Genomic DNA, 44081 nt, shown 5'->3' with positions numbered 1-44081 from the left:
GACTCCGCTCAGCTGATGCTGTATGTGGCCGCTCTGGGTGCCGCTGTGGTGGCTCTGAGCACTGCCACTGTGGTGCGCAAGCGCCGCGGCAACTAAGTTCTTCTTAGACGGAAGAACCCGCCAAACTAAGACGAAAGCCCGGAGGAAGCACCTGCTTCCTCCGGGCTTTCGTCTTTTGGCGTATCCTCCGCCTTTACGCAAAGGTGAAACAATCTGCTTCTCCAATTTCCTTGGCAGAACCCAGCGCCCCAGCCGGGGACGCTCCGCTGGGGTCCATTTTGAGTGGCCAAAATGGACGAAAAGCCACAAAAGGGGCACGCCCCTTTTGAAACCCCAATAATTTGATTTTGTTTTGTGCGGTGGGGCCGTAGTCGGCCCTGGTCCCGGTGGGGTCACATAGATGGCGTATCACATCTCTAGGGTATGCCTACTCCGCTGACAGATTTCCCTTCCATCGCCAGGGCCTCAAGTCTGGGCGGTGTGCGGCCGATTCCCGGCCGCCGTCGGCCGGGTGGACCAGAAAGGGCCGAAATCAGGAGAAACACGCACTTTCCAAGCAACGATAGAGAAAAATAGAGCATGTTTTCCTCTTGGCATAGCGCTGACCCTTCGGCCCGTCCTGAGAACTGCCCCTGCGGTGGTTCTCAGGCCGGCCCGTGACCCCTGCTGTGGCCCCTGTTACTGCCACCACACCAGGCTATCCTGGCAACTGGCCCTATCGCCAGGCGGTTTCCACCTCCGGGCCTACCTGGGCAAGCGGCGTTCCCGCCGCCGGGAGCCTGGCTGCCCATCGCTGGGAACAGCGGCTTACCAGGGTAAGGCCCTGGGGAGTAGAAGCACCATCCGGCAGAGAAGTAGGTGCTGTCTATCGTGCCTCCAAGCCATCTATGTGACCCATCCAGGACCAGGGCCGAAACCAGGAGGACGCAGGTGCATCCCGTACCGCGGGGTGGATTCCACAAGGCGGGGGAAGGCCCCGCCTTTGGTGGGTCTTTGGTGACTTTCTGCCCACCCAGAAAGTCACCCCAGCGGAGCGTCCCCGGCTGGGGCGCTGGTCTGCGCCTGAGACATCGGAGAAGAACAGGCCCCCGGCAAAGTGGGCTGAGCAAGCCACGGCCCCTACCACAGCGGCACAGGATGATGTGGCAAAAGCTGACGGCGGAGGATACGCCAAAAGAGAAAGCCCGGAGGAAGCAGGTGCTTCCTCCGGGCTTTCGTCTTAGTTTGGCGGGTTCTTCCGTCTGGAAAGAACTTAGTTGCCGCGGCGCTTGCGCACCACGGTGACAGCACCAAGGGCCATCACAGCGGCGGCCAGAGCGGCCACATACAGCATCAGCTGAGCGGAGTCGCCAGTCTGAGCAGGCTTCTCAGCGGGCTTCTCGGTGGCCTGAGGCTTGTCGGTGCTCTCGGGCTTCTCAGAGGCCTCGGGCTTGTCGGTGGTCTCGGGAGCGCCACCAGCGGTGAGGCCGTTCATGGCGTCGCTGAGGGCAGCCACAGCGGCGTTCACGGTAGCCTGGTCGTCCTCGGTGAGGGTCTCGTCGGCCATGACAGCTTGAGCGTTCTGGAGAGCCGTGCGGAAGGTGGCCACGGACTCGGCGGTGTAACCGGTGAGGTCGATGCCCTCGGCCTTGCCGATGAGGTCTTCCAGGATGGACTTGTCCGCCTTGAAGCGCTGAGCCAGGATGGCATCCAGCAGAGCCTGAGCCACAGGCTTGATGTCCTCATCCATGGCGTCGCCGTCAGCGGCCACGTCCTTAGCAGCGGCCAGAGCGTCCACCAGCTGCTGCCAGTTGGTCTCCACGTACTTGTCGGCGTTGGCCATCATGTCCTCGGCCTTGGCGATGAGACGGTTCAGCTCGTCCTTGTCGCCCTGAACCAGGCCCAGGCCCCAGATGCCTTCCAGCAGCTGGTTCCAAGCGGCATTGACCTCGTCCTGGGTGGCGTCGGCGTCAGCCAGAACGGTCTTGGCGTTGGCCAGAGCGTCCTCAAAGGCCTTCTTGGCAGTGTCGGTGACACCGTTGGTGGACAGGGTGTCGGCATAGGCCACGGTCTTCTCCAGCAGGGTCTTGTTGACATCGCCGGGCTCGGGGGTCTCGTCCTCCTCAAACACAGCGGTGACGGTGACGTTGCCCTCGGGCATCACGAAGGTGTTATCGGTGACGGTGACGTCCTCGCTCTGCCACTCCACGAAGTGCCAGCCCTCAGCAGCCTGCTGAGTCAGGGTCACGGTGGTGCCAGCGGTAGCGGTGGTGGGCTCGGCGGTGGCGGTACCCTCGCCCTGGGTGTTCACGGTAACGGTGTACTCCTCGGGATCGGGCTCCTCGCCGCCCACGGCGGTGATGAGGATGTAGCTGACCAGCACGTCATAGTTGGAGTCGCCGGTCTTCTCGGGGGCCAGGGTCAGGGTGACGGTGCCATCCGCAGCCACTTCCACGTTCTCCATGGTCACATAGGCAGGAGTGGCAGTGCACAGCTCCACGCCGTTGAGGGTGGCCAGGTTGGTCTCGCCCTGGTTGAGGGTGATGGTGGTGGGACGGGTGGTACTCCACTGGGTCCAGGGATCCTGATAGCCCACATACACGTTGTAGGTGCCAGCCTTCAAGCCGTCGAACTGATAGCTCAGGGACTTGCCGGTGGCTTCCTTGGTCATGTGACGCAGGGTGTCGTAAGCGGAACCGGTGCTGCCGTTGTCGGTGCCGGTGTTCTCGCCGTTGAGGTAGCCCCAGCCGTTCTCGGCGGTGTAGGCCACGTCGGCGTCCGCGTTGCGGATGGTGTCCTGGTTGGCGTCCACCAGAATCTGACCCAGAGAGGTGAAGTCGGTGGCGCCGGAGTCCACGAAGTAGACCACGTCGTCGGGCACCACAGCCATGGTGTGCTTCACAGTCTGGCCATTGGCCAGGGAGCCGGAGATCTCATAGGTGCCCACCTGGTCCAGGTTCAGGTTGTCCAGGTTCCAGGTCACGTTCATGTCGAAGGGCTCGCCGCCGTTGACGGACACGGAGATGGCGTCGGGCAGGGCGGGCTTCTCACCCAGGTAGGTGTAGGCGGGCAGGTCCTCCACCACTTCCACCTCGGTGGTGGTGGTGTAGTTGATCTGGCTGAAGTCGTACCACAGGGCCACGTCCTCACGGGCCAGGTTGGTCTCGTCGTCCGCCTTCAGGGCCTCAGTGTCCAGAGCGCTGGAGTACAGACGCACGGAGCTGAAGTCGCTCATGGAAGTACGGCCAGTGTCGGGGCACACGCCGATGCCCAGGTACAGGTCGGAGGGCTGGACCTCACCCACGTTGCTGCGGGTGCTGGACAGCTCGCCGTTGAGGTAGACGCTGATGGTGCCGCCGTTGCTGCCGTCATACACAGCAGCCACACGCAGCCACTGCTGCACCAGCTCGTTGTTCATGGGGAAGTTGGAGGCCTCTCCGTCGGGAGGAGTGGGCATCCAGTTGGAGCCGTTGTAGGTAAAGAAGTACAGGTTGCCGCCGGAGATACGGAAGGCAGCGGAGCTGTCGCCCTTACCCATAATCATGTTGAAGGAGGAACCGGAGGTGTCATAGACGTTGGGACGGATGACGGCTTCCATGGTGAAGCTGTTGGAGCCGCCGATGACCTCGTTCATGGCCTCCTTGGCGCCCTCGTTGTCCACCAGGAAGTGGCCGCTCATGTAGGTGCCCTGCTCGGCATCCATACCCATGGACACGGTGTCATACTTCTCGGTGACGTCCACATCAAAGCCATTGGCGCTCTGATCGGACACCACAGCGTGGTAGTAGGGATCGGCCTTCATGGTCTCCAGGATCTCGACCTGCTCGTCCAGGTGAGCCTTGGCGTCAGCCAGCTGCTCCTTGAGGGCGTCAGACAGGCCGTTGTAGGAGTTGACCAGCTTGTTGACCTCGGCCTCCTGGTCCACAGAGGTGACCACCAGGGACTCAATGGCCTCCTTCAGCTCCTTGACGGCGGAGTCCTGATCCACCACGGAAGCGGTGCGGAAGGGAGCGGTGACGTCGTACAGGTCGGCGTCCTTCACGGTGTAGGGCACCATGGTGTAGGCGTAGCTGTAGGTCTTGGAGGTGGGCAGAGTGTACTGACCCAGCACGTCGGGACCGCAGCTGGCGTTACCAGTGCCCTGGGAACGGTAGTTGATGGACAGATAGGTCTCGTTTTCGTAGGTCAGCTCATAGGGGTGACGGGCCTGAGTCAGGTCGTCGGCGGTGAAGTGCAGAGCCTGAGCCTCCACAGTGTCCTGGGCGGCAATGGCCATGGCGTAGTTGCTCTGGTCATTGGTGACGGTGAACCACTTCACCCCAGTCAGGGTGCCGGTGTCCTCGGTGTCCAGGTAGGGGAAGAACAGCTCGTTGACGGTGGAGGAGTACTCACCCACACGGGCGAAGGACTCACGGTCCCACATGGCCTCCACGGGGCCGTTGCCGTACCAGCTGACGTTCTCATAGCCCTCGGGCAGGACCATGGTGGTGCCGATGCGCATGAAGCGGCTGCGGCTGGTGCTGGTCTTGGTGGCGTCCACGGTGAGGTCCAGAGTGACAGCACCGGAGCCGTCCACGGTGTAGACCACGGTCTGAGACAGGCCGTTCATGTTGGGGAAGGTCTGGGTGAAGGCGATGGAGGTGAAACCATTGGCCTGGATGACCTGGATGTCACCGGAGACCTGGGCGTCCTTGCCAGCATTCTGCCAGGCCCAGTCGAAGTTGCCGTTGTCGTTGTTGACAGGAGCGCGCCAGAAGTTGGGGACAGGGCCCTGGGTCAGCAGGGTCTCGCCGTTGTACACATAGTTGGAGATGGCGCCGCTGGCCTTGTCGATGTTGAAGGAGAAGCCCTCACCGGTGATGGCGATGACGTCCTCAGCGGAGTCGTCCACCACCACTTCGTTGGCGGAGGGAGTCAGGGCCACCTGCTCTACGTTGGCAGGCACCTGGAACTGCTCATGGGCAACCTCGTGGCCAGCAGTGGCCCACAGGGTGTCGCTCTTGAGCTGCACGGAGATGTTCAGGTAGTACTCAGCGCCGTCCTTGGTCTCCTTGGGCATGTACTGAGCATAGGGGATGGTGATGGTCTGAGTGGTCTGGGGACCCACGTCGGCGTTGACAGTGCCCTCGCCGATGACGGTGCCGTTCTCCATCAGCTGCCACACCACATTGTACTCGTTGAGGTTGGTGAAGCCGTTCTCGTTCTTCACCTGCACCAGGCCGCTCATCAGATCGGCCTCAGAGGCGGTGAACCACAGGCTCTGATACTGGTACTTCACTTCCTCCAGCTCGGGCTGAGCCACACGGTCGGGAGTGACCAGACCGTTCTGGCAGAAGTTGCCGGAGTTGTTGCGCCAGTCGCCGGTGTCGCCGCCGTAGCCGAAGAACTTGCCGTCCAGGGCCTGGCCGTAGATTTCCTCGTTGTAGTAGGCATAATCCTGAGCATAGTAGTTGTAGGTGCCGTCCTTCTTCTCCTGGATGCTGCTCATCTCAGCCCACAGCAGGACGCGCTCGTCGTCCTTGCCGATGGCAGGAGTGGCGGAGTTCTGGGCACGGATCTCGTCCTGGGTCAGAGCCACGTTGTAGAAGCGGCCCATGGAGATCTCACCAGCAAACTGACGGCCGCTGTAATCGCTCTGGTAGCCCAGGCTCAGCAGGGCGCCGGAGGAGGAGATGGAGGTGGGGCCGGACTTGGAGCCGATCTCCTCGCCGTCCAGGTACACCTTCATGGCGCCGTTGTCATAGGTGGCAACCAGCTGGTGCCAGTTGTTCAAAAAGTCGTCGCCCAGCTTGGACTGCTCCACCACCAGGGAGTTCCAGCTGCCGTTGTAGACGAAGAACTCCAGGTTGTTGTCGCCGTTGAGCTTCAGAGCGAACTGCTTGTCGCCCTTGGCGGCGAAGACCTCGTTGGCCTTGAACTCGGTGGGCTTGAGAATAACTTCCACGGTGAAGGCCTTGCGGTCGCCGGACAGAGCGGCGTTGTAGGCCCCGTCGGTGTCCTCAAAGCCCACATAGCCGTTGACCAGGCTGGTGTCGGACAAAGCGCCCTCGCCGGGCTCCTTGTTGACACTCTGGGCGCCGGCCACGCTGCCGGGATAGTCGGCCAGCTCATAGCTGGTGGGATAGGTGACCACACGGGCCTGGTCCACCCAGTCCCAGATGAAGCCGCCCAGCATGTTGTCGCCGGAACGGACGGCATCCCAGTACTCCTTGATGCTGCCCACGGCGTTGCCCATGGCGTGGTCGTACTCGCACATCACGTAGGGCATGTTGTTGCGGGCCTCGCCCTGAACAGTGCCCACGGAGGGATACATGTTGGAGCCCATGTCGGTGCCGTTGGCCTTGTTGGAGCTCTCGGAGTGCACCGGACGGGTGGGATCGTTGTCCTTGAAGTACCAGATCAGATCATAGAACATGTAGTCGGCATAGTTGGCGTTGCTCTTGTAGTAGTTCTCGTTGCCGGTGGACCAGGACACGATGGCGCTGACGTTCTTCAAACGATTGAAGGTGGTGACCGTGCGGTCCATGGCCAGCTCCTTGAAGAGCACCTGCTTGCCCTCGTTGTTCATCAGCTGGTGGGACTCCAGGTTGGTCTCGGCCATCATGTACAGACCGTACTTGTTGCACAGATAGTACAGATAGTCGTCGTTGGAGTAGTGAGAGGTACGGATGGCGTTGAGGTTGTACTGCTTCATCAGCTCAACGTCCTTCTCCATAACTTCCTTGCTCACGGCCTTGCCGTACACGGGGTCGGTGTCGTGGCGGTTGGTGCCGCGGAACACCAGAGGCTGACCGTTGATGGTGATGGGCTTGTACTCGCTGTCCTGCGTGGTGCGGTTGCCGCTCCCATCCACCTCAGTGCGGGTGAACTCGATCTCACGGAAGCCCAGCTGCTGGGACATGGAGCCCAGGTAGGCGCCGCCGTCCTTGTAGAGGCTCACCACCAGGTAATACAGGTTGGGGTGCTCCGCGCTCCACAGCTCGGGGTCCTGCACGTACTTGGACAGGTCCACGGTCTGGCTGGAGCCCGCATCAATGGTGGGCACCTCGGCGGTCATGCCGTTGACGAACATGGAGCCGTCCTCGTTGTACACACGCACGTCCACCTTGTAGCCGGAGGCGGCCTGGGCGGACTCGTTCTCCACGGTGACGCTCAGGTCCAGGTTGGCGTTCTCATAGGTCTCGTCCAGGTCGGTGGTGACGAAGTAGTCGTTGAGGTGCACCTGAGGGGCGCCGTAGACGTACACGTCACGGAAGATGCCGCCGTCCTTGAACATGTCCTGCAGCTCGAACCAAGTGCCGTCGCAGAACTTATGTACTTCCACAGCCAGCAGGTTCTCGCCGTCCACCAGGTAGTCGGTGATGTCGAAGCTGTGGGGGGCGTAGGTGTCCTCGCTGTAACCCACGGGCTTGCCGTTGAGGTACACATAGTAGGCAGCCTCCACGCCCTGGAAGTTCAGGTAGATGCGGCCGTTCCTCTCTTTCAGCGTGGACAGGCCCTCATCCAGGGTAAAGGTCTTGCGGTACATACCCACGGGGTTGTAGTTGACAGGGGCCAGAGGAGCGGTGTCGCTGCTGGTGTTGTCCTCCTGCCAGGGCACCTGGGTATTGGTGTAGATGGGATAGTCCAGACCCCAATAGGTCCAGCTGGCGGGCAGCTGGAGCCCGCTGCTCCAGGAGTCATCGGGGGTGTAGTCGGTCTCGTAGAAGTTGGCGTAGCTCTCCTTGGCGATGGTGTCGTTCTTCACCACGCGCAGGGACCAGTCGGCATCGTTCTTACCGGTGAGGTACTGCACGTAGCCGGAGGCCTCCTTGTTGAAGTTGATGGCGCTGTCCAGAGCGGCATCCACGCTGTCGTAGATGACGCTGGAGGTGGCGAACATGCTGGCCTCCTCCCGGTTGACTGCAAACACGTCCTCGTTGCCGTCCTCACCGGTCCACTCCTTATAAGTAAAGGTGGGAGAGGTGATGGCGTCTTTCTTCTCCAGCACGGGGATGGAGGCGGAGGCGTTCCAGGGGTCCTTGTACCCAGCCTGGGTGTTCCCCGGCTCGGCTGCCATGGTATGAAGGGGAATCATACTCAGCAGCATGCTCAGGGCCAAACCAGTGGATACCACTCGTTTGTTGCGATTTCGCATGGGTGTTTTCCGTCCTTTCTCTTCATAGTATAGAGGCGCTGGGATGACAAGATGTTTGCTGCGACGCTCCACCCCTTTCCGGTACCGGAATTTTTACTGAATAGACATTCCACGTTTGTGTGGAAAATTTTCACTCTAGATTATCCCACTGGCCTATACAATTTACAATTGACAAACAGCACAAAACATTTGGGCCATTTTTTAGAGAAATCGCTGAACCAACTTCGGCAATACGCCGACACGGGCGGAAGGAATTGGAATTGAATTTTACAAAAAACACGCAGTCGCCTCCATTTGGAGGCAACTGCGTGGAAAAAATGGGAATTCAGCGGGAAACCAGGTACAAATTTGCCTTAACCTCCCGGTCCCGGGGGCCGTCGGGGCTGGTACACAGGGTGGTGACCTGATGGAACCCGGTGGATTGGGAAATTTGCTCCAACAGGGCGGAATGGTCCAGATAGACAGGCAAAGACACCACCAGACGCCCCTCCCGTTCCAACATCGGGTCATCTGCCAACACGTCCAACTCCCCCCGGGTGGTGTTGAGAATAAGGGAGTGGTCGTAGATCATCATTTCCGGTAAAAATTTCATGTGGTTGAAGTAGTTTTCCGGGTTGAGGGTGACAAAATCCCGCACTTCGTGGGAGGTTTTCCACACGGGGGTGCCGTGTTCCGGCATGAGGTTGTCCTCGTAGGCGGTGAGCAGGCCGTTGCCGGGGTTGACGGCGGAGGCGATGGTGTACACCTCGTCCTCGTGGAAACCCACCTTTTGGGTCTGGTAGAAGCAGGCCACCAGGGCAATCACCGCCAGCAGCAGGACAATCACCGCGTGTTTGCGCCAAAGGGAAGAGAATTTCATAGGGACCTCCCATCCGAGTTTAAAAGGACTCTGCCTGTGTTCCCACACGCAGAGTCCTTTTAGCATTTTCTTTCGCCTTTCGGCTATCCAGTCTGTGGTTGTTGCACAACCCCTCATAAAACTCCACACTGCACCGAAACTGGACCGACACCGTGCTTCACCGTTGCGACAGACCATCTTGTGGCTGTCTGTTCCTTTGCTTCTTACATGATAGCCATAATGGCCATAAAAGTCAAGGGATGACCATTTTACTCATTCAGCATTTATTTACAGAAAGAAATGCTGTGCGGAGAGTCGCACGGGTAAAGCAGAGAAACCCACGGCTTTCGCATTTGGGTCAGCGACCTTGTAGTGGGAAGAGAAATTTCCTCTCTAGAAATGTGGATTTTCCAAGCCTCAAGCTATTGGAGTCATCGTTATGAGATACTAGAAATTAACATGAAACGATATGGTGCATTGGGGGAAAAAATTATATGATTTCTTCAGCGACACAAAGTACAGCTTTGTGTTGCACTAACAAAAGAAAGGAGCGTTACACATGGAGGTTCTTACCGAAAAGAACCCCATAGAATGTGTATCTTGCGCCCAGGCACTCAGTTGTCTCAATTTGAGCTGCAAGAGGAATACCGTTCTCTATGGAGCTTCCAATTGCAACTATATTTGTGCCTATCAATGATCCACACGTATCAAAAAACAGCGACAGAATGCCAAAGGAGATCACTATGACATATTATCTCAAAAAATTCTGGAGAATTAACAGCCTTGCAGCCTTTTTACAGGTCATTACCTATGGCATTCACGTCAGCCTAAACCTGTTGATGATGCAGATGTTTCAGGGAATCATTGACCGGGACATCAGGTATTTCCTCACCTGGCTTGGTATCACCGGGCTGGGCTGGACCTTGTATTTCCTGGTCAGAAGTCTCCAGACCAAGGTTCAGTACCAGGCTGTGATGGCCATGAACAACCAATACCGCCACGACGTAGCCCACTCTCTGCTGCACAAGAGTTATGGGGAATTTCACGCCCAGGATAACGGTACCTATTTGGCCTGGATGACCAACTATACCAACAAGGTGGAGTCGCTAGCATGGGAGCCGTTCTTTCAAGGCGTAGGTCTGGCCTCGCAAGTGGTGTGGGCCATCATAGCCCTGGCCTCTCTCCACTGGTCTTTGCTGGTAGCGTCTCTGTTCAGTTTTGTCATTCTCATGGTCCTGCCCAAACTCTTCGAGAAAAAGCTGGAAGAATTGGGCAAAAAGACTGCCGATGCTCAGGCCGCCGCCACTGGAAAACTGAAGGACCTGTTAGGCGGCTTCGATGTCCTCCGGTTCTTTGGGCTGTCTGACCGCTTTCTCCGGCAATGTGACAATGCCAGTCGGGAGATGGAACAGCCCGCCTGTCATCAAAAGACCATCGCCAGCTATGTCAACAGCGTAATGGGTTTCTTTATCGTTGCCACCCAACTGCTGGTTAATGTATTCATTGGCATTCTGTCCATTCAGGGAGCTATTTTACAGGCCGCCATTATGGGTGGCGGCAACCTATGCGGTGCAGTGAGCAACGGTCTGAGCAATCTTGCAGAAATCCGCCTGTCCTTTGCTTCAGCAAAGCCCTACTTTGAGAATGTGACCCACGGCGGGGAGGAGAAGGCCGCCACCGCCCCCCAACTGGAGCCTCTGCGAGAGCACATCACGCTGGAGCACATCAGCTTCAGTTATGATGAACGAAAGCCCATTTTGAACGATCAAAGTTTCTGTTTCCAAAAGGGCGGCAAGTACGCACTCACGGGCCCCTCTGGCTGCGGCAAGTCCACCATACTCAAGCTTCTTTTAGGCTGGCTTCCAGAGTACAAGGGCATCATTCGCTTTGACGGCCTGGATGTGCGGGAGGTAACTCCGCAACAGTTGCAAAGTCAGATGAGCTACATCGAGCAGAACGTATTTTTGTTTAATACCACCATCCGGGACAACATCACCCTGGGCGGACAGTTTACCGACCAGCAGCTTGAGTGCGCCATCAAAGGAAGTGCCTTGGATGGAGACCTGAAAAATATGCCTCTGGGGCTGGACACCCCTGTCGGTGAGGAGGGGAGCAACCTTTCCGGCGGCCAAAAGCAACGGGTCGCCATCGCCCGCGCCCTCATCCATGATCGGTCCATTCTTCTGGTAGACGAAGGAACCAGCGCACTGGACCAGAAAAATGCAGATATCGTGGAGCAGAGCCTGTTGAATAACCCAAATCTCACATTAATCTTGGTCAGCCACCATCTGACATCTAAACGCAAGGCACAATTCACCAAGGTATTTGAATTGGAGCCCGTTATCTCCACAGCTTCCTACAACAGTTCTACAGAATCAAAAGAATCAGGTGAATAGAATGAAAAAATCGACGATACTGCTCTCAACCTTACTTCTGACCCTCTCGGTCTGGATCGTCCTTCCCCGGAATGCGCAGGCTACTGAACCAAGCCCCACTCCCGTATCTTCCGTTGAACCAACACAACCAGATGATACAGTGCCAGGGGATTTACCCAATCCCATAGACGTACCTGATCCGCATCCTACTGAACATTAAAAGGAAAATTCCGTTCCTAGCTGTTCTCTGGCATCAATTTCGAGCTTTTTAAGGTTATGTTCATCACCAATGGCTTTGTATATGTAGCGTGCTTGGCAGTATAGCTCCTTGCTGCAAGCTCGGTCGCCCAAGAAATACGCACACTCCGCCTTAATCGCCAGAAGGCCGGGCAAAAATTGATAATGCCCTCGATCGATGCATGTCTTCCTGCCAATTTCCGCCACTTCAATGGCATCTTCGTATCGCTTGGCTACAACTAACTCCCGGGCATAGTTGAAAGTTACCAGGCAAAGATACTTCTTGCTCTCCATATACTTCTGCAAATATTTCAGCAATTGGCTGTACAAGCCAATTGCTGTTTTTCTTTGTCCCGTCAGCGCATATACCATGGCAATCTGGTTGATAAGCTGAATCTCATCCCAAGTATACCTCAACTGTCCCACTTCTTCCGGGTCAAACCGAGGTGCGGTCAGGTGCATGGCCTCCAGCAACATTTCTAACTGCCTTTCGTAGGGATAGGCCCCACTACGCTCTCCTAACAGAGCACGATTACGCAGTATAAACTGCCTGGCAAGCGTGTCATCCGAGTCTGTGATCCCTTCCAGTTCATCCAAGGCTCTTGTCGCCTGTTCCCAGACCTGCACCTTTTCCTCTCCAATTTTCTGATAGAATTGAACGATATCATCGTTGATCTCTCTTCTCAACCGAGCTTCTTCTTCCTCATTTTTGCTCACCAGAGCATAGTATCGCTCTCCAGGTAGCCCTAGTCGTTGCAGCAGCGCATTAATCCGGCTGCGAGATGGCGTTTGCTTTCCGTTTTCCAATCGGGATATGGTGATCGGTTCGCAGATCCCCTCACACAGCTGCTCCTGTGTCATTCCTAACTCTAACCGCCGTCGTTTGATCACATCACCTAAAAAAATCTCATGCACGTTATGTTCCCCCACGATATTTATTTTGGAAAGTATACCATATTGTGCTGGCATCGTCCATAACTTCTAGGTGGCCTGACCCCGAGTGGATAGTTTAGGAAAGAGAGTGGCTGGAACGCAAAAAAGAAAGGACATCCGATTGGATGTCCTTTCTTGTGGTGGAGACTACAGAACTCGAATCTGTGACCTCTTGCGTGTGAAGCAAGCGCTCTACCGGCTGAGCTAAGCCTCCATATATGGTGACCCGTACGGGACTCGAACCCGTGTTACCGCCGTGAAAGGGCGGTGTCTTAACCGCTTGACCAACGGGCCATGTTGCCCACAGCGGGCGCTAGGTTGGGTCCCGAAGGGGCGGCCATTGCCGCCTCTCCGGGTGGTAGCGGCAATGTGATTCGAACACATGACACTACGGGTATGAACCGTATGCTCTAGCCAACTGAGCTATGCCGCCGTAAGTCGTACCCAACAGGGCAAGAGATAGTATACCCACTTTGTCCTAAAATGTCAACACCTTTTTTCAAAAAAGTTTCAAAAAATTGCGCAGCACAACATGTTGTATGTCATCAAGGCATTCTCCCATGATATGGAGCTTTCAGGCTGGCCAGCCTGGGGACGCGCTCCGCTGGGGTCCATTTTGACTGGCCAAAATGGACGAAAAGCCACAAAAGGGGCTCGCCCCTTTTGAAACCCCAAGGGTTTTATTTTGTTTTATGCGGTGGGGCCGTAGTCGGCCCTGGGCCTGGCAGGGTCACAGAGATGGCTGAGCATTTCTCAGGACAATGCGTGATTACGAAGTAAGGGTGTGCTACACCTGCCAGGGCCTCAAGTCTAGGTGGTATGCGGCCGCTTCCCGGCCGCCGTCGGCCGGGTGGACCAGAAAGGGCCGAAACCAGGAGAAACCTGCACTTTCTCAGCAGCGATGCAGAAAAACAGTGCTTTTTACTTTCTTGGTATGGTCCGTGCTCTTCGGCCCGGCCTGAAAACCACCGCAGGAACGGCCTTGTACCGCGGGGTGGATTCCACAAGGCGGGGGAAGGCCCCGCCTTTGGCGATTCTTTCCCCGATTTCTCATCGGGGAGAAATCGGGCCCAGCGGAGCGTCCCTGGCAGGGGCGCTGCACCCCGGCGCACACAGGGAAGAAGCACAGGCTTTTCCAAAAGAAAGACCAGGAGACGGCACCGTCTCCCGGTCTTTTCAATCAAATAGCCTGTCTTAGTAAGCCAGCTTGGCGTCCAGCCAGGCCTTCAGCTCAGAAATGGGCACCCGCACCTGCTCCATGGTGTCGCGGTCCCGGATGGTGACGGCGTGGTCGGCCTCCTCGGTGTCGCTGCCCACGGTCTGGAAGTCCACGGTGACGCAGTAGGGGGTGCCGATCTCGTCCTGGCGGCGGTAGCGCTTGCCGATGGAGCCGGCGTCGTCGAAGTCCACCATGAAGTACTTGGACAGCTCGGCCTGAATCTCACGGCCCTTGTCAGACAGCTTCTTGGACAGGGGCAGCACGGCCACCTTGTAGGGGGCCAGAGCGGGGTGGAGGCGCAGCACGGTGCGCACGTCGTCCTTGCCGTTTTTGTCCTGACCCACCACTTCCTCGTCGTAGGCGTCCACCAGGAAGGCCAGAGTCACACGGTCCGCGCCCAGAGAGGGCTCGATGACGTAGGGGATATAGTGCTCGTTCTTCTCCTGGTCAAAGTAGGTCATGTCCTTGCCGGAGGTGTTCTGGTGGGCGGTGAGGTCGAAGTTGGTGCGGCTGGCCACGCCCCACAGCTCGCCCCAGCCGAAGGGGAAGACAAACTCGAAGTCGGTGGTGGCGTTGGAGTAGTGGGAGAGCTCCTCGGGGTCGTGGTCACGCAGGCGCAGATTCTCGTCCTTCACGCCCAGGTCCAGCAGCCACTTGTGGCAGAAGTCTTTCCAGTAGGCAAACCACTCCAGCTCGGTGCCGGGGGTGCAGAAGAACTCCAGCTCCATCTGCTCAAACTCACGGGTACGGAAGGTGAAGTTGCCGGGGGTAATCTCGTTGCGGAAGGACTTGCCGATCTGGCAGACACCAAAGGGCAGCTTGCGGCGGGTGGTGCGCTGGACGTTCTGGAAGTTGACAAAGATGCCCTGGGCGGTCTCGGGGCGCAGATACACGGTGTTCTTGGCGTCCTCGGTGACACCCTGGAAGGTCTTGAACATCAGGTTGAACTGGCGAATATCGGTCCAGTTGTGCTTGCCGCAGGAGGGGCAGGGGATCTGGTGCTCGTCCACAAAGGCCTTCATTTCACTCTGGCTCATGGCGTCCACGGGCTTGCCCAGCTCGAAGTTGTTCTCCTGGCACCAGTCCTCGATGACCTTGTCGGCACGGAAGCGCTCCTTGCACTCCTTGCAGTCCATGAGGGGGTCGGAGAAGCCGCCCACGTGGCCAGAGGCCACCCACACCTGGGGGTTCATGAGGATGGCGCAGTCCAGACCCACGTTGTAGGGGTTCTCCTGGACGAACTTCTTCCACCAGGCCTTCTTGACGTTGTTCTTCAGCTCCACGCCCAGGGGGCCGTAGTCCCAAGTGTTGGCCAGGCCGCCGTAGATCTCAGAGCCGGAGAAGATGAAGCCGCGTCCCTTACACAGGTTTACAATCTTCTCCATGGTTTTCTCGGTGTTCTTCATGTATGACACTCCTTTTTTCGTTTTTACCTTCCATATCTCGCTGGCTCAAGGGGCAGCATCGAATCCGTTCAGGCGGTAGATCGCACCAGAAAATTTTTCGTCAGATGCAGCAAAAAGCGCAGGCAATACTTTGTGTATTGGCGAGTATTTTTGCAAAATATCACGGAAAATTTTGGCGCGAGGTGCCGTCTGAGCCGTTAGGCGTAACGGGTTCGGTGTTGACCCAAAGAAAAACGCCCTGAGCCAGCGGCTCAGGGCGAACAAAATGTCCGTGGTTCCACCTGAATTCGCACAGGGTATGTGCGCACTCTCACCCGGTAACGGCGGGGGCCGGTGACGCCTACTAGGGTCTCCCGTTGGGGTCACAGCTCAGGAGGGCCTTCCCACAGGGCAAAGGTGAGGATTTGCACCGACCATCCTCTCTCTTAAATACCTTCCACACCTGGGTACTTATCTCCGTCTTCGCATATTGGAGCCACTGTATCACGTTTTTCCCCAGGTGTCAAGACGGGATTTGTCCCATCCTGGCATCAACCATCACAGAAGAATGGAGCATTCCACGGTCCCTGTATCAGGCTTGCCAGCCTGGTGGGGACGCTACCCGCTGGGGGTTTCTTTTGAGCGGGCAAAAGAAACCAAAACCCGCTTAGGGCGTTCCCCCCTAAGGACCCCCCTTGGGGTACGAGGCAGAAACTGCGTCAAGCCTATGTTCGGCCCGTCACCCTTGCTGTGGCTCCTGTTCCTGCCACTATACCAGGCCCCCCTGGGCAGCTGGCCCTACAGCTAGGTGGTTTCCATGTCCGGGCCTACCATGGAGAAGCGGCGTTCCCGCCGCCGGAAGCATGGACTCACCCCCTGTGGTGCTGTGGTAGGGGCCGTGGCTTGCCCGGCCCGTGGTTACCCTGGTATTGCCCCGGGGGATTCGGGAGGGGCAAGCCCCTCCCCTACAACGGGTCACCGGGAGTCTGGCCAATCCAAGGGCCTGCATTCTTCATTTTTCATTCATCACTATTCATTTGACTCCTCGCCCTCAGCACAGGGGTGGCCACCTGGTCCCCGTACAAGGTGTCGTCCAGGAGGGTACTCAGCAAATCCAGCTTCTCCCCGTCGCCCCCGGTGGTGGGGTGCTTGTAGGTGAGGGTGCCGTCCTGGGCCAAACTATACACCCAGGTGTCGTTGAGCCGGGTGTGGGACAGGTTTTGCAGCAGCTTCCAGTACACCGGCTTCTCCACCCCCGCCAGATTCAGCAAATCCACCCCCAGGTAGTTGGACCCCCGGTCCACCCGCTCCCCGGGCTGGCTGGGCAGGTAGGCCGGGTCGTTGGACCAGATGAGATAGTCGGTGGAGTACAGCTCCTTCATCTCCTGGGTGGACCAGCGGCTGTAATCCGAGGAGCACAGCCCCAGCTTGGAGTACACCGTGCCCCCATCCAGAAGCCCCACTCCGGGTCGGTGGTCCCCGAAGAACACGATGACCGTGGGCTCGGCCTGGTCCCGGAAGTAGTCGGTGAGCTGCCCCAGGGCCTCGCTGGCGTCGTGGGTGCCCTGCACCACCGCCTGGAACATCTCTTGGGCCTGACCCTTGAGGTCGGACTGGAAGGCCACCGTCAGCTCCTGGGCGTCGTACTTCTTCTTGTCATAGGGGGCGTGGTTCTCCATGGAAATGCCGTAGAGGAACTGAGGCCCCTCCCCCTTGCCGTCCTCGTACAGGTCCATGAGCAGCTGGGACAGGTAGGCGTCCGAGTAGAAGCTGCCCTCCCGCTGCCCCTCCAGGTAGGCCTCGTCGGCAGCCTGGGGGTCAATGGCGGCAAAGTCGTCCTGGAAGTAGGTCTCCTCAAAGCCCATGGCCTCAAACATGGGGGTGCGCTTGTAAATGGAGTCGTCATACATGTGCACCATCTCGGTGGAGTAGCCGCTGTCCCGCAGCACCGAGGGCACCGAGGGCAGACGGGAGAACACCTGGGGGGCCATGTTGTACAGGTCCTCCCCCCACAACAGGCCGGTGTTCATCCCCGTGAGGATCTCCAACTCAATGTTACAGGTGCCATATCCTAAACTCCGAGTATAAAAGGTCCCAGATACTCCTTCTTGTTGTAGGTTATGGAAGGTCTCCAGGGGGTCTCCGTCAAAGGTGACCCCGGGCAGGCGGGTGACGTCGAAGAAGGATTCGGAGAGGATGAGGATGACGTTGGGCTGCTGGGCCACCTTAGTGTCCTCCTCCTGGCTGGCCAGCTCCACGGCCTGCTGGGCCGCCCGCTCCAGCTCCTCCGGGGAGGTGTCCCCCTCGTTGAGGGCCATGTGCACCTGGTTGAGGGCGCCCCGCCACAGGCCCAACAGCACCCCGGTCTCCCGGTTCACCGTGGCCTGGGACAGCTTCTGGTCGGTGCTCACCCCCATGGGGGTGAAGATGAGGGCATTGGCCGCCACTCCGTACACCAGGGCCACAGCGGCCACACAGCCCGCTCCTGCCCACAAGCTGGCCTTGCGCTCCAGGCGCACGGGGTAGAGCAGCAGGCACACCGCCACCAGCCACACCACCAAGAAGAGGATGCACCCCAGGCTGAGGGGGGAGAAGTGGAGGGAGGAGGCGTTGAGCTGGGTGATGTCCCCCAGCTGGCCCAGGAGCAGGAAGTCCTGGACGGTGAGGGGCACCGAGGTGATGAGGGCCTTGAAGTAGCTGGAAAACACCATGATGGTGGGGGCCACGGCGGTGAGGATGGCCCCGGGCAGGATGGTGCGGGTGAAGAAGGTGAGCAGGCCGGTGAAGAGGGCCATGAGCCCCACCGTCCACCAGAACCATCCGGCGGTGAAGCAGGAGGGGAGGACGGCCAAGCTCTGGTGGACGACCACCTGGTCCACCAGGGCCACCACCAGGGCGTGGAGCACCACGGCCACGGGCAGCACCACAGGGGCTCCCCCACAGCGGCGGAGCAGGGCCTGGCGCAGACGTTGGGCAGTATGCAGCATAATCAGTCTCCTTATGGGGAACCTATGGGATTCCAAACAATTTGCTCTACTCTATCACGTTGCCCTGGGGCTGTCAACGCACAAGACCTGGGAATCCCCCGGGTGCGGTTCGTCTTGTTTTGCTATCTGTCTCATGGTATAATAGCCGCAGCTGCGGCTATTATACTTTGATTTTGCCGTTTTTCTCGCCCCTTACGGGGCAACCGAACAAACATGGCATGATACCATGTCGGCTTCGCCGTCCTGGTATCATATATGTTATAACCTTATGAATACTGGAGGAACTCCCCATGGAGAGAACGACCCCCGTCATCCCCGCTCAGGACGTGGCAAAACAGCGGGAATATTGTCAGGAAATCCGGGCCATCAACGCCCAGCACGCCCAGGCTCCCACCGCCTTTGTGGACACCTACGGGTGCCAGCAAAACGAGGCGGACTCGGAGCTGCTGCGGGGCATGCTGTGCGAGATGGGCTATGAGATTGTCCACGACGGCGACAACGCCGACCTCATCCTCATCAACACCTGCGCCATCCGAGAGCACGCCGAGCAGCGGGTGTTCGGCAACGTGGGCGCCCTGGTCCACGGCAAGCGGCGCAACCCCAACCAGATCATCTGCCTGTGCGGCTGCATGGCCCAGGAGCCCCACGTGGTGGAGCGGCTGCGCCAGTCCTACCAGCACGTGGACCTGGTGTTTGGGCCCCAGGTGCTGTGGCGCTTCCCCGAGTTTATGCGCCGCATCTACCTGCGCCGGGGCCGTGTCTTTGAGACTGCCCCCGCCGAAGGGGCCATCGCCGAGGGTCTGCCCGTGCGCCGCTCCGGCAAAATCAAGGCCTGGGTGTCCATCATGTACGGCTGCAACAACTTCTGCACCTACTGCATTGTGCCCTACACCCGGGGTCGGGAGCGCAGCCGAGAGCCGGACATCATCCTCAACGAGATTCGCCAGCTGGTGGCGGAAGGGTACAAGGACATCACCCTGCTGGGCCAGAACGTGAACTCCTACGGCAAAGACCTGGGCACCGGCATGGACTTTCCCACCCTGCTGGAGCAGGCCAACGCCATCGAAGGGGAGTTTTTGCTCCGCTTCATGACCAGCCACCCCAAGGACGCCACCCAGCGGCTCTTTGACGTGATGGCCAAGTGCGAGAAGGTGGCCCCCTGCATCCACCTGCCCTTCCAGTCCGGCAACACCCGGGTACTGAGTGCCATGAACCGCCGCTACACCCGGGAGCAGTACCTGGACAAGGTGAAGGCGCTCCGGGAGCGGATTCCCAATGTGGTGCTCACCAGCGACGTCATCGTGGGCTTCCCCGGGGAGACCACCCCGGAGTTTGAGGACACCCTGTCCCTCATTGAGGAGGTGCGCTACGACGCCCTGTTCACCTTCATCTACTCCCCCCGGAAGGGCACGCCCGCCGCCGAGATGGAGGACCCTTTGAGTCGCGAGGAGAAGTCCGCCAACTTCAACCGCCTGGTGGAGGCTCAGAACCGCATTTCCCTGGAAAAGCACCAGGCCTATATCGGTACCATTCAGCACTGTCTGGTGGACGGGGAGAGCGAAGACCCCCGGAACAATTTGAACGCCCGCACCCCCGGCGGCCGCCTGGTGCACCTCAACGGCGACGTGGGGCTCATCGGTCAGTTTGTGGACGTAAAAATCACCGATTGTTCCACCTGGGCGCTGTTCGGAACACTTTTGTGAATGAATAATGAAAAATGAAGAATGAAGAATGCAGGTCCTCCGGTCCGTGCTTCTATTGAAATCCGTGCCGCATGGCGGCACACCACAATTATTCATTCTTCATTCTTCACTCTTCATTCCTGAAAGGAAGGTGCCGTTTTGACCCGCCGGGATTTCATCTTAAAATTGTTGGCCTACGGCATCACTTTGGTGCTGTGCGCCATATTCAACTACTTTGTGTTCCCCCTCACCCCGCTCCCCGTGCCCCTGCTGCTGCCGATGTGCACCGTGGCGGCGGGCTGTCTGGAGGGGGGCCAGTTCGGGGCCGGCTTCGGGGTGGCCTCCGGGCTGCTGCTGGCCACCCTGGGCCACGGCGGCTGGGGCTATGTGGCCCTGCTGGCCTTTGTGGGCTGGGTGTCCGGCCTGCTGGGCCAGTACGTCCTGCGTCAGGACCTGTGGGGCCACGTGATCTGCTGCGTGGTGCTGCTGGTGGTGTGGGAGGCGGTGCAGCTGCTGGCCGTGGCCACCTCCACCTCCGCCCCCCTGGGGGTGCTGCTCTCCCTGGCAGCAGGGGAAGGGCTGTGCTCCCTGGTGTGCGCATTCCCTGTATACGCAATGAACCGTTTCTGCTGCGTCCACTACGGTCGAATCTATCACGAATAAGATTTGACCAGGGCTTTTTGTCTCCGATACGGAAGGAATTATCATGAGTAGATTCATCGACTTTAACTCCAACCACAAAGACACCCACACCGAGGACGAAGGACATCGGCTGCGGGTGCGCTCCACCCTTCTGATGGTCTTGTTCGGCTGCCTCCTCCTGGGCTTCTTCTCCATTCTGTACCAGTTGCAGGTGGTGGACGGGGCCCAGTGGCGGGCCAATGCCAACTACAACATCACCCAGACCGAGACGGTGGACGGGGTGCGGGGAGAGATTCTGGACCGCTACGGCCGGGTGCTGGTGTCCAACTCCCTGGGCTACTCCGTGGAACTGGACACCGCCTCCATGGGCGACCACGTCAATGAGGTGATCTCCCAGCTGCTGGAGCTGTGTGAGAAGGAGGGGGTGGAGTGGTCCGACACCCTGCCCATCTCCAAAGAGGCCCCCTGGACCTACACCAAGGACGAGAACCTGTTCGCCTATCGGGCGGACAACGACGACGGCACCTTTGAGATTCTGCCCACCCAGCTGGGCAAGCTGGCGGAGAAAAATAAGTGGGTGAAACGTGCCGAAACCGCTCAAATTTCCGCCCAAGAGCTGATGGAGGCCATGTGTGAGACCTTCTCGGTGGAGACCAAGGAGCTCACCCCCCAGGTGCGAGCGCTGCTGGGGGTGCTCTACGAGGTGGCCCTGCGCCAGGAGCAGATCACCTACAACACCTACACCTTCGCCACCGACGTGTCCATCTCCTTCATCACCCAGGTCAAAGAGCTGGGCCTGCCCGGGGTGTCCATTGTCACCTCCACCAACCGGGTGTACAACACCAAGGCGGCGGCCCATGTATTGGGCCGCATCGGCCTCATCAGCGCCGAGGAGTGGCCCACCTACCAGGCCCTGAACTACCCCATGAACGCCTATGTGGGCAAGGACGGGGTGGAATTGGCCTTTGAGTCCTACCTCCACGGCACCAGCGGCACCCGGCTGCTGGAGACCGACGAGAACGGGGCGGTGGTGAGCCAGCAGTGGCAGACCGAGCCCCAGCCGGGCAACCATGTGGTGCTCACCCTGGACAGCCAGCTCCAGGCCCACACCGAGCAGCTGCTGGGGGACTTCGTGTCCGGGCTGTCCGACCCCGCAGGCGCCGCGGCGGTGATGGTGGACATGAGCGGCGGGGTGCTGGCCCTGGCCTCCTATCCCACCTACGACCTGTCCACCTACACGGAGGACTACAACGACCTGCTCACCGACCCCGCCAAGCCCCTGCTGAACCGGGCCACCCAGGGTGTGTACGCCCCCGGCTCCATCTTTAAGATGGTCACCGCCGTGGGAGGCCTCACCGAGGGGCTGATCACCCCCTCCAGCACCACCTACTGCTCCGGCATTTACACGTATTATCCCGACTATCAGCCCGTGTGCTGGATTCGTACCAGCACCGGCGGGTCCCACGGCAGCGAGACGGTGAGCGAGGCCATCAAGGACTCCTGTAACATCTTCTTCTACGACCTGGGCCGCCGCCTGGGCATTGACAAGCTGGTGGACTACGCCACCGCCTTCGGCCTGGGCCAGTACACCGGCATCGAGCTGCCCGAGTCCAAGGGCACCGTGGCCGGACCTGAGACCGCCGAGAAGCTGGGGGACGTGTGGTACGCCGGTCAGACCCTGTCTGCCGCCATCGGCCAGAGCGACAACCAGTTCACCCCCATCCAGCTGGCCAACTACGTGGCCACCCTGGTCAACGGGGGCAACCGCTACGAGACCCACCTTTTGAAAGAGGTGAAGTCCAGCGATTACTCCCAAGTGGTGTATGAGCATGAGCCCAAGCTGGCCTCCACCATCGACATTGACCCCGAGGATCTGGCAGCGGTGAAACAGGGCATGTACGACCTGTCCCAGACCGCCTCCATGGCCCGGTACTTTGACGACCTGCCCGTGTCCGTGGGCTGTAAGACCGGTACCGCCGAGGTGTCGGGCAGCGACGCCACCGCCACCTTCGTCTGCTTTGCCCCCTACGACGACCCCCAGGTGGCCCTGTGCCTGGTGGCGGAGAAGGGCTCCGCCGGCGGCAATCTGGCGGCTCTGGCGGCCTCCATGCTGGAGGAGTACTTCTCCAACGAGGACAACCTGAGCGTCACCGATCAGGAAAATACCCTGCTGCACTAAACTTTCCTCTGGAGGGACCTGTCTTGACCCCCGTACAAAACGACTTTTCCCAGGGCTCTGTGGCCCGGAACATCCTCTCCATCGCCGTGCCCATGACGGTGGCCCAGGTGGTAAACATCCTCTATTCCCTGGTGGACCGCATGTATATCGGCCACATCCCCGGGGTGGGCCACACCAGCCTCACCGGCATGGGCCTCACCCTGCCCCTCATCTCCATCGTGCTGGCCTTTGCCAACCTGGGCGGCATGGGGGGCAGCCCTTTGTGCTCCATCTACCGGGGCAAAGGGGAGGAGGGGCTGGCCAGCGCCGTCATGGGCAACACCCTGTCCCTGCTGTTGTTCTTTGGGTTTGCCATCCCTCTGGTGACCATTCCCTTTTTGGACCCCATTCTGGTGGCCTTCGGAGCCAGCGACGCCACGTTGCCCTACGCCAAGGACTATAGTTTCATCTACCTGCTGGGCACCCCCTTTGTCACCGTGGGCCTGGGTATGAACCCCTTCATCAATTCCCAGGGCTTCGGCAACAAGGGAATGCTCACCGTCATGCTGGGGGCGGTGGTGAACCTGGTGCTGGACCCCATTCTCATCTACGGGCTGAACCTGGGGGTAAAGGGAGCCGCCATCGCCACCATCATCGCCCAGGCCTGTTCGGCGGTGTGGGTGCTGAGCTTCCTCACCGGGAAAAAATCGCTGCTCCCCTTGCATCTGTGCCACCTGCGTCCCCGGTGGGACCACCTGCGGCGCATTATCACCCTGGGGCTGTCCGGCTTCTTTACCAGCATCACCAACTCCCTGGTGCAGATTGTGTGCAACAAGGTGCTGCACATTTACGGCGGCGACTTGTACGTGGGGGTCATGACCATCATCAACTCCCTGCGAGAGGTCACCTTCATGCTCATTCAGGGCTTCAGCAGCGGCGTCCAGCCGGTGCTGGGGTACAACTACGGGGCAGGGGAGAAGCGCCGGGTGTGCGCCTGCATCCGCTTCGCCGTGGGGGTGACGGTGGGATATGCGGCCCTCATTTGGCTGTTGAACATGACCATTCCCGGCCTGCTCATCCGCATCTTCAACAACAACCCGGACATGCTCCAGGCGGGTGTGCCTGCCCTGCGGGTGTACTTCTCCATGTTCGTATTCATGGCCCTGATGATCTCCAGCCAGTCCATTTTTGTGGGGCTGGGCCAGGCCAAGAAGTCCATTTTCTTCTCCATCCTCCGCAAAGCGGTGATCAACGCCCCCCTCACCGTGCTGCTGGCGTTTTTCTGGGGCGTGAACGGCGTTTTTGTGGCGGAAGCGGTCTCTCAATTCGTCTGCGGCTTTTTGTGTTTCTTCACCATGTACCGCACGGTATACCGTCCTCTCTCTCATGGTCACAATTTTGCAGGGGCGGTATAGGGACATTTTTCACAGCTTCCACAACTTCCACAAAGTTTTCCACACCCTGTGCAAGCTGTGGAACTCCCCGCTCCTCCCAGGTCTGTGAACGAGAGCCCCCCCTTCCCAAAGAGTTTGGGAAGGGGGGGCTTTTTCGCTTTTTTGGTTGGTTCAGATCAGGTTTTCGGCCTCTTCCAAATCTGCGGGGGTGTCCACGCTGCGGAAGGGGGCGGTGTCCTCCAGAGGGATGTACACGGTGTTGGCCCAGTTGAGCAGATTGCGGATGTCGTAATCGCCGTTGAGCATCATGGTCTCTGCAAAGGACATGCACCGCTTGCGGTACACGCCAAACAGGGGCTGAGGCACCCCATCGATGGTGTACACACAGGCATCGGCGTCGCCGATGGCGTCCACCAGGGTGTCGGCCTGGGCGGGGGTGAGGAAGGGGAAGTTCACGCCCACCAGCAGCATCCAGCGGGTGGTACAGGCCCGCAGACCCGCATGGAGTCCGGCCAGAGGGCCGCGGTCGGGATAAATATCTGCCACGGCCAGAGTGCCAGCAGGGGCCAGAGCCTTCCGCTCCGGAGCGCCCACAGACAGCTGGACTCCTGCGCCGTAATGGTTCCAGGTCTCCACCGCCCGATCCAACAGGGTTTTGCCCCCCAGGGTCACCAGGGCTTTGTCCGTCCCCATCCGCTTGGAGGGGCCGCCTAACATAATCTGAACGGTGAGTTCACATTTCTTCATTGGGATTTACCTCCCGTCGCCAGAGTAGTCACTAAGGACAGTATAGCACACACTGCCTCAATGTGCCACACCAAATTTATGAAATTTCACGAAAGGGGCTCTCACAAGCCTCCCCTGTATCAAGGCTCCCCTGAGTCAGGGAAGTTGGCTACCGTCGGGCAGACGATGGCGTGTTCTTCTAACTGCCCTTGTTTCCGGCTTGCCAGCCTGGCGGGGACGCTTCCCGCTGGGGGTCCATTTTGACTGGCCAAAATGGACGAAAAGCCACAAAAGGGGCCCGCCCCTTTTGAAACCCCAATGATTTGATTTTGTTTTGTGCAGTGGGGCCGTAGTCGGCCCTGGGTCTGGAGCGGTCACATAGATGGCGTATCACATCTCTGGAGTATGCCTACTCCGCTGGCAGGTTTCACTTCGATTACCAGGGCCTCAAGTTTGCGGTATGCGGCCGCTTCCCGGCCGCCGTCGGCCGGGTGGACCAGAAAGGGCCGAAATCTGGAGAAAAATGCACGTTCCCAGCAGCGATAAAGAAGAATAGAGCCTGTTTTCCTCTTGGTATGGCGCTGGCCCTTCGGCCCGACCTGAGAACCACCGCAAGGCCAGCCTCGTACCGCGGGGTGGATTCCACAAGGCGGGGGAAGGCCCCGCCTTTGGCGATTCTTTCCCCGATTTCTCATCGGGGAGAAATCGGGCCCAGCGGAGCGCGTCCCTGCCAGGCTGGCAAGCCGGAAACAGTCCTTTTAGAAGAACAACCCCTTGTCTCAGTCTGCTCACGCAGACAGCTCCCTCCCGGAGGGAGCCTTTTCAGTACGGCGTTCCCGTTGTCAGATGCTTTTTCTGCACCATCTTGCTACGCTGCGGTAGGGGAGGGGCTTGCCCCTCCCGAATCCCCCAAGGCAATGCCAGGGTAGCCACGGGCCGGGCAAGCCACGGCCCCTACCACAGTAACACAGGGAGTGCGGCGGAGTCCTATGGCTCCCTCCGGGCGGTGCAAAACCCGCCAGATTTTGCATCCCTTTCCCCCTATTTTTCATGCTTCATTTGGTTGAACCGTTCACAATTTTCTGGTATACTAAACGGTAAATCATTTCCACAGGAGGACGCAGCACATGGCAGACAAGAAGGTGGTTTTGGGGCTCTCCGGCGGGGTGGATTCCGCCGTAGCCGCCCAGCGGCTCTTGGGCCAGGGCTATGAGGTACACGGGCTGTACCTGGACATCGGGCTGGGGGGCGAACAGTCCGCCCGGGACAACGCTGCCAAATTGGGCATCCCCCTCACCGTGCGCTCCATCCAGCAGGAGCTGGAGGAGCATGTGTGCGCCCCCTTTGCCGCCGACTACCTGTCCGGCCGCACCCCCATTCCCTGCGCCCGGTGCAACCGGGCGGTGAAGTTCCCCGCCCTCATCTCCTTTGCCCGGGAAATCAGGGCCAACTGGGTGGCCACCGGACACTATGCCCGCATTGGCACCGGGTGCGACGGCGGCCCCATTTTGCTGCGGGGCAATTCCGCCAACGACCAGTCCTACATGCTCTCCCGGCTCACCCGGGACATGCTCTCCCACGTCCTCTTCCCCCTGGGGGACGGCCCCAAGGAGCAGACCCGCCAGGAGGCGGAGGCCGGGCAGCTGCCCGCCGCCGACCGCCCCGACTCCATGGAGATCTGCTTCATCCCCGACGACGACTACGCCGCCTGGCTGGACGCCCGGGGCGGCACGCCCCCGCCGGGGAACTTTGTGGACGCCAACGGCAACGTCCTGGGCACCCACAAGGGCTTCCACCACTACACCATCGGCCAGCGCCGGGGGCTGGGGGTCTCCTCCACCGGGCGGCTGTTTGTCACCGAAATCCGCCCCCACACCAATGAGGTGGTCCTCTCCCACGGGGAGGGGCTCCACGCCTTTATGGTGCACACCGACTCCCTGAACTGGCTGGGCGAACATCCCCTGTCTGGGCCCATGGAGGTGGAGGTGCGCCTGCGCCACTCCCGCCGTCAGGACCCCGCCACCATCCTTCCCCTGGGGGGCGGACGGGTGGACATCCACATGAAGCACCCCGCCCGGGCCCCCACGCCGGGCCAGCTGGCGGTGTTCTACCAGGGGGAGCAAGTGCTGGGAAGCGGGTGGATCCGATGAACCACACGCCCGACTGTCTGGTCATCTGCGGCCCCACCGCCTCCGGGAAAACCGCCCTGGCGGTGGCTCTGGCCCAGATTTTGAACGGGGAAGTGGTGTCCGCAGACTCCATGCAGGTCTACCGGGGCATGGACATCGGCACCGCCAAGCCCACAGCGGAGGAGATGCAGGGGGTGCCCCACCACATGCTGGACGTGGCCGACCCCTGGGAGAACTTCTCCGTGGGCCGCTATGTGGCCCAGGCCATCCCCATCATGGACGACATTCTCGCCCGAGGCAAGCTGCCCATTGTGGCAGGGGGCACCGGGCTGTACATCGACAACCTCATGGCCGGGCGGGAGTTTGCCCCCTTCGCCCCCGACACCGCCGGAGTGCGTCAGCAGCTCCAGCAGCAGGCCAGGGAGGAGGGGCTGGAGCCCCTGCGGGACAAGCTGGCCCAGGTGGACCCGGAGTCCGCCCAGCGGCTGCACCCCAACGACGAAAAGCGCATCATCCGGGCCCTGGAGGTATATCTCACCACCGGAAAGACCATCTCCCAGCACAACCGGGAGTCCCAGGCCATTCCGCCTCGGTACCATCCCCTGACCATTGGCCTGGATTTTGTGGAGCGGCCCCACCTGTGGCAGCGCATCGACCGCCGGGTGGATGTGATGATGGAGCAGGGGCTGGAGGACGAGGTGCGGCGGCTTCTGGACGCCGGAATTCCCCCCACCTGCACTGCCATGCAGGCCATCGGCTACAAAGAGATCATCTCCGCTCTGGAACAAGGCCGCCCGGTGGAGGAGGGAGCGGAGGAAGTGAAGCTGCGCTCCCGGCAGTACGCCAAGCGGCAGCTGACCTGGTTCCGCCGCAACCCCAACACCCACTGGATTCGCTGGGGAGAAACCCCCAATTTTTCCCAGGCCGTCGCAAGTTCGACAGAACTCGCCCACGCCCATGGCTTACAATAACAGCACTCTGGGACAGGCCACGCCTGGCCCAAAAAAGAAAAGGAGTGCTGATAACCATGAGTTTTACCGCAGTCGCCGTGGGCAAACAGCCCAACGTCCAGGACACCGTCCTGTCCACCCTCCGCCGCACCGCCGCCCGGGTCACCGTCTTTTTGATCAACGGATTCCAGCTCCGGGGGGTCATCACCGCCTTTGACCCCTATGTGGTGGTGCTGGTCAGTGACGGAAAACAGCAAATCATCTACAAACACGCCATTTCCACCATCACCCCGGAACGCCCGGTGAATATGGAGGAATAATCCCCAACTCGGAAGGCGTGTTCCAACCCCACGGAACCGTGCCAATCCATCGGCATCGGTTTCCCAAACCGGGAAACGTGCCGTTCCATTGGCAAGCGTTTCCCAAACCGGGAAACGTGCCGTTCCATTGGCAAGAGTAGATTGTGAGATATTTTGTGTCAGAAAAAGGCGCAGCTTTGCAGAAATACTTTGTGTATTTCAAGAAGATGCAACGCATTTCTGGCGCAAAAGAGCCACAAGATACCGAAGCCAAGTGGAAGGGCAGGTTTCCCACATAAAAAAGGAATGAGCCTATGAAAGAGAGTACATTGGTCAATAAAGTCATCATCGGCGTCATCTGCGCCGCGGTGATTCTGTATTTCGCCGTCTATCTGGCCCTGGGCTTCAAACCCGACCTGGTGACCACCACCGCCTATTCCTATTCGGTGGACATCGGTACCGAGGCCTCCGCCCTTCTGGTGCGGGACGAACAGGTGATCTCCACCACCGGACAGTATGTGGACATCCTACTGGACGAAGGGGAAAAGGTGTCCAAAGGCGGCCAAATCGCCCTGATTCACGCCAGTCAGGACTCGCTGGAGACCCGCCAGACCATCCAGTCCCTGGAGGCGGAGATTCAACAGCTGGAGTACTCTCTGTCCACCGGCACCCAGGCCACCAACTCCTCCAAGTTGGACGAAGAGGTGATCTCTTCCATGGTGGCCATCCGTTCCCTGGCCGCCTCCGGTGACCTGTCCACCCTGGAGGACTCCGCCCTCCACCTGCGCACCATGGTGTTCCAGCGGGATTACAGCTACGGCAACACCGAGGCCGCCACCCAGATCAAACAACTGATTTCCGACAAGCAAAAGCAGTTGGACTCCCTCAACGCCTCCCTCAGCCAGGTGTCTCAGACCATCACCTCCCCCGCCTCCGGGTGTTTCTCCGGGGAAGTGGACGGCTTTGAGAGCCTCATCACCCCGTCCATGCTCTCCTCTTTGACCATGCAGCAGCTCAACGAGCTGCTCCACAAGGAGGTGGCGGACCCCCCGGCCGCCCTGGGCAAGGTGGTGACCAACAACACCTGGTATCTGGCCACCCTCATCGACCAGCCGTCGGTGGAGGGGCTGCTGGAGGGCAAGACCTACAAAATTTCCTTCTCGGACGACTACTACGGCATGATTTCCATGAATTTGGAGCGTCTGGTCATGGAAAATGACCAGACCATGGCCATTTTCTCCACCAACACCAACCTGTCTGACACCACCCTGCTGCGCCAGCAGACGGTGGACATCATCGCCCAGCAGGTGGAGGGCATCCGCATCCCCCGCCAGGCCCTGCGGGTGAACACCGAGACCGTCACCGACGACCAGGGCAACCAGAGCCAGGTCAACTCCTACGGCGTGTACACCGTGGTGGGCACCCAGGCCGAGTGGCAGGAGGTGAAGGTGGTCTACAGCGACGACGACTCCTTCTACCTGGTCCAGCCGGTGGATGAGACCGCCTCTTCCCGCCTGCGGGCCGGGGACGAGGTCATCCTCAACACCACCAACATCACCGACGGGATGGTGGTTCGCTCATGAGTATTTCCACAAATTTAGCCCACGTTGTGGAAGAAATCCGGGCCGCCGCCCTGGCCGCTGGCCGGGACCCGGCGGAGATCACCCTGGTGGCCGCCACCAAGACCCAATCCGACGATGTCATCCGGCAGGCCATTGCCGCCGGGGTGACGGTGTGCGGGGAGAACCGGGTGCAGGAACTCACCGCCCACTGGGAAGCGGGGGCCTATGAGGGGGCACAGGTCCACTTCATCGGCCACTTGCAGACCAACAAGGTGAAATACCTCATGGGCAAGGTGGATTTGATCCACTCGGTGTCCTCCCAGAAGCTGCTGCTGGAAATTGACAAGCAGGCAGGGAAGGCCGGGCTGGTTCAGGACATTTTGCTGGAGGTGAATCTGGCCCAGGAGCCGTCCAAATCCGGCTTTTTTGTCCCCGATGTGCTGCCCGCCGCCCAGCTGTGTGGGCAGCTGGAGCACGTGCGCCTGAGAGGCCTGATGTGCATTCCCCCCGCCGCAACCTTTCCTGAGGAAAATTTACCGTTTTTTCATAAATTGCAGGCTCTTGCTGTTGACATACAGGACAGAATGGGAGATAATAAAACAGATACCAAGATACTGTCCATGGGGATGAGCGGCGATTTCACCGCAGCCATTGCCGCCGGCGCCACTCATATCCGGGTGGGGACGGCGATTTTTGGCCCTCGTTCGCCCATTTCCAACCCATTTTGAACGATATATAGAAGGGAGTTCTCACCCATGAGCTTTTTGGATGAACTGAAGCGTCTGGCCCGTCCTTACGAGGATGAGGACGACGATGATTACGAGGAGGATTTTGCCCCTGTGAACCACAACGCACCCGCCAGCGAGACCACCCGCACCAGCGAGCCTGAGCGCCGCAACAACAAGGTGGTCAACATCCACACCACCACCCAGCTGCAGGTGGTGCTGGTCAAGCCCGAACGCTTTGAAAATGCCTCTGAAATCGCCGATCACCTGCGGGAGAAGCGCACCGTTGTGCTGAACCTGGAGCAGACCGACAAGACCGTGGCCCGCCGTCTCATCGACTTCCTCTCCGGCGTGACCTACGCCAACGAGGGCACCATCAAGAAGGTGTCCATGGCCACCTACATCATGACCCCCTACAACGTGGAGATCATGGGTGACCTGATTGATGAACTGGAGAACAACGGGCTGTATTTCTAAGCCCCGGTTTTGTTTGTTGTGAGAAATAGAAATAAAGGAGACTTGCACAATGATGACTCCGCAGGAGGTAGCCAGCCATGTCTTTGCCAAAGCGACCTTTGGCGGCTACAACATGACCATGGTGGATGAGTTCCTCGATCAGCTCACCGAGGACTACACCGCACTGTACAACGACAACACCATTTTGAAAAATAAGCTGAAGGTGCTCTCCGATTCCATCGAAGAGTACCGGGCCACCGACGTGGCCATGCGTAAGACCCTGCTGGCTGCCCAGCAGATGGCCGACTCCATGGTCAGCGATGCGGAGAAGAAGAAGACCCAGCTGGAGCAGGACGCCACCCAGGAGGCTCAGGCTCGCAAATCCAAGCTGGAGGCGGAGATCGCCGCAGAGGAGTTCCGGCTCCAGCAGGCCCAGAAGGCCACGGCGGACTACGTCATGAAGCTCCACGCCCTCCACCAGGAGGAGCTGGACTACCTGTCCCGTCTGGGCCAGATGGTCCCCCCCGAGATGGCTCAGGCCGCCATGGCCCAGTCCATTGTCCCGGAAGGGCCCACCACCCCCGTGGAGGACCTCACCTCCGAGGAGGAGGAAGTGGAGGAGCCCACCATTTCTCAGCCCCTCCAGCAATCCCAGCAGCCCAAGAACGACCCCGTGGACGATCTGTATCTGGATGCTACCCGCCGGTTTGACGACTTGCAGTTTGGCAAGGACTATCAAATCAAGTAAGTACTTAAAATCCCGTGAAACTTGAAGTTTCACGGGATTTTTTCTCTTTTCCTCTGCGCCCTTTGTCACCAGGGATATTCTCCACATGCTTGCACATAATCTGTATTGAAGTTTTTTTCAGGGCGTGGTATGATTGAAGCGAAAGGAAACCAAGAAGAAACATAGCATACAAAAGAAAGGAGGCACCAAAATGGCGTTGTTTGCAGTCCCTTGTCGAGAGGCTTTTCGTATGAATTCCAATATGGAGCAGAAATTACACCAGCCCAACACCACTGTTCTGGATGCTCTCCAGAAGATTCGGCAAGCTGAACTTCACACAGCTAGTCCTTCCCGTCTGCAACAGCTGGACCGTCAGATTCAGGCTGTGAAAACCAGACGATCTAGCCGCAACCCATGATTTGTTCTCAGGCCACCCCAGAGGATCTGGACCAGATTTCCTTTCACTGCGGCCATGCCGGTATCAACGACTATTTTCGGGAGAAATTCTTGTGGGATGAGGATGCCGTACCGTATTGTTTCTGGGCTGACGCAGAAAAAACAGAGCTTGTGGGAATTGCTGCCCTGTCATGCAGCGGCATTGTGATTCACTCCGGCTCCCACTTCCATCTCACACCCGCCATTGAAATTAAGATTTTTGCTCTGGATGAAACGTATCAACATCAGGTGTTTCCCAACTCCGGCGAAGATCAGGGGCATTGGAGCGACTACTGCCTGTACTATCTCATCCAGTTAATCTACACCATTGTGGAAACCCAGTGTGGAGCAAACCACATTGTGCTATACTCGGTGCCCGAAGCCGTAACCTTCTATCAGCGTCACGGATTTGACTCCTTTGTGGAGCTGATGGAAATGCCGTCCAATCGTTTTATTGAGGGCTGTATTCCCATGTATTTGAATTTGTAATTTCTATCCATCCCCGTGAAGCTTTGGTTTCACGGGGATATTTTTATTTTTTGCAAGCACAGGGGGATTGTCCTTCTTTTCGGACCCAGTTCAGGCTTGCCAGCCTGGTGGGGACGCTCCGCTGGGGGTTCCTTTTGCTCGGTCAAAAGGAACCAAAACCCGCTTAGGGCGTTCCCCCCTAAGAACCTCCCTGGGGTACGAGGCTGAACCTGCGTCAAGGCTATGGTCGGCCCAGGCCCTGGTGGGGTCACATGGATGGCCTGGCAAGTCTATGGGAAGCGCCCCCTTCTCTGTAAGATGGTGCCTCTCCTTCCAGGGCCTCACCCCGGAGAAGCGGCGTTCCCGCCGCCGAATGCCGGGCCCTCGATCGCTGGGAACAGCGGCCCACCAGGGTAAGGCCCCGGCGATAGAAGTACAAGTTTCCACAGAAGCAGGTATATTCTGTGGAACTTCCATGCCATCCATGTGACCCCACCCGTCCAAGGGCCGAAAAGAGGAGCACGCAGGGACAGCCAGTACCGCGGGGTGGATTCCACAAGGCGGGGGAAGGCCCCGCCTTTGGCGATTCTTTCCCCGATTTCTCATCGGGGAGAAATCGGGCCCAGCGGAGCGTCCCCGGCGGGGGCGCTGGTTTGCGCCGGGGAAATCGGAGAACGGCAAGCCCAGCGGAGCACTCCCGGCTGGGGCAAGTGAAGAGTGAAGAGTGAAAAGTGAAGAAGTGCAGGGCTACCGCCCTGCGCCACAAGGGAGCCCTATAAACGGACAAAGAAGCCCGGAGGAAGCAATTGCTTCCTCCGGGCTTGCTTCTTGTCGCTTATCAGAGCTCTAATGTGTGCTCAGGCGTCGATTAGTGCTTGCTGCTGCGCTTGCGAGCAACCACAACCACGGCCAGCAGGCACACCACGCAGACGACGACCACGATGACGGGAACCATCACGTTGTTGGTGTCGCCAGTCTGAGCGGGCTTCTCGCCATCAGGCTTCTGAGTGGCGTCGGGCTTGTCGGTGCCCTCAGGCTTATCGGTGGCCTCAGGCTTGTCGGTAGCCTCGGGCTTGTCCGTGGCCTCAGGCTTGTCGCTGGGCTGGGTCTCACCCTCAGCGGTGAGGCCGTCCATGGCGGCGCTCAGAGCGGCCACAGCGTCGTCCACGACCTTCTGGTCGTCCTCGGACAGGGTGGCGTCAGCCATCACGTCCTGGGCGGCCTTGAGAGCGGTGCGGAAGGTGGCCACGGACTCAGCGGTGTAGCCGGTGAGGTCGATGCCCTTGGCCTTGCCGATGAGGTCTTCCAGGATGGACTTGTCGGCCTTGTAGCGCTGGGCCAGGATGGCGTTGAGCAGGTCACCAGCGGCCTTGTCCACGTCCTCCTGCATGGCGTCGCCGTCCTCAGCCACCTTCTTGGCGGCATCCAGAGCGTCCACCAGATCCTGCCAGTGGTCGGGCATGTACTTGTCGGCGTTGGCCATCATGTCCTCGGCGCGCTCAATGGTCAGGTTCAGCAGGTCCTTGTTGCCCTGAGTCAGGCCCAGACCCCAGATGCCCTCCAGCAGGGCGTCCCAAGCGGCGTTGACTTCTTCCTGGGTGGCGTCATCCTTGGCCAGGATGGTCTTTGCGTTGGCCAGAGCGTCCTCAAAGGCCTTCTTGGCGGTGTCGGTGACACCGTCGGTGGACAGGGTATCGGCGTACTTGACGGTCTTCTCCAGCAGGGTCTTGTTGACCTCGCCGGGGGCGGCGTCCTTCTCGAACACGGCGGTAACGGTGACGTTGCCCTCAGGCATCACGAAGGTGTTGTCCGTGACGGTGACGTCGTCGCTCTGCCACTCCACGAAGTGCCAGCCCTCAGCAGCCTGCTGCGTCAGGGTCACGGTGGTGCCAGCGGTAGCGGTGGTGGGCTCGGCGGTAGCGGTGCCCTCGCCCTGGGTGTTCACGGTGACGGTGTACTCCACGGGCTCCACGATCTCGCCGTCCTTGGTGATGAGGATGTAGCTGACCAGCATGTCGTTGTTGGCGTTGGCGCTCTCCTTGGGAGTCATCTTCAGCTCAACGCTGCCAGCCTCGGTGACTTCCATCTCCATCTGGACGAACTGGCCCTTCTCCACGTTCAGGTTCTTCTCCACGGAAGCCAGAACGTTGTCGCCCTGGAGCAGCTCGATGGTGGCGTTGCGCTGCCAGGAGGTCTGGTACCAGATGTTCTTGTAGCCCACAAACACCTGATAGGTGCCGGCCTCCAGGTTATCGAACTGGTAGGTCAGGGGCTTGCCACGGCCGTCGTTGGGGTCTTCGCCCTTGGAGTCGGTCATGTTGCGGATGGTGGAGTAGGCGTCGGTGCCGTAGTCGTTGTGGGTCTCAACCTGGGACTCGGGGTTGGTGCAGCCCCAGCCGCTCTCTTCGGTGTAGAACTGATCGGGAGTGGTGTTGAGCACGGTGGTGGCGTTGTACTTGAGGATGTTCTGAGCCAGCTCAGAGAAGGTCTCAGAGCCGTTGTCCACGAAGTAGACCACGTTGCCGGGCACCACAGCCACAGTGGTGGAAATCTCGTGATCGGCCACGGTACCGGTCAGAGGCAGGGTGCACACGGAGGTGGCGTCCTGAATGGCCTTCACCTGAGCCTCGTTCCAGGTCACAGCGGCCTCAGACTCCTGGTCGCCCTGGACGATGCGCAGGGTCTCAGGAGCGGTGAAGGTGGTGCCCAGATAGTGGTGATCGGGCAGGGTATCCAGAACGGCGAAGTAGTCGGGATCGGTCTTGAAGTTGGCGGTGACCACGATGTCGTGGGCGGGGGTGGAGTTCATCAGGCCGGGGTTCCGGGCGGGGTCGGTGATGCTGGCATCCTCGCTGTCAATGGTCCACACGTCGAAGACCTTGCCCTCGGGGATGTCGGCGTAGAAGACCACGGAGGAGCCGACCTTGTACTTCTGAGAGGTGATGGTGCCGTCCTCGTCCAGGAAGCCGCCCACCACGGTGACGGTGTAGGCATCCACATAGTTGGCGGTGACGGTGACGTCAGCGTCGGGCATCACGAAGGTGGTGGTCTCACTGTTGGCGTCGGCAAACTTCACGCCGTCGTTGTTGGCGGACCAGTGGTCGAACATCTTGTTCTCGGGGGCCTCGCCGGCCTCCAGGGTGACGGTCTGGCCCACATACACCTGCTTCTCGGTGGTGCCGTCGCCCAGGGTCAGGGTCAGGGTGCGCTGCTGGCCTTCCACGATGTTGAATTCCTTCTCGATGGCATCGCCAGCGAAGGCGCCGCAGAAGTTGATGGTGAGCTTACCCGTGCCCACAGCCTCGTTGTCGGTGTACTCCACGGTGTAGTCCACGCCACGGATGAGGGTCTGGTCGCCCAGCTTCACCTCGGGGGCGGGACGGACGGCCTCACCCTTGTAGGTGTAGCTGTCCTCCAGGTTGACGGTGACGTCGGCGGTGTTGATGACGGTGCCGGCGGTGACACGGAACTCAGCGCCGGAGCCCCAGGCGTTCTCGGTGTCGCCGTAGGTGGTCTTGGGCACCACCATGACGGTCTTGGCGTTGACCATCTCGCCGAAGGCGGTGGACTTCCAGTCCTTGGTCTTGGGCCAGCTGCCGGTGGCAACCTTGGTCCAGTCGCCGCTGCTCACATCGCTGGTCAGCTGATCGATGGGCTTGGAGCTGACATAGATCTCATGCTGGCCATAGGCGCCGTTGAGGTTGGTGCTGTCCTGACGGGGCAGGTAGCGGATGCCGTTGATGGCGGTCTCGTCCTTGAGCTCCACCATGAACCACAGCTTGTTCATGGGAGTGGTGATGCTCCAGTTGGAGTGCCAGATGGAGTTGTTGTTGCCGTCGATGAGGTTGGAGCCAGGCTGGCCGTTGTAGTTGTTGTCCACCTTGACCTTGGAGAGGACGGAGCGGTCCAGCTCCTTGCCCTCGCGGCCCAGCTTGACCACGTAGTTGTACTCCTGGCCGTAGCTGTTGGTGGCGGAGACGGTGAGGGTGCCGTCCTCGTTGTAGGTGACAGTGAAGTCGTTGGTGCCGTCCACGGTGACGGACTCGATGGACTCGTTGGCGGCCAGAGTGTAGCTGGCGCCGGTCTCGCTGCCCACGTCAAAGCCGGCCACAGCGTTGTCGTTGATGTAGATGCCGGTGATGGGGTAAGAGGAGGTGGGAACCTTAAAGCCCTCGTTGCTCTTGTCCATCAGCTTCTCAGCGTCGTTGGTGCTGACGGGGGAGATGCGATAGGCGTAGGAATAGCTCTGGTTGGTGGGGAAGAAGTAGCCGTCCAGAGGCTTGTGACCCATGAAGGCGGTGTCGCTGACACCGTTCTGGTGCAGGTCGATGTTCCACACGATCTCCTGACGCTGAGGAACCTGGTTGGGATGACGATAGGTGGCGCTGTTGTAGGTGCCGGAGTTCATGTCCTCGGCCGTGTAGTGGTTGGCAGAAGTCTCCAGCAGGCCGTCGCCGGTGACCATCAGGCCCACGCCCTGGTCATTGGTCAGAGCGGTCCAGCGGATGTCGGAGCGGCTGCCGTTCTCCTGGGGCTTGAGCATTCTCTTGCCGTCCCAGTTGGAGTCCTCGCCCATGGCGTCGTCGGGATCATACACCTTGGAGGTGTACACGCCCACGGTGGAGCCGCTCTTACGGTCCACATAGTTCTCGTCGGGACCACGGCCATAGAAGGTGAGGTTGTCATAGTCGCCGTTGATGATCATACGACCACCGATCTTGGGCAGACCGTTGGGGGCGAAGTTGCTGGTGGGGATGAACTGGCTGAGGACCACGATCTCGCCGTTGCCGTAGATCTCGTAGGCCATCAGGGCAGAGGCGGACACCTTCATGGCGCCGTTCATGGCCATGAGCACCTTGTTCTCGCTGGTGTTCACGGAGACCTCCAGGTTGGACAGGTTCTCGGTGGCGCCGGCGTTCTTCAGGTTGGCGTTCTTGGCCACGGTGGTGTCGTTGTAGGTCTCAGCGCGGTACAGGCTCTGCTCGGGGCCCTGAGTCATGACCACGTTGCCGTCCAGGCTGTAGGAGACGATGGTGCCGCTCTCGGTGTCCAGCACGATCTCAAACTTCTGGCCGTTGTCGGTGGTACCGGTGAGGGTCATCTGGCTGCCCAGCTCCTCCACGGACTCGAAGGCCTTGTCGGGCACCTGGGTCTCAGTGGCCTGAGCGTCGTCGGGGTTGAGCTGGAACTGCTCATAGGCCACCTCGTAGCCGGCCTCGGCCCAGTTGGTGGCGTTCTTGAGCTTGACGGAGATGTCCAGCAGGTAGTCGCTGCCTTCCTTGGCCTCAAACTCAGGCAGGGTAATGGTAACATCCTCCACCTGCTGACCGCTCATCAGGGACTGACCGTCCATGTTGGGGGTGTTCAGGTCCAGAGTGCCGCTGCCCAGCTCGGTCAGGCCGTCCTTGGTGAGCTTCCAAGTGATGTCGAAGGCGTCCAGGGTGGTGTTCTCATACTCGTTGACCACCTTCAAGGTCACGTCCTGGCCGGAGGTGACGGTCTGGTCATCCAGGTAGAAGTTCACCTGCTGGTGGACCTTCTTGGCCTCGGTCATCTTGGGGGTGGGGGTGCGGTCGGCAAAGAGCATACCGTTGCCGCAGAAGGCGTCGTCGTTGGCGTTGGGGTCGATCCAGTCGCCGCCGTAGCCCCAGAACTCGTCATAGGTGCCATCGCCGTTGTCCCGCACGGTGCGGATGGACTGGTCGATGTAGTCCCAGATGAAGCCGCCCTGAGCCTGGTCGTTCTCACGGATGGCGTCCCAGTGCTCCATGGCATTGCCGTAGGACAGGCCCATGGCGTGGTTGTACTCGGAGTGGATGAGGGGCATGCGTCCATGGTAGCTGGCCACGTAGTTGGGCAGCACATACTGAGTGGAGTGCACGTCCACGATGTTGTTCTTACGCACGTCGGTGCTCCAGGGGTCCTGCCCGTTCTGCTTGACGTAGGGGTGCTGATAGTTCTCGCTCTCACGCTCGTACTTGCGCAGACGGCTGGGGTCACGCTTGAGCAGGTACATGGAGGCAACCCAGAAGCCATAGTTCTCGTTGAGGGGAGCGTAGCTGTAGGTAGCCTCGTTGCCCAGAGACCACATGATGACGCTGGGGTTGTTCTTGTACATCTCCAGGTTGGTGGCCACACGGTCGGTGACGGTGGCGACCCACTCGGGCATACCCTGTCCGGTACCGGTGGGCACCTTCACGCCCTGCATAGCGGCACGGTGGCTCTCGATGTTGGCCTCGGCGCACACGTACAGGCCCAGCTCATCGGCCAGGTTGTACAGGGCCTTGTCGTTGGGGTAGTGAGCAGTACGGATGGCGTTGAGGTTGTGCTCCTTCATCAGAGTCAGATCGGTGAGGTAGTCCTCGAAGGTGAGGGCATGTCCGGTCTCCAGATCGGTGTCGTGGCGGTTGACACCACGCAGCACCACCTGACGGCCCGTGATCTGCATCTGCTCGTGGCCCTGGTCGTCGATGTCCACCTTGTAGATCTCACGGAAGCCGATGCGCTCCACCACGGACTCCATGACGTTACCGTCGGCGTCCTTGAGCTCCAGCACCAGAGAGTACAGGTTGGGGGTGTCAGGGAACCACTTGGCGGGATTGGTCACCTTCATGGTGCTGGTGACGGTGGTGCCCGCGTCGGACAGCTTGTCCTCATAGGAACCCGCGGCCTTCAGCTCCACGGTCTGATCGTCGGCGGTGGCCACGGTCTTACCGGAGTGATCCACAAGGTAGGAGGAAATTGTGTAAGTTCCCGCCTGCTCATTGTGGAGGGCGCGCACGTCGGTCTCCACGGTGACGGCCACGTCGCTGTCCTCGCTGGTGCGGTCGTCAAACTGGGTCTTCACGAAGAAGTCCCGGATTTCCGCCTCGTCCTTGGAGTACAGGTACACATCACGGTAAATACCGCTCTGGCGGATGAAGTCCTGGTTCTCCAGCCAGCTGCCGATGGACCAACGGAACACCTTCAGAGCGATGGTGTTCTCACCCTCGGTGAGGTAGGGGGTGATGTTGAAGTCGTGGGCGGTGAAGGCGTCGGTGGAATAGCCCACCTTCTGGCCGTTGACATACAGGTAGTAGGCGGACTCCACGCTCTGGAAGGAGATGAACACATCCCGTCCATCCCAGTTCTCAGGCACCTCAAAGGAAGTGCGGTAGTAGCCTACGGGGTTGTATACGGTGGGGGCATGGGGGTCCCCATAGTTGACGGGCTCAAAGTTGCTGAACCAGGGCAGAGCATGGTTGGTGTACATGGGCTCGTCATACTTGAAGGTACCGTCCTCATTGCGGTAGGTCTGCCAGGCCTGGGGCACATACTCAGGCTGGAAGGCGTCCCCGGTGTAGTCCTTGGCCAGATAGGTCTCGTCTACCTTTTTGGCCTCTTCGGGGGTCTTCACCAGGGCGAAGTCCCAGTCCTTGCCGGACAGCAGCATGTAATAGTCCGAAGTCTCAGGACCCACGTCGTCCAGCACGGACTGCTCCGCCGCCAGAGCGGTGGCGGTGTCCTGATAGGAGATGAACTGGCTCTTGGCCCGCTCACGGTTGATGCCGATGACTTCGCTCTGGTCGTACCACTCGTCACCGGAAATGTTGGCGGTGCCATCCTCATTGAAGCGGATGCTGTTCTGGTAGTGCTCCTCCCGCATCTCCAGCACGTGGTCATAGACCTCCGCGCCGGAGTACCGGGCAGCCAGGGCTGGGGCCACCAGTCCAGTTGCCAGGAGCGTTGCCAGGGTTGCAGAGATGGTGCGTCGCAGGTTTCGTTTCAACGCTGGTTTCATGTTCTACATCCTCCCTTTCATGATCCTGCGGTTTCCGCGGAAGGTGCCTGGAATTTGTCCACACACACGCCCGCTATTTTCACCATCATACCAAAACCACCCCCTGGATTCAACCCATCTTTTAGATATTTCGCCACATTCCACTGGTAATCTTTTCCCGAAACCGATTTTTTGACACCGATTTGTTCCCCCTTTTGAATTTTTATTAAAAAATCAGCGGGAATGGACGCCTGTGGATTCCATTCCCGCTGAGAGAAAAATTTTCCGTTTCTTTTCAGTGTTCTGCGTGAAACAGGGACAGCAGATCGCCGGGTTTCTCCAGAATATGGGCGGCATGGTCCACGCTGCCATAGTCCACGCCGTTCCAGGCGGCGTAGGCAAAGTCGATGCCTGCGGCCTGGGCGGCCTTGCTGTCCGAGGGGGTGTCGCCCACGTACAAAACCTGGTCCGGTTTCAGGTCCATACGGCGCAGGCACTCCAGCAGGGGGTCGGGGTTGGGCTTGTGGAGCTGGGTGTCCTCCTCCAGCACCGCCGTCTCCATGTATTGGTCCAGGCCGTTGCCCACCATGTCAATCTGGTACTGGGCCCGCATTTTGGAGGACACCACCGCCTGGCGCACCCCCAGCTGCTGCAATCTCTCCAGGGTGTCCGCCATGCCGGGGTAGGGGGTGGCCCCCTCGGGGTACTCGTTGACGTAGCGCACCCAGCGCTGATAGGTGGCCTCGGGGTCCTGGATACCCAGCTCGTCCATGACCTTCATGCCGGTGTAGGCCATGAATTTCACCACGTCGGCCAGGGTACGCTCCTCTCCCAGCTCCTCCTTTATAATACGGAGGAGGGGGTACATGTTCATGTTGACGGTGTTGAGTAGGGTGCCGTCGATGTCGTAGAGCACCGCTTGGTAGGTTTTCATAGCGTCCTCCTTGTGAAAAAGGTGCAGTCTTTCGGCTGCACCTTTTAAATGAATAATGAATAGTGAAAAATGAAGAATGCAGGCCCTTCAGTTTCTGCAACCATAGAAATCCGTATCGCATCGGGACCCTGGCCTGCCTCTCCCTCTGGGAGAGGTGGCACAGCGTCAGCTGTGACGGAGAGGGCACCCTCTCAGTCAGCCCTCACGGGCTGCCAGCTCCCCCGGAGGGGGAGCCAAGGTGAAAGTCCTCCGGGCTGCACCACAAATCAAAATCCGTGCCGCAGGCACACCATAATTATTCATTATTCATTCTTAATTATTCATTATTTTGTGGCTTCTTGCGGCGGTGGTGGGGCCGACTGCGGCGGCGCTTCTCGCCGCCCTCTCCGGCCTGGTTCTGGGGCTGCTGCTGAGGGGCGGGCTTGGGCTTGGCCTGCTGCTGGGGCTTCGGCTGGGGCTGCTTTTGGCCCTGGCGGGGCGGCTGCGTGCCCTTCTGAGCCTGGGGCTGCTTGGCGCCGCCCCGCTTGCTGGCCCCGCCGCCCTGCTGGGGGGCTTTGGCCTTCGGCTGCTTGTCCGGCTGGGGCTGGGCCTCCTTCTTGGCCCCGCCGCCACGGCGGCGGCGATTGCGGGAGGAGGACTTTTTCTCCTCGCCGTCCCCATAGGCCCCCATATACTGCTCCAACAGGGCCGCCAGGCTGGCGGTGCTGCCCATACTGCGCTCCTCCTCGGGGGGAATGTAGCGCAGCTTCTCCAGCTCCTCCTTGGGAGGGGCCACATAGTCCTCGGGGCGCTTGCCCTTGCCAGAGCGCACCACCCGAATCTCGGTGGTACGGTAGGTCTTGGGCTGCTCGGTGGAGTCCTCCAGCCGCACCTTCACCTGCTCCCGCAGGAGGTTGACGGCGGTGACGTTGCCCACGCCGTCGGGGCACTCCACAAAGGACTCCTGCTTGGGACACCGCTTCACGGCGTCCTCATAGGCCTCCTGCTCGTACTTCAAACAGCACATCAGACGGCCGCAGGTGCCCGAAATCTTGGTGGGATTCAAGGACAGGTTCTGGGTCTTGGCCATCTTGATGGACACCGGCTGGAACTCGTCTAAAAACTGGTGGCAGCAGAAGGGCTTTCCGCAGATCCCCAGGCCGCCCAGCATCCGAGCCTCGTCCCGGACGCCGATCTGCCGCAGCTCAATGCGGGAGCGGAAGATGCTGGCCAGGTCCTTCACCAGGGCCCGGAAGTCCACCCGGCCCTCGGAGGTGAAGAAGAAGATGATCTTGCTGCCGTCGAAGCTGTACTCCACTTCCACCAGCTTCATGTCCAGGCCGTGGCGCTCCACCAGCTGCTGGCAGATCTTCATGGCCTCTTTTTCCTTGCGGTGGTTGTCCTGAATCTGCTTTTCGTCCTTCTGGGTGGCCAGACGCACCACGGGGCGCAGGGGCTGCACCACCACGTCGTCCCGGACCATGGCGTTGGACCGGGAACAGATGCCGTATTCCACCCCTTTTCCCGTCTCCACAATGACCCCGGCGCCCTGGGGGACGGTGAGGCCCTGGGGGTCAAAATAATACTGCTTTCCGCCCGCTTTGAAGCGGACTGCGATGATCTCTGTCATGGATGTTCCTCCGTCGTATATCGAAATCAGGCGAACAGGCGGGTGCACACCCAGCCCAGCACATGGCCGGCGCCGGGGTTGTACACCCCGTTTTCCCGGCACTGCTTCAAAATTTGCAGCAGCTTCACCCCGCGCTGGGGATGCTGGGCCAGCTGTCCGGCCACGCACCCCTCGGTGAGGGAGAGCAGCTCCAGCAGCTGGGCGCTCTTGGGCTTCTCCAGCTCCAGAGCGGTGAGCTGCTGGGCCACCTCCAGCTCAGAGCCTGTGAGCAGCAGCTGGGCCAGAGCCTGGGCCTTCTCCAGCTGCTGGGGGTCGGGCTGGTCCTCCTGGGGGGGCAGGGAAAGGGTCTCGCACCGGCTTCGCACCGTCTCCAGCAGCCGCCCGGGCTGCTCTGCCAGCAGAAGAAAGGCCCCGTAGGCAGGGCCGTCCTCCAGGCTTTTCAGCAGCGCATTCTGGGCCGCCGGGTTGAGGGCGTCGGCGGGGTCGATGATATACACCTTCCGGGCCCCCTCATTGGGGGTGACATAGAGATCGGCCCGGAGGGTCCGGGCCTGATCTACGGTAATTTCCCGCTTGTCCGCCAGGGTGGTCACCCACTGCACATCCGGGTGGATGCCGCCCTGTACCTTCCGGCAGTGGCGGCACACGCCGCAGGGCGCAGGCTGGCCGGTGCACAGATAGGCCGCCGCCATGCGGCGGGCCAGCTCCTGGCGCTGCTGCTCACTGCCTCCGGTGATGAGATAGGCGTGGGAGAGGGTCTGGGGCAGTTCCATCACAGCCGTTCAAACCGTTCCACATCCACCACGAACACGGTGGCGCCTCCCACGGTGACCTCCACAGGCATGGTTGGAATGTACCCATAGGTCATCTCAGAGGCGGTGGGGATGAGCTGCTTGCGGCTGTGAGAGTACTCCCGGATGATGTCCATCACTGCCTGCACCTTTTCGTCCTCCACGCCGATGAGCAACGTCACGTTGCCCGCCATCAAAAAGCCGCCGGTGGTGGACAGACGGGTGGACGAAAACCCTTTCTTGGACAGGTTCTGGGTCACGGTACCCACGTCGTCATGGTTGATGATAGCAATGATCAATTTCATAGGATCTCCCCCTTACGTTGAGTCAACGATGGACCACTTTGATATACTTAGTATTATATCCTATCTGGGCCAAATAGGCCAGATGTTTTTTGTCTACTTTTTCACCAGGGGCCACCACGGGGATGCCGGGAGGATAGGGGGCCAGCTGCTGGGCGCACACTTCCCCCTCCGCCTGGTCCCAGGCCACCTCTTTCGTGGGGGCAAACAGGGCCTGTCGGGGGCTCATGAGCTGCTGGGGGG

At 59.7% G+C, this 44081-nt stretch carries 25 protein-coding genes, 3 tRNA genes, 1 pseudogene and 1 other annotated feature; of the genes and pseudogenes, 14 read left to right on the top strand and 15 right to left on the bottom strand.

All coding sequences use genetic code 11. The features are described 5' to 3' along the window. Window positions 1–1252: 1252 nt before the first annotated feature. Together B5F12_RS08160 and B5F12_RS08155 are read right to left on the bottom strand one after the other, a co-directional pair. Window positions 1253–8116: a glycoside hydrolase family 2 TIM barrel-domain containing protein gene (locus B5F12_RS08160; protein WP_087233005.1), complete on the bottom strand. Its 6864-nt coding sequence runs from the start codon at window positions 8114–8116 to the stop codon at window positions 1253–1255. 325 nt (window positions 8117–8441) lie between these two features. After that, window positions 8442–8975, bottom strand: a complete 534-nt coding sequence (locus B5F12_RS08155; RefSeq protein ID WP_087233002.1) for a hypothetical protein — start codon at window positions 8973–8975, stop codon at window positions 8442–8444. Between the two features lie 722 nt (window positions 8976–9697). On the opposite strand from B5F12_RS08155, the gene B5F12_RS08150 reads away from it, so the two are divergent. Beyond that, entirely contained in the window at window positions 9698–11350 is a 1653-nt protein-coding gene (locus B5F12_RS08150; protein WP_087233000.1) for an ABC transporter ATP-binding protein, read from the top strand. Between the two features lie 195 nt (window positions 11351–11545). Here the strand turns inward: B5F12_RS08150 and B5F12_RS08145 are convergent, their stop codons facing one another. The 6 genes from B5F12_RS08145 to B5F12_RS08120 all read right to left on the bottom strand — a co-directional run bounded on the left by B5F12_RS08145 (window position 11546) and on the right by B5F12_RS08120 (window position 18090). Next, window positions 11546–12535, bottom strand: a complete 990-nt coding sequence (locus B5F12_RS08145) for a helix-turn-helix domain-containing protein (RefSeq protein ID WP_087232998.1) — start codon at window positions 12533–12535, stop codon at window positions 11546–11548. A 102-nt stretch (window positions 12536–12637) separates the two neighbouring features. Beyond that, a tRNA-Val gene (locus B5F12_RS08140) sits at window positions 12638–12713 on the bottom strand. A gap of 5 nt (window positions 12714–12718) precedes the next feature. Then, window positions 12719–12793: transfer RNA gene (locus B5F12_RS08135), tRNA-Glu, on the bottom strand. A gap of 62 nt (window positions 12794–12855) precedes the next feature. Continuing rightward, window positions 12856–12932 (bottom strand) — tRNA-Met (locus B5F12_RS08130). Window positions 12933–13693: 761 nt separating this feature from the next. Then, window positions 13694–15124, bottom strand: coding sequence for a glycine--tRNA ligase (locus B5F12_RS08125; RefSeq protein WP_087232995.1), 1431 nt, complete (start codon window positions 15122–15124; stop codon window positions 13694–13696). Between the two features lie 249 nt (window positions 15125–15373). Then, window positions 15374–15596 (bottom strand) — a binding site (T-box leader). A 526-nt stretch (window positions 15597–16122) separates the two neighbouring features. Next, complete coding sequence (locus B5F12_RS08120) at window positions 16123–18090, bottom strand: LTA synthase family protein (protein WP_087232991.1); 1968 nt, start codon at window positions 18088–18090, stop codon at window positions 16123–16125. 290 nt (window positions 18091–18380) lie between these two features. Here B5F12_RS08120 and miaB point away from each other — a divergent pair, with 290 nt between their 5' ends. The 4 genes from miaB to B5F12_RS08100 all read left to right on the top strand — a co-directional run bounded on the left by miaB (window position 18381) and on the right by B5F12_RS08100 (window position 23987). Next, the gene (gene miaB, locus B5F12_RS08115) at window positions 18381–19793 is read left to right on the top strand and encodes a tRNA (N6-isopentenyl adenosine(37)-C2)-methylthiotransferase MiaB (RefSeq protein WP_087232988.1); all 1413 of its coding nucleotides are present in this window, start codon (window positions 18381–18383) and stop codon (window positions 19791–19793) included. Between the two features lie 138 nt (window positions 19794–19931). Then, complete coding sequence (locus tag B5F12_RS08110; RefSeq protein ID WP_087232985.1) at window positions 19932–20435, top strand: hypothetical protein; 504 nt, start codon at window positions 19932–19934, stop codon at window positions 20433–20435. A 43-nt stretch (window positions 20436–20478) separates the two neighbouring features. Continuing rightward, complete coding sequence (locus B5F12_RS08105) at window positions 20479–22593, top strand: penicillin-binding transpeptidase domain-containing protein (protein ID WP_087232982.1); 2115 nt, start codon at window positions 20479–20481, stop codon at window positions 22591–22593. A gap of 23 nt (window positions 22594–22616) precedes the next feature. Then, window positions 22617–23987, top strand: a complete 1371-nt coding sequence (locus tag B5F12_RS08100) for an MATE family efflux transporter (protein ID WP_242954924.1) — start codon at window positions 22617–22619, stop codon at window positions 23985–23987. A gap of 150 nt (window positions 23988–24137) precedes the next feature. On the opposite strand, the gene B5F12_RS08095 is transcribed toward B5F12_RS08100, so the two are convergent. Beyond that, window positions 24138–24713, bottom strand: a complete 576-nt coding sequence (locus B5F12_RS08095) for a molybdenum cofactor guanylyltransferase (protein WP_087232979.1) — start codon at window positions 24711–24713, stop codon at window positions 24138–24140. A 1106-nt stretch (window positions 24714–25819) separates the two neighbouring features. Here B5F12_RS08095 and mnmA point away from each other — a divergent pair. The 9 genes from mnmA to B5F12_RS08050 all read left to right on the top strand — a co-directional run bounded on the left by mnmA (window position 25820) and on the right by B5F12_RS08050 (window position 32464). After that, complete coding sequence (gene mnmA, locus B5F12_RS08090; RefSeq protein ID WP_087232976.1) at window positions 25820–26842, top strand: tRNA 2-thiouridine(34) synthase MnmA; 1023 nt, start codon at window positions 25820–25822, stop codon at window positions 26840–26842. Next, window positions 26839–27792 carry a tRNA (adenosine(37)-N6)-dimethylallyltransferase MiaA gene (gene miaA / locus B5F12_RS08085; RefSeq protein ID WP_087232973.1) on the top strand — a complete coding sequence of 318 codons (954 nt, stop codon included), beginning with the start codon at window positions 26839–26841 and terminating at the stop codon, window positions 27790–27792. Before mnmA ends, miaA begins: the two co-directional genes overlap by 4 nt. Window positions 27793–27848: 56 nt before the next feature. Continuing rightward, a complete protein-coding gene (gene hfq, locus B5F12_RS08080) occupies window positions 27849–28091 on the top strand; it encodes an RNA chaperone Hfq (protein WP_204210579.1) in 243 nt (80 codons plus the stop codon). Between the two features lie 293 nt (window positions 28092–28384). Then, the gene (locus B5F12_RS08075) at window positions 28385–29653 is read left to right on the top strand and encodes an HlyD family efflux transporter periplasmic adaptor subunit (RefSeq protein ID WP_087232970.1); all 1269 of its coding nucleotides are present in this window, start codon (window positions 28385–28387) and stop codon (window positions 29651–29653) included. Then, window positions 29650–30360, top strand: a complete 711-nt coding sequence (locus B5F12_RS08070; RefSeq protein ID WP_087232967.1) for a YggS family pyridoxal phosphate-dependent enzyme — start codon at window positions 29650–29652, stop codon at window positions 30358–30360. The genes B5F12_RS08075 and B5F12_RS08070 overlap by 4 nt, the downstream gene beginning before the upstream one ends. Before the next feature lie 27 nt (window positions 30361–30387). Then, entirely contained in the window at window positions 30388–30834 is a 447-nt protein-coding gene (locus B5F12_RS08065; protein ID WP_087232964.1) for a cell division protein SepF, read from the top strand. Between the two features lie 49 nt (window positions 30835–30883). Further along, window positions 30884–31561 carry a DivIVA domain-containing protein gene (locus B5F12_RS08060; protein WP_087232961.1) on the top strand — a complete coding sequence of 226 codons (678 nt, stop codon included), beginning with the start codon at window positions 30884–30886 and terminating at the stop codon, window positions 31559–31561. A 229-nt stretch (window positions 31562–31790) separates the two neighbouring features. Beyond that, window positions 31791–31958, top strand: coding sequence for a hypothetical protein (locus tag B5F12_RS11875; protein WP_158096781.1), 168 nt, complete (start codon window positions 31791–31793; stop codon window positions 31956–31958). Between the two features lie 89 nt (window positions 31959–32047). After that, window positions 32048–32464, top strand: a complete 417-nt coding sequence (locus B5F12_RS08050; protein WP_143482362.1) for a hypothetical protein — start codon at window positions 32048–32050, stop codon at window positions 32462–32464. A gap of 847 nt (window positions 32465–33311) precedes the next feature. On the opposite strand, the gene B5F12_RS08045 is transcribed toward B5F12_RS08050, so the two are convergent. The 6 genes and pseudogenes from B5F12_RS08045 to B5F12_RS08020 form a co-directional block, all read right to left on the bottom strand. Then, on the bottom strand, window positions 33312–40223 hold the full coding sequence (locus B5F12_RS08045) for a glycoside hydrolase family 2 TIM barrel-domain containing protein (RefSeq protein ID WP_087232952.1): 6912 nt from the start codon (window positions 40221–40223) through the stop codon (window positions 33312–33314). 274 nt (window positions 40224–40497) lie between these two features. Beyond that, window positions 40498–41136, bottom strand: coding sequence for an HAD family hydrolase (locus B5F12_RS08040; protein ID WP_087232949.1), 639 nt, complete (start codon window positions 41134–41136; stop codon window positions 40498–40500). A gap of 316 nt (window positions 41137–41452) precedes the next feature. Then, on the bottom strand, window positions 41453–42745 hold the full coding sequence (locus tag B5F12_RS12285) for a stage 0 sporulation family protein (RefSeq protein WP_087232946.1): 1293 nt from the start codon (window positions 42743–42745) through the stop codon (window positions 41453–41455). Window positions 42746–42771: 26 nt separating this feature from the next. Further along, window positions 42772–43518, bottom strand: a complete 747-nt coding sequence (locus B5F12_RS08030; RefSeq protein ID WP_087232943.1) for a hypothetical protein — start codon at window positions 43516–43518, stop codon at window positions 42772–42774. Beyond that, window positions 43518–43841: a cyclic-di-AMP receptor gene (locus tag B5F12_RS08025; protein ID WP_087232940.1), complete on the bottom strand. Its 324-nt coding sequence runs from the start codon at window positions 43839–43841 to the stop codon at window positions 43518–43520. The genes B5F12_RS08030 and B5F12_RS08025 overlap by 1 nt, the downstream gene beginning before the upstream one ends. A gap of 22 nt (window positions 43842–43863) precedes the next feature. Next, window positions 43864–44081 (bottom strand): annotated as a pseudogene (locus tag B5F12_RS08020) (amino acid decarboxylase); the annotation flags it as partial.

It is taken from the genome of Pseudoflavonifractor sp. An176 (assembly GCF_002160435.1).
Classification (GTDB): domain Bacteria; phylum Bacillota; class Clostridia; order Oscillospirales; family Oscillospiraceae; genus Enterenecus; species Enterenecus faecium.
The sequence above is the reverse complement of the archived record's forward strand: the minus strand, read 5'-3'. Positions and strand labels throughout refer to the sequence as shown.

Coding starts and splice junctions, on each gene's coding strand:
- B5F12_RS08160 (WP_087233005.1), bottom strand. CDS start 8,116: ATGCGAAATCGCAACAAACGAGTGGTATCCACTGGTTTGGCCCTGAGC.
- B5F12_RS08155 (WP_087233002.1), bottom strand. CDS start 8,975: ATGAAATTCTCTTCCCTTTGGCGCAAACACGCGGTGATTGTCCTGCTG.
- B5F12_RS08150 (WP_087233000.1), top strand. CDS start 9,698: ATGACATATTATCTCAAAAAATTCTGGAGAATTAACAGCCTTGCAGCC.
- B5F12_RS08145 (WP_087232998.1), bottom strand. CDS start 12,535: ATGCCAGCACAATATGGTATACTTTCCAAAATAAATATCGTGGGGGAA.
- B5F12_RS08125 (WP_087232995.1), bottom strand. CDS start 15,124: ATGAAGAACACCGAGAAAACCATGGAGAAGATTGTAAACCTGTGTAAG.
- B5F12_RS08120 (WP_087232991.1), bottom strand. CDS start 18,090: ATGCTGCATACTGCCCAACGTCTGCGCCAGGCCCTGCTCCGCCGCTGT.
- miaB (WP_087232988.1), top strand. CDS start 18,381: ATGGAGAGAACGACCCCCGTCATCCCCGCTCAGGACGTGGCAAAACAG.
- B5F12_RS08105 (WP_087232982.1), top strand. CDS start 20,479: ATGAGTAGATTCATCGACTTTAACTCCAACCACAAAGACACCCACACC.
- B5F12_RS08095 (WP_087232979.1), bottom strand. CDS start 24,713: ATGAAGAAATGTGAACTCACCGTTCAGATTATGTTAGGCGGCCCCTCC.
- mnmA (WP_087232976.1), top strand. CDS start 25,820: ATGGCAGACAAGAAGGTGGTTTTGGGGCTCTCCGGCGGGGTGGATTCC.
- miaA (WP_087232973.1), top strand. CDS start 26,839: ATGAACCACACGCCCGACTGTCTGGTCATCTGCGGCCCCACCGCCTCC.
- hfq (WP_204210579.1), top strand. CDS start 27,849: ATGAGTTTTACCGCAGTCGCCGTGGGCAAACAGCCCAACGTCCAGGAC.
- B5F12_RS08075 (WP_087232970.1), top strand. CDS start 28,385: ATGAAAGAGAGTACATTGGTCAATAAAGTCATCATCGGCGTCATCTGC.
- B5F12_RS08070 (WP_087232967.1), top strand. CDS start 29,650: ATGAGTATTTCCACAAATTTAGCCCACGTTGTGGAAGAAATCCGGGCC.
- B5F12_RS08065 (WP_087232964.1), top strand. CDS start 30,388: ATGAGCTTTTTGGATGAACTGAAGCGTCTGGCCCGTCCTTACGAGGAT.
- B5F12_RS08060 (WP_087232961.1), top strand. CDS start 30,884: ATGATGACTCCGCAGGAGGTAGCCAGCCATGTCTTTGCCAAAGCGACC.
- B5F12_RS11875 (WP_158096781.1), top strand. CDS start 31,791: ATGAATTCCAATATGGAGCAGAAATTACACCAGCCCAACACCACTGTT.
- B5F12_RS08045 (WP_087232952.1), bottom strand. CDS start 40,223: ATGAAACCAGCGTTGAAACGAAACCTGCGACGCACCATCTCTGCAACC.
- B5F12_RS08040 (WP_087232949.1), bottom strand. CDS start 41,136: ATGAAAACCTACCAAGCGGTGCTCTACGACATCGACGGCACCCTACTC.
- B5F12_RS12285 (WP_087232946.1), bottom strand. CDS start 42,745: ATGACAGAGATCATCGCAGTCCGCTTCAAAGCGGGCGGAAAGCAGTAT.
- B5F12_RS08030 (WP_087232943.1), bottom strand. CDS start 43,518: ATGGAACTGCCCCAGACCCTCTCCCACGCCTATCTCATCACCGGAGGC.
- B5F12_RS08025 (WP_087232940.1), bottom strand. CDS start 43,841: ATGAAATTGATCATTGCTATCATCAACCATGACGACGTGGGTACCGTG.